The organism is Pseudaquabacterium rugosum (assembly GCF_038066575.1).
Lineage (GTDB): Bacteria > Pseudomonadota > Gammaproteobacteria > Burkholderiales > Burkholderiaceae_C > Pseudaquabacterium > Pseudaquabacterium rugosum.
Window position 1 is genome coordinate 57,672 of record NZ_JBBUTF010000004.1, and the last position, 57,671, is coordinate 115,342.

35 protein-coding genes and 2 pseudogenes (2 of these 37 cut by a window edge) are annotated in these 57,671 nt (G+C 72.2%); 19 read left to right on the forward strand and 18 right to left on the reverse strand.

Annotated features, from left to right (window positions below):
• A protein-coding gene (locus tag AACH11_RS04650; RefSeq protein ID WP_341373039.1) for a beta strand repeat-containing protein crosses the window boundary here: on the reverse strand, positions 1-8,318 show its 5' portion. It extends 4,423 nt beyond the left edge of the window; 8,318 of the gene's 12,741 nt are visible here — the first part of the coding sequence; it begins with the start codon at positions 8,316-8,318; its stop codon lies beyond the left edge, outside the window.
• Between the two features lie 423 nt (positions 8,319-8,741).
• Between AACH11_RS04650 and flhB the strand changes: the two genes are divergently transcribed.
• The 5 genes from flhB (at position 8,742) to AACH11_RS04675 (ending at position 16,195) form a co-directional block, all read left to right on the forward strand.
• On the forward strand, positions 8,742-9,977 hold the full coding sequence (gene flhB / locus AACH11_RS04655) for a flagellar biosynthesis protein FlhB (RefSeq protein ID WP_341373040.1): 1,236 nt from the start codon (positions 8,742-8,744) through the stop codon (positions 9,975-9,977).
• 147 nt (positions 9,978-10,124) lie between these two features.
• Entirely contained in the window at positions 10,125-12,251 is a 2,127-nt protein-coding gene (gene flhA, locus AACH11_RS04660) for a flagellar biosynthesis protein FlhA (protein WP_341373041.1), read from the forward strand.
• A gap of 106 nt (positions 12,252-12,357) precedes the next feature.
• On the forward strand, positions 12,358-14,334 hold the full coding sequence (flhF, locus tag AACH11_RS04665) for a flagellar biosynthesis GTPase FlhF (protein ID WP_341373042.1): 1,977 nt from the start codon (positions 12,358-12,360) through the stop codon (positions 14,332-14,334).
• Positions 14,335-14,510: 176 nt separating this feature from the next.
• The gene (locus tag AACH11_RS04670) at positions 14,511-15,449 is read left to right on the forward strand and encodes a P-loop NTPase family protein (RefSeq protein ID WP_341373043.1); all 939 of its coding nucleotides are present in this window, start codon (positions 14,511-14,513) and stop codon (positions 15,447-15,449) included.
• Between the two features lie 32 nt (positions 15,450-15,481).
• Positions 15,482-16,195: an RNA polymerase sigma factor FliA gene (locus tag AACH11_RS04675; protein ID WP_341373044.1), complete on the forward strand. Its 714-nt coding sequence runs from the start codon at positions 15,482-15,484 to the stop codon at positions 16,193-16,195.
• Between the two features lie 43 nt (positions 16,196-16,238).
• Here AACH11_RS04675 and AACH11_RS04680 read toward each other — a convergent pair whose 3' ends face one another.
• From AACH11_RS04680 to AACH11_RS04710, 7 genes are all read right to left on the reverse strand, one after another.
• Positions 16,239-16,967 carry an AAA family ATPase gene (locus AACH11_RS04680; protein ID WP_341373045.1) on the reverse strand — a complete coding sequence of 243 codons (729 nt, stop codon included), beginning with the start codon at positions 16,965-16,967 and terminating at the stop codon, positions 16,239-16,241.
• An 86-nt stretch (positions 16,968-17,053) separates the two neighbouring features.
• Positions 17,054-17,353, reverse strand: a complete 300-nt coding sequence (gene ftsB, locus AACH11_RS04685; RefSeq protein ID WP_341373046.1) for a cell division protein FtsB — start codon at positions 17,351-17,353, stop codon at positions 17,054-17,056.
• Between the two features lie 197 nt (positions 17,354-17,550).
• The gene (eno, locus tag AACH11_RS04690) at positions 17,551-18,837 is read right to left on the reverse strand and encodes a phosphopyruvate hydratase (protein WP_341373047.1); all 1,287 of its coding nucleotides are present in this window, start codon (positions 18,835-18,837) and stop codon (positions 17,551-17,553) included.
• 134 nt (positions 18,838-18,971) lie between these two features.
• Positions 18,972-19,829 (reverse strand): 3-deoxy-8-phosphooctulonate synthase, encoded by an 858-nt coding sequence (kdsA, locus tag AACH11_RS04695; RefSeq protein WP_341373048.1) that lies wholly within the window; start codon positions 19,827-19,829, stop codon positions 18,972-18,974.
• A gap of 72 nt (positions 19,830-19,901) precedes the next feature.
• Positions 19,902-21,554: a CTP synthase gene (locus AACH11_RS04700; RefSeq protein ID WP_341373049.1), complete on the reverse strand. Its 1,653-nt coding sequence runs from the start codon at positions 21,552-21,554 to the stop codon at positions 19,902-19,904.
• A gap of 189 nt (positions 21,555-21,743) precedes the next feature.
• Positions 21,744-23,099 carry a dicarboxylate/amino acid:cation symporter gene (locus AACH11_RS04705; RefSeq protein ID WP_341373050.1) on the reverse strand — a complete coding sequence of 452 codons (1,356 nt, stop codon included), beginning with the start codon at positions 23,097-23,099 and terminating at the stop codon, positions 21,744-21,746.
• Positions 23,100-23,202: 103 nt separating this feature from the next.
• The gene (locus tag AACH11_RS04710) at positions 23,203-24,093 is read right to left on the reverse strand and encodes an alpha/beta fold hydrolase (RefSeq protein WP_341373051.1); all 891 of its coding nucleotides are present in this window, start codon (positions 24,091-24,093) and stop codon (positions 23,203-23,205) included.
• A gap of 259 nt (positions 24,094-24,352) precedes the next feature.
• Between AACH11_RS04710 and AACH11_RS04715 the strand changes: the two genes are divergently transcribed.
• The 3 genes from AACH11_RS04715 (at position 24,353) to AACH11_RS04725 (ending at position 30,163) form a co-directional block, all read left to right on the forward strand.
• The gene (locus AACH11_RS04715) at positions 24,353-25,858 is read left to right on the forward strand and encodes a hypothetical protein (protein ID WP_341373052.1); all 1,506 of its coding nucleotides are present in this window, start codon (positions 24,353-24,355) and stop codon (positions 25,856-25,858) included.
• Positions 25,859-26,454: 596 nt separating this feature from the next.
• Positions 26,455-28,758 (forward strand): MORN repeat-containing protein, encoded by a 2,304-nt coding sequence (locus AACH11_RS04720; RefSeq protein ID WP_341373053.1) that lies wholly within the window; start codon positions 26,455-26,457, stop codon positions 28,756-28,758.
• 205 nt (positions 28,759-28,963) lie between these two features.
• Positions 28,964-30,163, forward strand: a complete 1,200-nt coding sequence (locus AACH11_RS04725) for a DUF1513 domain-containing protein (RefSeq protein WP_341373054.1) — start codon at positions 28,964-28,966, stop codon at positions 30,161-30,163.
• Between the two features lie 29 nt (positions 30,164-30,192).
• Here the strand turns inward: AACH11_RS04725 and AACH11_RS04730 are convergent, their stop codons facing one another.
• From AACH11_RS04730 to AACH11_RS04740, 3 genes are all read right to left on the reverse strand, one after another.
• On the reverse strand, positions 30,193-31,020 hold the full coding sequence (locus AACH11_RS04730; RefSeq protein WP_341373055.1) for a proteasome-type protease: 828 nt from the start codon (positions 31,018-31,020) through the stop codon (positions 30,193-30,195).
• Between the two features lie 95 nt (positions 31,021-31,115).
• Entirely contained in the window at positions 31,116-33,677 is a 2,562-nt protein-coding gene (gene mutS, locus AACH11_RS04735) for a DNA mismatch repair protein MutS (RefSeq protein WP_341373287.1), read from the reverse strand.
• A 300-nt stretch (positions 33,678-33,977) separates the two neighbouring features.
• Complete coding sequence (locus AACH11_RS04740; protein ID WP_341373056.1) at positions 33,978-34,838, reverse strand: PEP-CTERM sorting domain-containing protein; 861 nt, start codon at positions 34,836-34,838, stop codon at positions 33,978-33,980.
• 317 nt (positions 34,839-35,155) lie between these two features.
• Here AACH11_RS04740 and ddpX point away from each other — a divergent pair, with 317 nt between their 5' ends.
• Positions 35,156-35,731, forward strand: a complete 576-nt coding sequence (ddpX, locus tag AACH11_RS04745; RefSeq protein ID WP_341373288.1) for a D-alanyl-D-alanine dipeptidase — start codon at positions 35,156-35,158, stop codon at positions 35,729-35,731.
• A 21-nt stretch (positions 35,732-35,752) separates the two neighbouring features.
• On the opposite strand, the gene AACH11_RS04750 is transcribed toward ddpX, so the two are convergent.
• Positions 35,753-36,166 carry an ArsR/SmtB family transcription factor gene (locus AACH11_RS04750; RefSeq protein ID WP_341373057.1) on the reverse strand — a complete coding sequence of 138 codons (414 nt, stop codon included), beginning with the start codon at positions 36,164-36,166 and terminating at the stop codon, positions 35,753-35,755.
• A 522-nt stretch (positions 36,167-36,688) separates the two neighbouring features.
• Here AACH11_RS04750 and AACH11_RS04755 point away from each other — a divergent pair.
• Genes AACH11_RS04755 through AACH11_RS04770 form a run of 4 tightly spaced genes read left to right on the forward strand, consistent with a single transcriptional unit; the run spans position 36,689 to position 41,850 of the window.
• On the forward strand, positions 36,689-37,807 hold the full coding sequence (locus AACH11_RS04755; protein WP_341373058.1) for an efflux RND transporter periplasmic adaptor subunit: 1,119 nt from the start codon (positions 36,689-36,691) through the stop codon (positions 37,805-37,807).
• Positions 37,804-41,202 (forward strand): efflux RND transporter permease subunit, encoded by a 3,399-nt coding sequence (locus AACH11_RS04760; RefSeq protein WP_341373059.1) that lies wholly within the window; start codon positions 37,804-37,806, stop codon positions 41,200-41,202. The genes AACH11_RS04755 and AACH11_RS04760 overlap by 4 nt, the downstream gene beginning before the upstream one ends.
• 18 nt (positions 41,203-41,220) lie before the next feature.
• The gene (locus tag AACH11_RS04765) at positions 41,221-41,430 is read left to right on the forward strand and encodes a YgaP family membrane protein (RefSeq protein ID WP_341373060.1); all 210 of its coding nucleotides are present in this window, start codon (positions 41,221-41,223) and stop codon (positions 41,428-41,430) included.
• A 24-nt stretch (positions 41,431-41,454) separates the two neighbouring features.
• Complete coding sequence (locus AACH11_RS04770; RefSeq protein ID WP_341373061.1) at positions 41,455-41,850, forward strand: carboxymuconolactone decarboxylase family protein; 396 nt, start codon at positions 41,455-41,457, stop codon at positions 41,848-41,850.
• 759 nt (positions 41,851-42,609) lie between these two features.
• Here the strand turns inward: AACH11_RS04770 and AACH11_RS04775 are convergent.
• Positions 42,610-43,626, reverse strand: a pseudogene (locus AACH11_RS04775) (inositol monophosphatase family protein); the annotation flags it as partial.
• A 311-nt stretch (positions 43,627-43,937) separates the two neighbouring features.
• On the opposite strand from AACH11_RS04775, the gene AACH11_RS04780 reads away from it, so the two are divergent.
• Together AACH11_RS04780 and cysE are read left to right on the forward strand one after the other, a co-directional pair.
• Positions 43,938-44,759, forward strand: coding sequence for an RNA methyltransferase (locus AACH11_RS04780; protein WP_341373062.1), 822 nt, complete (start codon positions 43,938-43,940; stop codon positions 44,757-44,759).
• Positions 44,760-44,842: 83 nt separating this feature from the next.
• Positions 44,843-45,622 (forward strand): serine O-acetyltransferase, encoded by a 780-nt coding sequence (gene cysE / locus AACH11_RS04785; RefSeq protein WP_341373063.1) that lies wholly within the window; start codon positions 44,843-44,845, stop codon positions 45,620-45,622.
• 165 nt (positions 45,623-45,787) lie between these two features.
• On the opposite strand, the gene mog is transcribed toward cysE, so the two are convergent.
• Positions 45,788-46,390 carry a molybdopterin adenylyltransferase gene (gene mog / locus AACH11_RS04790; protein WP_341373289.1) on the reverse strand — a complete coding sequence of 201 codons (603 nt, stop codon included), beginning with the start codon at positions 46,388-46,390 and terminating at the stop codon, positions 45,788-45,790.
• 387 nt (positions 46,391-46,777) lie between these two features.
• A pseudogene (gene yjgA / locus AACH11_RS04795) lies at positions 46,778-47,443 on the reverse strand (ribosome biogenesis factor YjgA); the annotation flags it as partial.
• Between the two features lie 186 nt (positions 47,444-47,629).
• On the opposite strand from yjgA, the gene pmbA reads away from it, so the two are divergent.
• From pmbA to AACH11_RS04810, 3 genes are all read left to right on the forward strand, one after another.
• Positions 47,630-49,003: a metalloprotease PmbA gene (gene pmbA, locus AACH11_RS04800; RefSeq protein WP_341373064.1), complete on the forward strand. Its 1,374-nt coding sequence runs from the start codon at positions 47,630-47,632 to the stop codon at positions 49,001-49,003.
• 203 nt (positions 49,004-49,206) lie between these two features.
• Positions 49,207-50,289, forward strand: coding sequence for a TRAP transporter substrate-binding protein (locus AACH11_RS04805; protein WP_341373065.1), 1,083 nt, complete (start codon positions 49,207-49,209; stop codon positions 50,287-50,289).
• A 241-nt stretch (positions 50,290-50,530) separates the two neighbouring features.
• A complete protein-coding gene (locus tag AACH11_RS04810; RefSeq protein ID WP_341373066.1) occupies positions 50,531-51,613 on the forward strand; it encodes a TRAP transporter substrate-binding protein in 1,083 nt (360 codons plus the stop codon).
• 128 nt (positions 51,614-51,741) lie between these two features.
• On the opposite strand, the gene AACH11_RS04815 is transcribed toward AACH11_RS04810, so the two are convergent.
• From AACH11_RS04815 to AACH11_RS04825, 3 genes are read right to left on the reverse strand one after another with little or no spacing between them, the layout of a single operon-like run.
• A complete protein-coding gene (locus tag AACH11_RS04815) occupies positions 51,742-53,508 on the reverse strand; it encodes a TRAP transporter large permease (protein WP_341373067.1) in 1,767 nt (588 codons plus the stop codon).
• Positions 53,505-54,113, reverse strand: a complete 609-nt coding sequence (locus AACH11_RS04820; RefSeq protein WP_341373068.1) for a TRAP transporter small permease subunit — start codon at positions 54,111-54,113, stop codon at positions 53,505-53,507. Before AACH11_RS04820 ends, AACH11_RS04815 begins: the two co-directional genes overlap by 4 nt.
• Before the next feature lie 34 nt (positions 54,114-54,147).
• Positions 54,148-55,125: a GMP reductase gene (locus tag AACH11_RS04825; RefSeq protein ID WP_341373069.1), complete on the reverse strand. Its 978-nt coding sequence runs from the start codon at positions 55,123-55,125 to the stop codon at positions 54,148-54,150.
• Positions 55,126-55,452: 327 nt separating this feature from the next.
• Between AACH11_RS04825 and AACH11_RS04830 the strand changes: the two genes are divergently transcribed.
• Positions 55,453-57,671, forward strand: partial view of a UvrD-helicase domain-containing protein gene (locus AACH11_RS04830; protein WP_341373070.1) — the 5' portion only. The gene runs 430 nt beyond the window's last position; the window shows 2,219 of its 2,649 coding nt (coding positions 1-2,219); the start codon lies at positions 55,453-55,455; its stop codon lies beyond the right edge, outside the window.

Genomic DNA, 57,671 nt, shown 5'->3' on the forward strand with positions numbered 1-57,671 from the left:
ACGAACTGTTCCGAGGTCAGCGAGGCCAGCACCGCGGTGCTCAGGCCGGCCATGTCGGCCGAGTCGAAGGCCCGCAGCTGCTCGCTCGACAGGTCGCCGAGCTGGGTCGAGCTGAGCGCGGCCAGATCGGCCGAGTCCATGGCCGCGATCACGGTCGTGCTCAGGGCCCGCACCTGGGCGCTGTCGAGCGCGGCGATGTCCTCGGTCTGCAGGTTGCTGACCTGGGTGCTGGTCAGCGCCCGCACCTGGTCGGTCGACAGGCTGGCGAACTGGTCGCTGGTGAAGGCGTTGAGGTCCTCGGTGCCCAGCTTGCTGATCTGCAGCGTGCTCAGGCCGCGCAGCTGGGCCGTGCTCAGGCTGGCCAGCTGGTCGCTGCCCAGCGCGTTGAGCTGCGGCGTGGCCAGCGCGGCGATCTGCGCGCTGCCCAGGCCGGCCAGGGCGGCGGTGCTCAGGCCCACCAGATCCTGGGTCTCGATGGCGCGCAGCTGGTCGGTGCTGAAGCCCACCATCTGCGCCGAGCTCAGCGCGCGCAGGTCGGCCGAGTCCATGGCGGCGATGCCGCCGGTGCTCAGCACACGGATCTGGGCCGAGGTCAGCGCGGCCAGGTCCTGGCTTTCCAGCGCGCCGATCTGGCGCGTGGTCATGGCCGCGATCTGGGTCGTCGACAGGTCGGCGAACTGGTCGCTGGTCAGCACGTTGAGATCGGCCGTGTCCAGCGAGGCGATCTGCTGCGTGGTCAGGCCCTTGAGCTGGGCCGAGCTGAAGGCGGCCATCTGGTCGGTGCCGAAGGCGCCGAGCTGGGCCGTGCTGAGGGCCGACAGCTGGGTGCTGGTCATGCCCTCGATGGCCACCGTCGTCAGGCCGACGATGTCATTGCTCTCGATGGCCCGCACCTGGTCGGTGCTCAGGCCGCGCAGCTGGTCGCTGGTCAGGGCCCGGATGTCGCCGCTGTCGAAGGCGGCGATGCCGCGGGTGGTGATCGCCCGCAGCTGGGCGGTCGACAGCGCGGCCAGGTCATCGGACTCCAGCGCGCCGAGCTGCTGCGTCGTCAGACCGCCGATCTGCGCGGTCGTGAACGAGGCGAACTGGGTGGTGCTGAAGGCGTTGACGTCGGCCGTGTCCATGGCCGCGATCTGCTCGCTGCTCAGGCCACGCAGCTGCTGCGTGGTCAGCGAGGCGATCTGGTCGGAGCCCATGGCGCCGATCTGGCGCGAGCTCAGCGCGCCGATCTGCACGCTCGACAGACCCGTCAGCGTGGCCGTGGCCAGGCCGGCGACGTCGGCGGTGCCGAAGGCGCGCAGCTGCTCGGTCGACAGCGAGGTCAGCTGGGCCGAGCTGAGGGCGGCCAGATCGGCCGAGTCGAGGGCCAGCAGGCCGCTGGTGGTGATGGCGCGGATCTGCGCCGTGGTCAGCGCGGCCAGATCCTCGGTCTGCAGGTTGGCGATCTGCTTGGTGGTCAGGGCCGCGATCTGCTCGGTGGCCAGACGCACGAACTGGTCGGACGTCAGCGCGTTCAGGTCGGCCGTGTCCAGCGTCGACAGCTGGCGCGTGTCGAGGCCGCGCAGCTGGGTGCTGGTCAGTGCCTGCAGCTGGTCGGTGTTCAGGCTGGCGAGCTGAGGCGTGCTCAGGGCGGCGACCTGGGCGCTGCTCAGGCCGGCCATGGCGTCGGTGGTCAGGCCGACCACGTCGGCGCTGTCGATGGCGCGCAGCTGGTCGGTCGTCAGTGCGGCCAGCTGGGCCGAGCCCAGCACGCGCAGGTCGGCCGAGTCCATCGCGGTCAGGCCGGCGGTGGCCAGGGCGCGCATCTGGGCGGTGTTGAAGACGGCCAGATCCTGCGTTTCCAGCGCACCGATCTGCTTGCTGGTCAGGGCCCCGATCTGGGACGTCTGCAGCGCCATGAACTGGTCCGACGTCAGGGTGTTCAGGTCGGCGGTGTCGAGTGCGGCGATCTGCGCGCTGGTCAGGCCGCGCAGCTGCACGGTGCTCAGCGACTGCAGCTGGTCACTCGTGAGCTGGCCCAGCTGGGCCGAGGTCAGGGCGCCGATCTGGGCCGTGTTCAGGCCGTGCAGGGTGTCGGTGGTCAGGCCGCCGAGGTCCTGGGTCTCGATGGCGCGCAACTGGTCGTTGGAGAAGGCGCCGAGCTGGGTCGAGCTCAGCACCGCCAGATCGGCCGAGTCCATCGCGGCCAGGCCGTTGGTGGCCAGGGCGCGGACCTGCGCGGTGTTCAGCGCGGCCAGGTCCTGGGATTCCAGACGGCCGATCTGATGGCTGTTGAGCGCGGCCACCTGGGTGGTGGCCAGGCTGGCGAACTGGTCGGAGGTCAGCGCGTTCAGGTCGGCCGTGTCCAGCGCGGCGAGCTGCTGGCTGCTGAGGCCACGCAGCGCGCTGGTGTCCAGGGCCTGCCACTGTTCGCTGCCCAGGGCGGCCAGCTGCACGGTCGACAGCGCGGCCAGCTGCAGGCTGCCCAGGCCGGGCAGGGCGTCGGTCGACAGCCCGACGATGTCGGCGCTCTCGATCGCCCGCATCTGGGCGGTGGTCAGCGCGTTGAGCTGGCTGGAGCTCAGCACGCGCAGGTCGGCGGAATCCATCGCGGCGATGCCGGCGGTGGTGATCGCGCGCAGCGGGTTGGCCGCCAGCACGGACAGATCCTCGGATTGCAGGTTGGCGATCTGGCGCGTGGTCAGCTGCCCGATCTGGCTGGAGGCCAGCTGGCCGAACTGTTCGGTGGTCAGCGCGTTGAGGTCCGCGGTGTCGAGCGAGGCCAGCTGGGCGCTGCCCAGTCCGGCCAGCTGGATCGAGTTCAGCGCCTGGATCTGGTCCGACGACAGGCCGGCGAGCTGGGCGGTGCCGAGCGCGGCGATCTGCAGCGATCCCAGGCCCTGCAGCGCGGCCGTGGTCAGGCCGACCATGTCGGCGGTGTCGAGGGCCCGCACCTGGGCCGTGCTGAGTGCGGCGACCTGCACCGAATCCAGCCGCGACAGGTCGGCCGAGTCGAAGGCGCCCAGGTCCCGCGTCTCGATGGCGCGGATCTGCGCGGTCGTCAGCGCCATCAGGTCGGCGCTTTCCATCGCGCCGATCTGGGTGCTGGTCATGGCGGCGATCTGCGCCGGGCTCAGGCTGGCGAACTGGTCGGAGGTCAGCGCGTTGAGATCGGCGGTGTCGAGGGCGGCGATCTGGGCCGAGCTCAGGCCCTGCAGCTGGGTGCTGGTCAGCACCTGCAGCTGGCTGGATTCGAGGGCGCTGAACTGGCCGGTGGTCAGGCCGGCGATGGCTTCGGCGTCGAGGCCGGCGAGCGCATCGGTGGACAGGCCCTTGATGTCGGCGCTGTCGAGGGCGCGCACCTGCTCGCTGCTGAAGACGGCCAGTTGGGTCGAGCTCAGGGCGGCCAGATCGGCCGAGTCCAGGGCCGCCACGGCGGTGGTGCTCAGCGCGCGGATCTGCGCGGTGGTCAGCGCGGCCAGGGCCGAGGTCTCCAGCTGCGAGAGCTGGCCGCTGACGATGGCGGCGATCTGCGCGCTGCCGAGCGCGGCCAGCTGGGCCGTGGTCAGCAGGTTCAGGTCGGAGGAGTCCAGGCCGCGGATCTGCGCGCTGTTCAGGCCCAGCAGCTGGGCGGTGGACAGCGACTGCAGCTGGTCGGAGCTCAGGGCCCGCAGCTGGGCCGAGGTCAGGGCGCCCATCTGCACGCTGCCCAGGCCGTCGAGGGCGTCGATGTGCAGGCCGACGATGTCGGCGGTCTCGATGGCCGCCAGCTGGGCCGAGCTCATGCCGGCCAGCTGGTTCGAGTTCAGCACGGCCAGGTCGGACGAATCCAGGGCCGCGATGGCGCCGGTACCCAGCGCACGGATCTGCAGCGTCTGCAGCGCGGCCAGGTCCTCGGTCTGCATCGCGCCGATCTGCGCGCTGGTCAGCGCGTTGATCTGCAGCGAGGTCAGCGTGCGGAACTGGTCACTGGTCAGCTGGTTGAGGTCGGCGCTGTCCAGTCCGGCCAGGGCCGCCGTCGACAGCCGGATCAGCTGGGTGCTGCCGAGGGCCTGCAACTGCTGGCTCTCCAGCGCGCCGAGCTGCACCGAGTTCAGCACCGACAGCTGGACGGAGGTCAGGCCGGCCATCGCTTCGGTGGACAGGCCCTTGATGTCGGCGGTCTCGATGGCCGCCGCCTGGGCGCTGGTCAGGCCGCCGAGCTGCACCGAGCCGAGCGCGGCCAGATCGGCCGAGTCGAGCGCGGCGATGCCGGCCGTGGTGATCGCGCGCAGCGCGACCGAGCCGAGGGCGGCCAGATCCGCGGTTTCCAGGTTGGCGATCTGGCGCGTGGTCAGCGCGGCGATCTGCACGCTGGTCAGCGCGTCGAACTGGGCGGTGGTCAGCAGGTTCAGGTCCGCCGTGTCCAGGCTGGCCAGCTGGGCCGTGCTCAGGCCGCGCAGCTGGGTGCTGCTCAGCGCCTGCAGCTGATCGGAGGCCAGTGCGCCGAGCTGCACCGAGGTCAGGGCCGCCAGCTGCGCCGGGCTCAGGCCGGCCAGCGCGTCGGTGGTCAGGCCGACGATGTCGGCGGTCTCGATCGCCCGCAGCTGCATGCTGCTGAGTGCGGCGACCTGGTGGCTGCCCAGCAGCGCCAGGTCACTCGATTCCAGGCCGGCGATGGCGCGCGAGCTCAGCACCGCGATCTGGCCCGAGTGCAGGGCCTGGAAGTCCTGTGATTCGAGCGCGGCCAGCTGCACGCTGGACAGGGCGGCGATCTGCTGCGTGCCGAGCGCCGCGAACTGCGCGCTCGACAGCTGGTTGAGGTCCGCGCTGCCGAGGGCGGCGATCTGGGCCGTGCTCAGGCCGCGCAGGGCGGCGCTGCCGAGGGCCTGCATCTGGTCGCTGCCGAGGGCGGCGATCTGCGCCGTGCTCAGCACCGCGATCTGGGCCGAGCTCAGGCTGGCCACGACATCGGTGCCCAGGCTGCCGATGTCCGCCGATTCGATCGCGCGCAGCTGGGTGGAGCTCATGCCGGCGAGCTGGGCGCTGCCGAGTGCGGCGACATCGGCCGTGTCCAGGGCGGCGATGGCGGCCGTGCTCAGGCCGCGGATCTGGCCGGTGCTCAGGGCCCGCAGGTCCTCGCTCTCGAGCGCGGCGACCTGGTTGGCCGTCAGGCCGGCGAGCTGGGTGGTGGTGAGGGCGGCGAACTGGTCGCTGGTCAGCAGGTTGAGGTCGGCCGAGTCCAGGCGGGCCAGCTGCTGGGTGGTCAGGGCCCGCACCTGGGCGCTGGTGAAGGCCTGCATCTGCTCGCTGGTCAAGCCGGCGAGCTGGCTGCTGGTCAGCGTCTCGATGCGCGAGGTGCTCAGGGCCTGGACCTGGGCCGTGGTCAGCAGCGCGAGGTCGGAGGTCTCCAGCTGGGCCACCTGCTGGGTGGCCAGGCCGGCGATCTGCGCCGTCGTCAGCGCACGCAGCTGCTCACTGCTGAAGGCCGCGAGCTGGGCGCTGCTGAAGGCGGCCATCTGGGCCGAGCCGAGCTGGCCCAGCGTGTCGGTCGACAGGGCGCGCACGTCCTCGGTGTCGATCGCGCGCAGCTGGCCCGAGGTCAATGCCGCGGCCTGGGTGCTGCTGAGCGCGGCCAGATCGGCCGAGTCCATGGCCTTGATGCCGGCGGTCGACAGGGCCCGCACCTGCAGCGTGTCGAGCGCGGCCAGATCCTCGCTTTGCAGGTTGGCGATCTGGCGGCTGGTCAGCAGGGCGATCTGGGCCGAGCTCAGGGCCGCCATCTGCGCCGAGGTCAGGGCGTTCAGGTCGGCGGTGTCCAGCGTGGTCAGCTGCAGGCTGGTCAGCCCGCGCAGCTGGCCGCTGGTCAGCGCCTGCAGCTGCTCGCTCGACAGGGCGCCGAGCTGGGCGGTGCTCAGCTGGGCCACCTGGCTGCTGACCAGGCCGGCCACGGTGTCGGTCGACAGGCCGGCGAGGTCGGCGTTCTCGATCGCGCGCAGCTGGGCCGAGCTCAGGCCGGCGATCTGCACCGAGTTCAGCACCGCGATGTCGGACGAGTCCAGCACCGCGATGGCCTGGGTGCCGAGGGCGCGGATCTGCAGGCTGTCGAGCGCGGCCAGATCCGCGCTTTCCAGGTTGGCGATCTGGCGCGTGGTCAGGGCCGCGATCTGGTGCGTGCCGAGGGCGGCGAACTGCGCGGTGGTCAGCGCGTTCAGGTCCTCGGTGCCCAGGCTGGCCAGTTGCGTCGAGCTCAGGCCTCGCAGCTGGGCGCTGTTGAGCGCCTGCAGCTGGCTGCTGTCGAAGGCGCCCAGCTGCACGCTGGTGAGCTGCGACAGCTGGGCCGAGCTCAGGCCGGCCAGGGTGTCGGTGGCCAGGGCGCGGACGTCAGCGGTGTCCAGACCGCGCAGCTGCGACGAGCTGAGCGCCGCCAGCTGGGCCGAGCTGAAGCCGGCGAAGTCGGCGCTGTCCAGCGCGGCCAGGCCGGCGCTGCCGAGGCCGGTGAGCTGGGCGGCGGTCAGCGTGCCCAGATCCGCACTTTCCAGGTTGGCGATCTGGCGGCTGGTCAGCGCGGCCAGCTGGCCCGAGCCGAGGGCGGCGAACTGCGCGGTGGTCAGCGCGTTGAGGTCATCGGTGGCCAGGCTGGCGAGCTGCAGGCTGGTCAGCGCCCGCACCTGGGTCGTGCTCAGTGCCTGCAGTTGCTCGGAGGACAGGGCCGCCAGCTGGGCGGTCGACAAGGTGGCGATCTGCTGCGAGCCCAGCGCCTGCAGGGCGGCCGTCGACAGGCCGCCCAGTTCGGACGTGCGGATGGCCACCAGCTGGGCGGTGGACAGCGCCGACAGCCGGCTGCCGTCGAGCTGGGCGATGTCGGCCGAGTCGAGTGCGGCGATGCCGGCGGTGGTGATCATGCGCAGCTGTGCCGAACCGAGCGCGGCGAAGTCCTCGCTCTCGAGGTTGGCGATCTGGCGCGTGGTCATCTGCGCCAGCTGGCTGCTGGCCAGGCCCGCGAACTGCGCGGTGGTCAGGGCGTTCAGGTCCTCGGTCGACAGCGTGGCCAGCTGGGCGCTGGTCAGGCCCCGCAGCTGCACGCTCGACAGGCTCTGCAGCTGCTCGGTCGACAGGGCGGCCAGCTGGGCCGAGGACAGGCCGGTGATCTGGTTGCTGCTGATGCCGTCGAGCGCCTCCAGGCCCAGCCCGGGCAGGTCGGCCACGTCGAGCGCGCGCAGCTGGGTCGAGCTCATCGCGCCCAGCTGCACCGAGCTCAGCGCGGCCAGATCGGCGCTGTCGAGTGCGGCCAGCTGCTGCGTGCTCAGCGCGCGGATCTGCAGCGTGTTCAGGGCCGCCAGGTCCGCGCTTTCCAGGTTGGCGAACTGGCGCGTGGTCAGCGCGGCGATCTGGGCGCTGGTCAGCACGCGGAACTGGTCCGGGCTCAGCGCGTTCAGATCCTCGGTCGTCATGCTGGCGACCTGGGTGGTGGTCAGGCGCACCAGCTGGGCGGCGCTCATCGACGCCCACTGGTCGGTCGTCAGCGTGCCCAGCTGGGCGGTGGTCAGCGCGGTGATCTGGGCGCTGCTGAGGTTGCCCAGCGTGGTGGTGTCGAGTGCGGCCAGCGTGGCCGACGACAGCGCGCGGACCTGCAGCGAGGACAGCGCCTGCAGCTGCGCCGGCGCGAGGGCGGCCAGATCGGCGGTGTCCAGCACCGACACCGCACGGGTGTTCAGCGCCATGATCTGCAGCGTGCTCAGCCCGGCCAGCGTGGCCGAGTCGATGGCGTTGATGTGCTGGGTGCTGAGCACGCCCAGCTGGGTCGAGCTCATCGAGCCCAGCTGCACGGCCGAGAAGGCGGCCACGTCCTCGGTGGCCAGCGTGGCCACGTTGGCCGTGCCCAGCGCCCGGATCTGCGCGGTGCTCAGCGCGGCCAGCTGCGAGGTCGACAGCGCGATGGTCTGGGCCGCCGTCAGCGCCGCGACCTGCCCGCTGGACAGCGCGCTGATCGAGTCCAGCGACAGATGGGCCAGTTCCGCCGTCGCGATCGCCCGCACCTGGGTCGTGCTCAGCATGCCCAGCTGGTTGACGTCCAAGGCCTCGAACGCCGCACTCGTCATCGCCGCGATGCCGGTCGTCGGCAGCGCCTTGATCTGCGCCGAGTTCATCAGCGCGAAATCGGTGAAGTCGAAGGAGCCGACCTGGCTGCCCGTCAGCGCCGCCAGTCCGGTCGGCTTGATCGACGGGATCTGCGCCGCGGTCAGCGCGGCGATCTGTGCGGTGCTGAAGGCGGCCCAGTCCGTCGGGGTCAGTGCGGCGATCTCGACCTCGGTGAGGGCGGCGATCTCGGCGGTGCTCAGGTTCGGAATGTTGGCCATGGGTCGGGTCTTTCAGCGCAAAGCGGTCTGGCGGCGTGCGGTCGGCAGGGCGCTCCGGTGGTCCGGATGTTTCTGGGGTCCGCTTGTCGGGAGGGCTGGATGGCCAGCCACCTTCGACACGTTCCTCGTCGCCTTATCGGGCGTCCGGCTGCCGGACTTGAGCGCCAATTCGTCCGGCCAGGTGTCACACGGCCGCAGAAGCGGGCGTGCGGCCACCCGATCACGGTAGAAGAACGGCCGCGGGCGCAGCGGTCGGAAGAGTGCGGGCTTGACCGCGCATATCGGCCCGGTGCGCTCCGGCGGCCGCGGCACGATGCCGTCCGAGGCCGATGCCGGGCGGCCGCAGGCCTGTCGCGTGCGGGTCCGGCCGGCCCGCGCACGCGCGGCCCCCCGGCCACCGGTGTGCGCGAGCAGCGAGCCGCCATGGCCGACGACCAGGACCGCAACCTTCCCGCGTCAGAACGCAAGATCCGCAAGGCCCGGGAGGACGGCCAGGTCGCGCGCTCGCGGGACCTGGGTCATCTGGCGGTGGTCGGCGGGGGCGGCGCCGCCCTGGCCCTGTTCGCCCCGCGCCTGACCGACGCGATGACCACGCTGATGGCCGGCGCGCTGCGCTTCGATGCGGCGCTGCTGGCCGAGCCCGACGCGATGCAGGGCCGGCTGCTGGCGGTGACCCTGGTGCTGGTGCCCATCCTGCTGGTGCTGGGGGCGATCGCCACCACGCTGGCCATCGGCGCCAACCTGGCGGCCGGCGGCTGGAACTTCACCTGGAAGCCGTTGATGCCCAACTTCGGCAAGCTCGATCCGATCTCGGGCCTCGGCCGCATGGTCAGTGGCGCGCACCTGGGCGAGCTGATCAAGGCCTGCGTGCTGGCGCTGGTGCTGGCGCTCATCGGCGGCAGCTGGCTGTGGTGGCATCTGGCGCAGTTCCACGATGCGCTGACCATGCCCTTGCCGGTGGCGCTGGCCCACACCGGCCGTGCGCTGCTGCAGGGCCTGGGCCTGCTGGTGTTGGCGCTGGCCGTCTTCGCCGCCATCGATCTGCCGCTGCAGCGCATGAAGCTGATGAAGCAGCTTCGCATGAGCCACCAGGAAGCCAAGCAGGAGCACAAGGAGGCCGAGGGCAATGCCGAGGTCAAGGGCCGCATCAAGGCGCGCATGCGCGAGATGGCCAGGAAGCGCATGCTGGCGGCCGTGCCCAAGGCCGATCTGGTGGTGATGAACCCGACCCACTACGCGGTCGCGCTGAAGTACGACGCCGCCGCGATGGGGGCGCCGCGGGTGGTGGCCAAGGGCGCCGACCTGCTGGCCTTCCGCATCAAGGACATCGCCCAGGAGCACCGCGTGCCGGTGCTGCAGGCGCCGCCGCTGGCCCGGGCGCTGTACGCGCACTGCCAGATCGACCAGGAGATCCCGGCGCGGCTGTTCACGGCCGTGGCCCGCGTGCTGGCCCACGTGATGCAGCTCAAGGCGGCGCTGGCCGGCCACGGCCGCGATCCGGGCGCCTTGCCACCGCTGGAGGTGCCGGCGGACATGGATCCGGCCGATCCGGCCTCCAGCCCCGAGGCCCGTGCCGCCGCGGCGGCCGCGGCCACTGGTGAGGGTGCCGGCGAGGATGGCGGCGCGGCAGGCGAGCCAGGCGGCCCGCGCGCCGGCTGAGCGCCTCGCCCGGGGGGCGGAGCAGGGCGGTCTTCGCCCCGCTTTTCGGACTCAAGTTCCGGCGCCGCGCCGGCACCATGACCGTCAGGCTCCGGATCCTCCCGTCCGTCGCCGACGCCACCGTCCGAACGCACCTCCGCACATCCCATGGCCCTCGGCAAGACGATCGCCCCCGCGCTGGCGCCGCTGCAGCCGGCGCTCGACCGGCTCAACCGCCTGCTCGGACCGCACGCCCACCTGCTGCGGGCCCTCGGCGCACCGATCTTCATCGTCATCGTGCTGTCGATGATGGTGCTGCCGCTGCCGGCCTTCGTGCTGGACCTGTTCTTCACCTTCAACATCGCGATGGCGCTGATGGTGATGCTGGTGGCGGCCAACATGGTGCGGCCGCTGGACTTCGCGGCCTTCCCGACGGTGCTGCTGATCACCACGCTGCTGCGGCTGAGCCTGAACGTGGCCTCGACCCGGGTGGTGCTGCTCAACGGCCACACCGGCACGGCCGCCGCCGGCCACGTCATCGAGAGCTTCGGCAACTTCCTGATCGGCGGCAACTTCGCCGTCGGCCTGATCGTCTTCGCCATCCTGGTGGTCATCAACTTCATCGTGGTGACCAAGGGCGCGGAGCGCATCGCCGAGGTCGGCGCGCGCTTCACCCTCGATGCCATGCCCGGCAAGCAGATGGCCATCGACGCCGACCTGAACGCCGGCCTGATCGACGAGAAGGAGGCCAAGCGCCGCCGTGTCGAGGTGGCCGAGGAGGCCGAGTTCTACGGCTCGATGGACGGTGCGTCGAAGTTCGTGCGCGGTGACGCCATCGCCGGCATGCTGATCCTGGTCATCAACATCGTCGGCGGCCTGATCATCGGCATGGTCAGCCATGGCCTGGGCGCCGGCGAGGCGGCCGACCGCTACATCGTGCTGGCCATCGGCGACGCGCTGGTCGCGCAGATCCCCGGCCTGCTGATCTCGGTGGCCGCGGCGATGGTGGTCTCGCGCGTCGGCAAGGACCAGGACATCGGCAGCCAGATCCGCAAGCAGGTCTTCGGCAGTGCCAAGGCCCTCGGCATCACCGGCGGCATCGTCGGCCTGCTGGGCGTGATCCCGGGCATGCCGCACCTGGTGTTCCTGCTGATCGGCGGCGCGCTCGGTGGCCTGGCCTGGTGGCTGCAGGAGCAGGAGCGGGCCGCCAAGGCCGCCCCGCCGCCGCCGCCGGCCGAGGCCCAGCCGGCCAATGCCGAGGCCAGCTGGGACGACCTGCAGCCGGTCGACACCCTCGGCCTGGAGGTCGGCTACCGCCTGATCACGCTGGTCGACAAGGCCCGCCAGGGCGATCTGCTCAGCCGCATCAAGGGCGTGCGCAAGAAGTTCGCGCAGGACGTCGGCTTCCTGCCTCCGGCCGTGCACATCCGCGACAACCTGGAGCTCAAGCCCAGCGTCTACCGGGTGCTGCTGCGCGGCGCGGTGGTGGGCGAGGGCGAGGCCTTCCCCGGCATGTACATGGCGATCAATCCGGGCGGTGCCACGGCCACGCTGCCGGGCAGCAAGACCACCGATCCGGCCTTCGGCCTGCCGGCCGTCTGGATCGAGGACAAGCACCGCGAGCAGGCGCAGATGAACGGTTATACGGTGGTCGACTGCTCGACCGTGGTCGCCACCCACCTGTCGCACCTGATGCAGGTCAACGCCGCGCGCCTGCTGGGCCGCGTCGAGACCCAGCAGCTGGTCGAGCACGTGACCAAGCAGGCGCCCAAGCTGATCGAGGACGTGATCCCGAAGATGGTCGGCATCCCGGCGCTGCAGAAGGTGCTGCAGCTGCTGCTCGACGAGGGCGTGCACATCCGCGACATGCGCTCGATCATCGAGTGCCTGGCCGAGCACGCGGGCGCCGTCAGCGATCCGGTCGAGCTCTCGCGCCGGCTGCGCGTGCACCTGGCGCCGGCCATCGTGCAGCAGATCTACGGCCCGGCCAAGGAGCTGGAGGTCGTCGCGCTGGAGCCTGATCTCGAACGTCTGGTGACGCAGGCGCTGACCTCGCCGCACGGCGCCGCGCTCGACCCCGGCGTGGCCGACACGCTGACCCGCGAGGCCGCCGACACCATGCGGCGCCAGGAGGACCAGGGCCTGCCGGCCTGCCTGCTGGTGCCCGACGTGATCCGCGTGCCGATGGCCCGTCTGCTCAAGCGCGCGGCGCCGCGGCTGCGCGTGCTCTCGCACAGCGAGATTCCCGACACCCATGCGATCCGCATCGGTTCGATCATCGGAGCGCATGGATGAGACCCTGCCCGCCGTCCCCGACCGATCCGACCGCCGTGATCCGCCCGATCCGTCCTGAAGGCCGCCTGCCGCGGCCGCTGTCCGACACCCGAATCCTGGAGGCCGCATGAGCCAGAGCAACACGGCGATGAATGTGCGCCGCTTCACCGCGAAGACCGCCCGTGAGGCCCTGGCCCAGGTGCGCCAGGCACTCGGCGAGGATGCGGTCGTGCTCTCGACCCGGCCCTGTGACGGTGGCGTCGAGGTGCTGGCCATGGCCCCCGAGGGCCTGCAGCAGGCCGAGGCCGTGGCCGCCCGTGCGCTGCCACCGCCGTCGGCCCCGCCGGCACCGTCTGCCGCAGCGGCCGCACCCGCCGCTCCGGGCGGGGTGCTCGGCCGGGCGATGTCGCTGGCCGAGCGCATCGCCGCGCGCGGTGAGCACCGCCTGGGCCAGGGCCCGGCCGGTGGCGAGCGCCACGAGCCCGGCTTCGGTGCGCAGGAGCCTCCTGTCGCCGGTCAGGCCGCGCTGTCCGCCCGTCCTCCGGCCGGCGGTGACACGGCCATCGACCCGCAGGTCGCGCGCGACATCGAGACCCTGGGCATGAGCACGCTGACCTTCCAGGACTATGTGCGCGAGCGCATGCTGCGCCGCCGCCAGGCCGAGCTGGAGCAGCAGGCGCCGACCCGGCTGCCGCAGGCCATGGGGCTGGAGCCGGCTGCGGCCGTGCCGCCGGGCGCCACCGGCCATGCTGCCCAGGCCGCCCACGCCTCCCAAGCCTCCCCAACCGCCAAGGTGAGCCACCCGGCCCCGCCCATCGCCGCCCACGGCCCCGCGGCCGGCCACCCGGCTGCCGCCGCCCCGACCGGAGCTGCGGCGCCCGCCGGTGGCACGCTGCGCCTGCCCGGCAAGGCGGCGCAGCGGCCGGCGGCAGCCACCGGCACGCCCACGCTGCGCGTGATCGCCAATCCACAGCCGCCGCAGGCCGGCGCCGAGGCCGAGGCGCCGGTGCTGCGCGCCGAGCTCGGCCAGGGCGCGCCGGCCTTCTCCGACGACGACTTCGATGCCACGCCCGCCCCGGGCCGCGGCAGCCGGGTCGAGGACCTGCTCGATCGCCAGGAGGTGATGGGCGAGCTGCGCCAGGTGCGCCATCTGATCGAGGAGCGCTTCGGCATGCTGGCCTACATGGAGCGGCTGCAGCGCGATCCGCGCCAGGTCGCGCTGCTGCAGCGCCTGTTCGACTGCGGCCTGTCGCCCGGACTGGTGCGCAAGCTGGTGCAGGCCCTGCCGGCCGATGTGCCCGACGACCTGGTCTGGGCCGCCGGCGTGCTCGAACGCAACCTGCCCAGCGGCGAACATGAGGCGCCGCTGGAGGACCATGCCGGCGTGCTGGCCTTCGTCGGTCCGACCGGCGTCGGCAAGACCACCGGCACCGCCAAGCTCGCCGCGGCCTTCGCCGCCCGCCATGGCGCGGCCAATCTGGGCCTGATCACGCTCGATGCCTACCGCGTCGGTGCCCACGAGCAGCTGCGCGCCTATGGCCGCATCCTGGGCGTGCCGGTGCACACCGCGCACGACCGCGCCTCGCTGGAGGATCTGCTGGAGCTGCTGGCCACCAAGCGCCTGGTGCTGATCGACACCGCCGGTGTCGCCCAGCGCGACCACCGCGCCCGCGAGACGCTGGAGATGCTGCAGCACCAGGCGATCGAGAAGGTGCTGGTGCTCAACGCCGCGGCCCAGGGCGAGACGCTGGAGGACGTGGTGCTGGCCTACGGCGGCAGCCATGGCCTGGGCGTGGTGCTGTCCAAGCTCGACGAGGTGGTCAAGCTCGGGCCGGCGCTCGACGCGCTGATCCGCCAGCGCTGCAAGGTGCTGGCGGTGGCCAACGGCCAGCGCGTGCCCGAGGACTGGCACCGCCTGTCGGCCGCCGCGCTGGTGCAGCGCGCGCTGCAGGGCGGTGGCAGCGCCAGCTGGCGGCTCGATGCCAACGAGGTCAACCTGATCTTCGCCGCCACCCAGGGCGCCGTCGCACCGGGCTTCGCCGGGCTGCCGCCGGGCCTGGGCGCGGGTGTCGCCGCCGTGGCCGGTCAGGGCCTGCCGGCCTGATTCCGGGTCTGCCCGCCGATCCTCCGAACACCCCCCGCGCCGCCCCGCTGCACCGCCCCTTGACCCGCGAGCCGAGCGTCGACACTGATCTTCAGCCCGACGCTCCGCCCCCGGCGGTCACAGCGTCACCGGTCCCGCCTACCGTCCTGCCCACGCGCGCTCCGCCCCGCCACACGATGTCCACGCCGGTTCGTCCGTATCCGCATCCCCCGGCCCACGTGCCCGCCGATCAGGCCGCCGGTCTGCGCGCGCTGTTCGGCAACGGGCGCACGCGCCACCTGCCGCTGGTGCACAACCCCTTCGTGCCCGCCGGTGGCGTGGTGATGGAGCGGCTGTGTGCCGCACTGTCCGAGCACGGCCTGAACACCCTGGTGGTCGATGCCGCCGAGACCGCCTCCGAGCCACACGAGCTGGCGGCGATCGATCTGGCCGCCTGCGTCGAGCCGCTGTCGCCCCAGGTCAGCTACCTGGCCGCCCGGGGGCTGCCACGGCGCTACCTGGACAACCGCGCGACGATGGTCGGCCTGCTCGATGCCCTGCATCTGGCCGCACCGCAGGCCCAGGTGGTGGTGGTGCATGCCAGTGCCTCGGACCTGCGCCGCATCTTCGCCGGCCGGGCGCCGCGGCCGCTGCTGCTGGCCGGTGACCGCCCCGACAGCCTGACCGATGCCTACGCGTCGATGAAGCTGCTCAGCCAGTGGCTGGGCGCACTGGCCTTCGACCTGGTGATCGCCAGCAGTGCCCGGCCCAAGGGGGCACGGCGCATCGCCGAGCGGCTGGGCGAGTGCGCCGATCTGTTCCTCGGCTCGGCCCTGCACCACTGTGCGGTGGTCGATCCCCTGACCCCGGCGCAGTCCGCGCCGACCGCCGCGCTGCGCCGCATGATCGCCGCGCAACTGGCAGCCGACGACCGGCCCCAGGCCCAGGCCCTGGTGGCCCAGGGCGCGCGGGCGTCGGCGCCCCCCTGGCCGGCCGCACCGCTGGCCGCCGCACCGGCCCCGGGCGCGACCACGCGCGTGGGCGGCCGCCATGAATTCCCCGTTTCGACCGGCGTGTCCGCGCGTCCGGAGTCCGACCGCCCGGCCCCGCGCCGTGCGACCGGACGCACGAACTGACCCGATCGACATCGAAGCCTCGGAGACCCGCCATGTACACCGCCAAGGGCCGCCTGGACGCCAATGCGATGCTCAAGCAGTACAGCCCTCTGGTGCGCCGTCTGGCGCACCAGATGATCGCCAAGCTGCCGGCCAACGTCGAGCTCGATGACCTGATCCAGGTCGGCATGATCGGCCTGAGCGACGCCCTCACCCGTTTCGACCAGACCCACGGCGTGCAGTTCGAGACCTTCGCCACGCAGCGCATCCGCGGGGCCATGCTCGACGAGCTGCGCGGCAACGACTGGATGAGCCGCGGCGACCGTCGACAGCAGCGCAGCATCGAGGCCGCCGTGCACAAGCTGGAGCAGAAGCTCGGCCGCGCACCGAACGAGACCGAGATCGCCGCCGAGATGGGCATGGGCCTGCAGGACTACCAGGAGCTGCTGGGCAAGGTCCGCGGCACCCAGCTGGTCCATCTGGAGGACATGACCGGCGACGAGGGCGACGACGACTACCTCGACCGCCACGTGGCCGACAACGAGGCCAACCCGCTGGCCATGCTGCAGGACATGCGCATGCGCCAGGCGCTGGTCGAGGCCATCAAGAACCTGCCCGAGCGCGAGCAGTACGTGATGAGCATGTACTACGAGCACGACATGAATCTCAAGGAGATCGCGGCCGTGCTCAAGGTCACCGAGAGCCGCGTCTGTCAGCTCCACAGCCAGTCCATCGCCCGCCTGCGCGCCAAGCTGCGCGCCTGGTGAGCCCCGCGCCGACGGGCCCCGCGCAGGGCGTGGGGCGCCGCGTTCAGCCGGCCGGCCGGCGCAGCGCGTGCTCGCACTCCGCCTGGTCGCAGTCGGCGCACCAGGCATCCCAGCGGGCCCGCTGACGGGCCTCGGTCGCATCGCGTGCGTGCAGGCGGCTGAACAGGCCGTCCGCCGCCGCCTCCCGGTGCGCATCGGTCGGTGCCAGGGGCGCGGGGTGTGGCCAGCGCTGGCGCAGCAGCGGGGCGACGGCATCGATCGCCGCCTCGACACGGGCCTCACCCTGGCCGCAGACCAGCGACCAGCGCAGGCCGTGGCCGATCAGCAGGGACCGCAGGTGGCCGTCGACCGCCTGCTGGGCCGCCGGGCCGTCGCGCACGCCGGGATCGGCATGCCAGCCCAGATCGAGCGCGGTCAGCAGCGTCAGCGCGCAGTCACGCTGGGCGCTCAGCGCCGGTACGACCAGCGCCTCGTTTCCGAAGTAATGCAGGCCGTAGACCGCCGTCATCAGCGGCGTGGTGTCGGCCACCACGATGTCGTGGTCGATCGCCGCCTGTGCCATGGCCGCCTGCTGGGCGGCGGCGATCTGCGCCTGTTCGTCGGCCCGTGGCGTGCGGCCCTGGCGTTCGCACCAGCTGCGCAGGGCTTCCGGCACCCAGATCGCGCGCCGGCCACTGAGCGCGGCCAGGCGCGGCGCCAGTGCGCGGGCCAGCGCGGTCTTGCCGGTGCTCTCGGCACCGACGATGGCGATCACCAGGGCGCTCTCGGGCATCGGTGCGTGCGATTCGATGGACGGCCGGCGGCCGGTCGGTCGGGCGGGACGTGCCGGCGGGGCAGGTCCGCCGTCGTGCGGCGGACTCAGGGCGTGGCCGTCGGCCGCGCGGCGTACTGCACGAAGATCTCGTCGGGCCGGATCAGACCGAGCTCGGCGCGGGCACGTTCCTCGACCATCTCCAGGCCGCGCTTCAGGTCGTCGAGTTCGGCCTCGAGGGCGACATTGCCCAGTCGCAGCCCCTCGTTGTCGGCGCGCTGGTGTTCGAGCTGCGCCTGCAGCTTCTGCAGCTGGTGCTTGCCGTTGTCGCCGAACCACAGCTGCCATTGCAGCACGCCCAGCAGCGCCAGCAGGGCCAGGGTCAGCGGACGGAGCAGGGCGGACATGGGGCGCGCAGGGGTCGGACAGGTCGGGCGGCCGCCGTGACGGCGGTGCTCAAGCGCGACCGCCGGCGCGGTCCCGGCACGCAGCCCTGCGGGGCCACGCACCGGCACCGGCCGGCGGTCGCGAGGGGCCCGGTCCGGGCCGCCGGATCAGCCCCGGGGACGGGGCGACACGACGGCCAGGGCCGGGATCGGCGACATCAGCGCAGATTGTAGAAGGCCGAGCGGCCCGGGTAGACGGCGACGTCGCCCAGGTCTTCCTCGATGCGCAGCAGCTGGTTGTACTTGGCCATGCGGTCCGAGCGCGACAGCGAGCCGGTCTTGATCTGGCCGGCGTTCAGGCCCACCGCGATGTCGGCGATGGTGCTGTCCTCGGTCTCGCCCGAGCGGTGCGACACGACGGCGGTGTAGCCGGCGCGCTTGGCCATCTCGATGGCGGCGAAGGTCTCGCTCAGGGTGCCGATCTGGTTGATCTTGATCAGGATCGAGTTGGCGATGCCCTTGTCGATGCCTTCCTTCAGGATCTTGGTGTTGGTGACGAACAGGTCGTCGCCGACCAGCTGCACCTTCTTGCCCAGACGGTCGGTCAGGTGCTTCCAGCCTGCCCAGTCGCCTTCGTGCATGCCGTCCTCGATCGAGATGATCGGGTACTTGTCGACCCAGGTGGCCAGCATGTCGGTCCAGCCCTCGGACGTCAGCTTCAGGCCGCCTTCGCCTTCCAGCACGTAGTGGCCGTCCTTGTAGAACTCGCTGGCCGCGCAGTCCAGCGCCAGGGCGATCTGCGTGCCCGGGGTGTAGCCGGCCTTCTCGATGGCCTCCAGGATCATCTGGATCGCGGCCTCGTGGTTGGCCACGCTGGGGGCGAAGCCGCCCTCGTCACCGACGGCGGTCGAGATGCCCTTGTCGTGCAGGATCTTCTTGAGCGCGTGGAAGGTCTCGGCACCCCAGCGCAGGGCCTCGCGGAACGACGGCGCGCCCACGGGCATGATCATCAGTTCCTGCAGGTCGAGGCTGTTGTTGGCGTGGGCGCCGCCGTTGACCACGTTCATCATCGGCACCGGCATCGTCACGCCGCCCATGCCGCCGAAGTAACGGTACAGGGGCAGGCCCGATTCCTCGGCCGCGGCGCGGGCGACGGCCATCGAGACGGCCAGCATCGCGTTGGCGCCCAGGCGGCTCTTGTTCTCGGTGCCGTCGAGATCGATCAGGGTCTTGTCCAGGAAGGACTGCTCGGCGGCGTCCAGGCCCAGCACGGCCTCGCTGATCTCGGTGTTGATGTGCTCGACGGCCTTGAGCACGCCCTTGCCCAGGTAGCGGCTCTTGTCGCCGTCACGCAGCTCGATGGCCTCGCGGCTGCCGGTGGACGCGCCCGACGGCACGGCCGCACGGCCCATCGTGCCCGATTCCAGCAGGACGTCGCATTCGACGGTGGGATTGCCGCGGCTGTCGAGGATCTCGCGGCCGACGATGTCAACAATGGCGCTCATCTGGGTGTCTCTCCAGGGGGATGTGGAATCGGAATCGGGGAATGCGTCAGTATGCCCGCCCGGGGTTACGGGGCAGGCTCAGCATGCAAGGGATGGCCGGCCCTGCGCTTGAGGGGGCGGGCCGCGCCGCGCGCTCAGGCGTTGAAGTCGTTCTCCAGCAGCGGCTGGCGCTTGACGACCTCGTCCAGCGCGCGCAGCTGGGCCAGCAGCGTGGCCATGTGCTTGAGCGGCACCGCATTCGGGCCGTCAGACCAGGCCTTGGCCGGTTCGGGGTGCGTCTCCATGAAGAGGCCGGCGACGCCGGCACCGACGCCGGCCCGGGCCAGCACCGGCACCATCTCGCGCGCACCGCCGCTGGCGCCGCCCAGGCCGCCGGGCTTCTGCACCGAGTGGGTGACGTCGAAGACCACCGGCGCGCCGGACTTGCGCATCTCGGCCAGGCTGCTCATGTCGGCCACCAGGTTGTTGTAGCCGAAGCTCACGCCGCGCTCGCAGGCCAGGAAGCGGTCTTCCGACAGGCCGGCCTCGCGCGCGGCGGCGCGGGCCTTGTCGACCACGTTCTTCATGTCCCACGGTGCCAGGAACTGGCCCTTCTTGATGTTCACCGGCTTGCCCGACTGGGCGACGGCACGGATGAAATCGGTCTGACGGCACAGGAAGGCCGGCGTCTGCAGCACGTCCACGACGCTGGCGACCTCGGCCACCTGGGCCTCGTCATGCACGTCGGTGAGCACCGGCAGGCCGGTCTGGCGGCGCACCTCGTCGAGGATCTTCAGGCCGGCATCGATGCCCAGACCGCGCTGGGTGGTGCCCGACGAGCGGTTGGCCTTGTCGAACGAGCCCTTGTAGATCAGCGGAATGCCGAGGGCCGTGCAGGCCTCCTTCAGCGTGCCGGCGACGTCGAGCGACAGCTGCAGGCTCTCGATCGAGCAGGTGCCGGCGATGAGGAAGAAGGGTCGGTCGAGTGCGACCTCGAATCCACAGAGTTGCATGGCGGATGCGCGCGGGGAAATACAGGGTTCAGACGTGAACAGGGGCCCGCGAGGGGCCCCTGAGGACGGACGTCAGGCCGCAGCCGTGTCGCCGCGGTGCGCGCGGGCCTGGGCCAGCGCGGCGGCGATGTAGCTGATGAACAGCGGATGGCCGTCCCACGGCGTGCTCTTGAATTCCGGGTGGAACTGCACGCCGACGTACCAGGGGTGCTGGTGGGTCGGCAGCTCGACCATCTCGGTGAGCTTCTCGCGCTGGGTGATGGCCGAGATCACCAGACCGGCCGCCTGCAGCTGGTCCAGGTACTGCTCGTTGGCCTCGTAGCGGTGGCGGTGGCGCTCGGTGACGACGTCACCGTAGATCGCGTGGGCCAGCGTGCCGGGCTTGACGTCGGAGCTCTGCGCGCCCAGACGCATCGTGCCGCCCAGATCGGACTTCTCGCTGCGCTTCTGGATCGTGCCGTCGCGGTCCTGCCACTCGTCGATCAGCGCGATCACCGGGTGCGGCGAATCGGGCTCGAACTCGGTCGAGTTGGCGTCCGTCAGGCCGGCCACGTGGCGCGCGAACTCGATGGTCGCGACCTGCATGCCCAGGCAGATGCCGAGGTAGGGCATCCGGTGCTCACGGGCGTAGCGCGCGGCGACGATCTTGCCCTCGATGCCGCGCTTGCCGAAGCCGCCCGGCACCAGGATGGCGTCGTACTGCTGCAGGCTGTCGGCGGTCTCGGCGGTCAGCGTCTCGCTGTCCACGTACTCGATGCGCACGCGGGTGTGCTGCTGGATGCCGGCGTGGCGCAGCGCCTCGTTGAGCGACTTGTACGAGTCCGACAGATCGGTGTACTTGCCGCACATGGCGATGGTCACCTCGTGCTGCGGGTGCAGCACCTCGTGCACCAGGTGGTCCCAGCGCTGCAGGTTGGCCGGCCGGGTCAGCAGCTGCAGCTTCATGCAGATCTGCTCGTCCAGGCCCTGCTCGTGCAGCAGGCGGGGCACCTTGTAGATGGTGTCCACGTCCCACATGCTGATCACGCCGTGGGCCGCCACGTTGGTGAACAGGCTGATCTTCTCGCGCTCGTCGGCCGGCACCTCGCGGTCGGCGCGGCACAGCAGCACGTCGGGCTGGATGCCGATCTCGCGCAGCTTCTGCACCGTGTGCTGGGTCGGCTTGGTCTTGAGCTCGCCGGCCGTGCTGATGAACGGCAGGTAGGTCAGGTGCACGAAGGCGGTGGCGTTCGGCCCGGCCTTCAGGCTGAGCTGGCGCACCGCCTCCAGGAAGGGCAGGGACTCGATGTCGCCGACCGTGCCGCCGATCTCCACGATCGCCACGTCGACGCCTTCGGCGCCGCGCTTGACGAAGTCCTGGATCTCGTTGGTGACGTGCGGGATCACCTGCACCGTCTTGCCGAGGTAGTCGCCGCGGCGCTCCTTCTCGAGCACCGACTTGTAGACCTGGCCCGCGGTGAAGTTGTTGCTGCGCTTCATCCGGGTCGTGATGAAGCGCTCGTAGTGGCCGAGGTCGAGGTCGGTCTCGGCCCCGTCATCGGTGACGAAGACCTCACCGTGCTGCATCGGGCTCATGGTGCCCGGGTCCACGTTGAGGTAGGGGTCCAGCTTGATGAGGGTGACCTTCAGGCCACGCGACTCAAGAATGGCCGCGAGCGAGGCCGACGCGATGCCCTTGCCGAGGGAGGACACCACACCGCCGGTGACGAAGACGTACTTGGTCATGTCGTGCAGCACCCGCGGGGCCGGGGTTCCCGGCAGGCCGCACGAATGCTCTGGTGGTAAAGCGCGATTCTATACGGGGCGCCGCGGACGCCCCGCCGCAGCCCATGCGGGCAGGGGCCGCGGGCCCCGTGACGGTGTCCGCGGCCGGGGGGGCTGAGGACGGTCCGTGGGCCGTCCGTGCACCGGTTCTCAGGCGGCCATGCGGTTGTTCTTGGCGTCGAGCACGGCCTCGGGCTCCTGCGCCTCGGCCAGGGTCTCGCCGTCGAGATGGGCCTTCATGCGCTGGGTGTCGAGCTCGCCGCACCACTTGGAGACCACCAGCGTGGCCACGCCGTTGCCCACCAGATTGGTCAGCGCGCGGGCCTCGCTCATGAAGCGGTCGATGCCCAGGATCAGCGCCAGACCGGCCACCGGCACATGGCCGACCGCACTCAGCGTGGCCGCCAGCACGATGAAGCCCGAGCCGGTGACGCCGGCCGCGCCCTTGCTGGTCAGCAGCAGCACCATCAGCAGCGTGATCTGCTGGGTCAGCGTCATCGGCGTGTCGGTGGCCTGGGCGATGAAGACCGCGGCCATCGTCAGGTAGATGCTGGTGCCGTCGAGGTTGAAGCTGTAGCCGGTGGGCACGACCAGGCCGACCGTCGACTTCGACGCGCCCAGGTTCTCCAGCTTGGCCATGATGCGCGGCAGGACGCTCTCGCTGGAGCTGGTGCCCAGCACGATCAGCAGCTCTTCCTTGATGTACTTGATGAACTTCCAGACCGAGAAGCCGTGCGCCTTGGCGATCGCGCCCAGCACGCCGAAGACGAAGACCAGGCAGGTGACGTAGAAGGTGGCCATCAGCTGGCCCAGGCTCAGCAGCGTGCCCACGCCGTACTTGCCGATGGTGAAGGCCATCGCGCCGAAGGCACCGATCGGGGCCACCTTCATGATGTAGCCGACGATCACGAACAGCACGTGGCTGGTCTTCTCGATGAAGTCGAACACCAGGGTGCCGCGGCCGCCGAAGCGGTGCAGCGCGAAGCCGAACAGCACCGAGAACAGCAGCACCTGCAGGATGTCGCCCTTGGCGAAGGCATCGACCACGCTGCTCGGGATCACGTTGAGCAGGAACTCGGTGGTGGTGGCCATCTTGCCCGGCGCCGTGTAGGCCGAGATCGCCTTGGTGTCGAGCGTGCTGGCGTCCACGTGCATGCCGGCGCCCGGCTGCACCAGGTTGACGATCAGCAGGCCGATGATCAGCGCCAGCGTGCTGACGACCTCGAAGTACAGCAGGGCCAGACCGCCGGTCTTGCCCACCTTCTTCATGTCCTCCATGCCGGCGATGCCGACCACCACGGTGCAGAAGATGATCGGCGCGATGATCATCTTGATCAGCTTGATGAAGCCGTCGCCCAGCGGTTTCATGGCGGCGCCGGTCTCGGGCGCGAAGTGGCCGAGTGCCACGCCGATCAGGATCGCGGCGATGACCTGGGCGTAGAGCGAGCGGTACCAGGGCGTGCGGGCCGCCGGTGCGGAAGACGATGAAGAGCTAGGGTTTGCCATGACAGGGTTTCCACGGAGGGCGCGATGATGCGCAGTCCTGCTTCCCCTGTCGTGCGTAGTTCCCACACGACGCGGCCACCGGGGCAGCCGGCCTTGCGCCGCCTCAAGCTCCGGGGGCGGCGTGGCCGGCGTGGCCGGCGTGGCCGGCGTGGCCGGCGCGCCGGTCGTGGGCCGTGCCGGCGAGCGCCGCGATCAGCGCCAGCACCTCGGCGGCCGTCGCGTCGGGCCGCTCCATCGGGAACAGGTGGCTGCCCTCGATCTCGCGGTAATGCGGCCCCGCCAGCTGGCGCGACGCCGCGGTGCCGGCCTGGCGCATCTCCTGCGAGGCGGTGCCGGCGATGAAGCCGAAGGGCACGCGCAGCGGGTGCCGCCGCAACAGGGCGCCGATGTGGTGGGGCAGGGTGTCGTAGATGCGCGTCTCGACCGTGCGCTCGAAGGCCAGGCGCACGCCGCCGTCGGGGGCCGGCTGCAGGCCGCAGTCCAGGTAGTCCTCCAGCAGGCCCGGCGCCCAGGCGGCGAACACCGGCTTGGCCGCGTAGTGGGCCAGCACGGCCGCGCGGTCGGGCCAGTGCTGGCGCCGCCGCTGCGCGATACGGCCCGGCGAGACGCGCGAGATCAGCCGCGTCAGCTTGGCCAGGCGCACCGTCTGGGCCCGCCAGCCGGTGATCAGCGGTGAGTCCAGCAGCACCAGGCCGCGCGCCAGATCGGGCCGGCGGGCCGCGGCCAGCAGGCTCAGCAGCCCGCCCAGCGAGTGGCCGACCAGCCAGGCGCCCTGCGGGGCGACCTGCTCCAGGTGGTCGATCAGCTGGTCGCGCAGGCCCGGCCAGTTGCTGCTGACCGGCCAGCGCGGATCGTGGCCGTACTGCGCGACGGCGTGCACCGTCCAGCCCGCCGTCTGCCAGGTCTCGAACAGTCGCCGGTAGGTGCCGGCCGGGAAGCCGTTGGCATGCGAGAACACCAGGGTGCGGTCCGCAGCGGGTTCAGGGTGGAACATCGGGCGATCGAGGCAGGACGGATGGGCGGATGATGCCGGCCGCACCCCTCTCACGGGTGGGGGCGTCCGTATACTTCTTTCACATTGTCCCGGCAGCCGGAGGGCGTGCAGCCGCACGGGGGGCGTGCCGCGGGCAGGATGGGTCCGAGCCATGAACGCAAGGGGAGGCGGCGGCCGCACGGCCGTCGTGGCGCAGCACGGGAATCGGCCGACGCGGATCGGCCGCGGGCCGGGCCGTCGCCGGCCGCGGGCCACCGCCGTGGCGCTGACGTTGACCGCGCTGGCCGAGCTGCTGGCCGGCTGCGCCGGGCCGCGTTACACCGTCGACGACGGCCGCAAGGTCGACGAGGTCCTGCTGGGCCAGATCCGCGACTACGGCACCGGCGAGCGCGCACTGCGCCCGGCGATCGCCCGCAGCGCCGCGCTGCAGGATCCGGACTGCGACAAGCAGTGGGAGCTGCCCTTCTCGGTGGCCACCAGCGCCGACTGGAGCGAGGACGAGCGCGTGGCCTGGGTGCGCGGCCTCGGCGTCGACGAGCGGCTGACGGTGGTGGCCGCCGCGCGCGACGCGCCGCTGCAGCCGGGTGAGCGCCTGGTGGCCATCGGCAAGGTGGCCAAGGAGCGCGACAGCACGCTGATGCTGGAGACGCTGGCCGAGCGGCGCGATGCCGGCGAGCCCTTCAGCGTGCGCACCGCCTCGGGCCGCACGGTGCAGGTGCGGCCGTTCGAGGTCTGCCGCGGCTACACGCGGCTGGCGCCGCCGAACACGCCCAAGGCCCAGGACTACCACTGGCTGCTGTCGGTGCACCCGCTGCAGCTGCCGCGCGCCGCATTGACCGATGACGAGGCGCTGTGGGTCGTGCTCTGGACCCAGGGCTTGTCCGAGGAGGGCGGGCTGCGCATGAAGACCTGGCACTACGGCACCAAGATCGCCGGCACGCTCTACAACCTGGTCACGCTGGCCAGCGGCATCAAGGGTGCCGCGCTGGCCGCCGACGCCGCGCTCAAGGCCGCGCAGAGCGCCGCCGCCCAGGTCGCCAGCGAGGTGCTCAAGCAGCAGCTGATCGACCAGGCCAAGGCGCTGGCCGTCGACCGCCTGCGCGCGGTGGCCACCGGCACGCTGGACAAGTTCGCGCGGGCCACCGTCGTCAACTCGATCCAGCAGGCGGCGGTCAACCGCGGGGCGCTCAGCGGTGTCGCGCGCATCGGCGCCACGGCCTTCGACGAGGCCGACGGCTGGGCCTTCAAGCGCCTGGGCGAGCTGGATGCCGATCCGCTGGCCCCGTTCACGCTGCACCAGAAACTGGCCGAGGCCGGCCTGGCCGACAACGCCTTCGTCTTCGACGGCGAGCGGCTGGGCGCGATCAGCACGCTGGCGCGCCAGGGGGGCCTGGAGGCGCGGGTGACGCAGTCCCTCAAGGGGCTGCGCGTGGAGGAGCTGCAGGCCGAGATCGGCGCGATGCCGCTGGCCTCGGCCCCCGCGCCGTTCAGCTACGAGGAGCCGCTGGACGATGCGGCCAACCCGTATGCGCGCGGGCTGGTCGATGCGCTGCTGGAGATGCCGGGGGCGCCGGCTGCGGCGCCGGCGACTGCTCCGGCGGTGGCTCCGGCGGCCACGCCACCGGCCACCCCGCGGCCGGCGCCCGCGGTCCCGAAGCCGTCCGCGGCAGCCCCTGGCGCGCCGTCCGCCGCCGGTTCCGCCGGCCCTGCCGGTCCGGTGGTGTCCGGTCCGTCGTCCGATGTCCGCCCTGAAGGTCGTTCCTGATGTCTGCCCGAATCCGTGCCTTGCCTGAGGGTCGTCCGCAGCTGCCTGCACCGCGAGGCCGGGGGCTGTCGCTGCAGGGCGCCTGGCTGGCGCTGTGCTTCGGTGGCGCGGCCGTCCAGGCCCAGCCGCGCTTGCCACCGCCCGAGCCCGTCCAGGCGCCTGCAGCGGCGCCATCGCCCCGTCCCGCACGGACCGCCGTGACCTTGCCGGCACCTGCACCTGCACCTGCACCTGCACCTGCACCTGCGCCGGTTTCCGCTCCGGTCTCCGCGCCGGCACCCGTTCCGGCCTCCGCGGCACCTGCGGTGTCTGCGCCGATGTCCCCGGCGCCTGCTGTTGCGCCTGCCGCCGCGCCGGAGAGCCCTGCCGCACCCGCAAGGCCCGCAGTCTCCGGCGCCACGGCCACCGGGGTCGGCGCAGCGCCCTCGGCCGGTGCGGCCACCGCGCCGACCGCGCTTCCGTCGGCCACGTCACCTGCGGCGCCGCCGGTGCCCGAGGCCACGGCCGTCCCCGGTGCCCAGGCCCCCACCGCCGCCACGGCCCCCACGGCAGCCTCCGCCGGATCTGCCGCACCCACCGGCGCGCCGGCTGCCACCGTGCCACCCGCCGCCGTCCCACCGGCTTCCGCCGCCGCGCCGTCGCCTGCCGCGTCGGCCGAGCCGGCCCAGGCCGCCGCACCGGCCGCCGCTCCGTCGCCGGGGCTGCCGTCGGCCCCTCCCGCTCCGCCGGCCCCGCCGCCGACCTGCGCCGGCATCAGTGGTCGCGCGGCCGCGGTCGATCTGCAGGCCAGCTCGGCCCAGGCGCGCAAGGCGCCGGAAAGCGAGCAGGCGGTCCTGTTCGACCAGGCCATCGCGCTGTGGCAGCAGGCCGTCGAGCTGTGCGAGGGCAAGCCCCGCGAGCGGGCGGCGCGCAACCTGGCCGACAGCCAGGGCGTGCGCGCGGCACTCGGCGAGTTGCTGGATGCCGGCGAGGCCTGCCTGGGCGGTCAGCGCGATGCCGGTGCGCTGCAGGAACTGGCCCGCCAGGCCACCGCCGATCGCCGCTGGTCCGATGCGGCGATGCTGTTCCGCAAGACCGAGAGCCTGTGGGAGCTGGCGGCCGAGCATTGCCGTGGTGCGCAACAGCAGCTGGCGCTGCAGCGGCGCGATCAGGTGGCGGTCGACGGCCACAACGTCGAGCATTGCGCCCCGCGCTTCGACCGCGCCCGCACCTGGACGCAGAAGCTGCGCAACGCCGCCGCCGCGCTGCCGCCGGCCGAGCGCCAGGAGCAGCAGCAGATCGCCGAGACGCTGTGGCGTGACACGGCCAGCCACTGCAAGGGTCAGCCGCAGGATCTGGCGACGAGCCAGGCGCAGTCCCAGGCGCGCGAGCGCGGCACGCCCTGGGCCGCCTCCTGGCCGCTGGACCTGCCGCCGCTGCCGGTGGTGCGGGCGCCCGTGGCCGCACCCCGGACGGCGGCGGGGGCGGCGGGGGCGCCGGCGGCCACGGCCTCCGGCCCGGCGGCGGGCCGCACGCCGGGGTCGGCCCGTCCGGCCGGGGTGGCTGGTGCGGCGGCACCGGTGTCCGGTGTCGCCGTGCCGGGTGCCGCGGCGTCGGGTGCCGCGGTGACGGGCGCTTCGGTGGCTTCGGGCGCACCGGGTGCGGGTGCCGCCACGACCGCATCCGGCATGGCCGCGGTCGCCAGGACGGCCTCCCCGGCCGTGGCGTCCACCGCCACCGGTGCGGCCGTGTCGGCCGCCGATGCCACGGCCGGCCTGCGGCGTGCGGCCGCGGTGACGGTTGAAGGGGTGGCCGAAGGGGCGGCCGCCCCGGCCCAGGCCACGAAGGCCGCCATGGCCGTGGGCGCCGTGGCGCCGGCCGGTGCGGTCGTCGGTGCGGCCACGTCCGCGGTGGCGGCGGGCCAGGCGGTGGCCAGTGGTGCGCTGTCGGCCGGGGCCGGCGCTGGCGCTGGCGCGGCCGCGCTGGCCGTGACCGGCTCGACCCTGGTCGCCGCGGCGGCCATCGCCCCGGCCGGTCCTGCACCGGGCCCGGGCCCGGCCGCCAGCGTGCCGCTGGAGCGCGACCCGGCCCGCATCGCCGCCCAGGTCCCGCAGCCGGTCGATCTGACCCTGGCCGGCGGCACGCGCATGCAGGGGCGCTTCCTGCGCGACCCGGGCGCCTCCACCTACAGCGGCGAAGGTCGCATCCGCTGGCCCAACGGCGACGACTACCAGGGCCAGGTGCTGGAGGGCCGGCGCCACGGCCAGGGCGAGCTGCAGTGGGCCAACGGCCAGCACCATGTCGGTCGTTGGCGGGCCGACCAGCCCGACGGCGAGGGCACGATGCGCTACGTCAACGGCAACCTCTACCGGGGCACCTTCGTCGAGGGCCAGCCCCAGGGCGAGGGCCGCATGGCCTATGCGTCGGGCGATGTCTACAGCGGCCGCTTCGAGCGCGGTCAGCCCCACGGCCAGGGCAGCTACCAGTGGCTGAGCGGCCAGCGCTACGAGGGGCCGTGGGTGCAGGGCCGCGCCGAGGGCCGCGCGCGCATGGTGTTCGCCAACGGCAACGTCTATGTCGGCGAGGTGCGTGCCGGTCTGCCCGAGGGCCAGGGCCGGCTCGAGTACGCCAGCGGCGATGTCTACGAGGGCGCGCTGCACGAGGGCCAGCCCGAGGGGCAGGGCCGCTACACCTGGAGCAGTGGCGATGTCTACGACGGGGCCTGGCAGGCCGGACGCCGCCATGGCCCCGGCCGCTTCGTCTGGCGCAACGGCGACCGCTGGGACGGCCGCTTCCAGGACGACCAGCAGAGCGGAGACGGCGTGCTGACCCGCGCTGGCGGCACGGCGGCCGTCCGCCCGCCGGCACCGGCCGTACCGACTGCACCGACTGCACCCCCCCCTCCCGCCGCCGGATCCTGAGCACGGCCGGATCCGGGGCGCCACCGCCGCCGGGCCGGATCCGCACCCGTCTTGCGCCGGATCAGATCCGCGGCGCGGCCCCGCCCGCGCCGGCCCTCCGCTGTCTATGATTGCGAATCATTCTTGATGACGAGCGAGGCAGGTGATGGTGGAACGGTGGCGGCCGGACGGATCGGGGCGGCGTGCGGCCCTGAAACAGGCCTGGATGGCGGCCTGGGCCGGTGCGGCATGGGCCGGTGCGGCATGGGGCGGCGCGCCCGTGCTGCACGCCGCCACGGTGTCCGGGCCGGCGCGGCCCTGGCGCCTGGCCACCGCCTGGCAGCGGCTGGACGCGGCCGGCCGGCCGGCGGCCTGGCAGGCCGCGGTGCTGGGCCTGGACGAGCAGGCTGACGAGGTCCGGCTGGACCTGCTGCACGCCCACGATCTGCCGGACCGCGCGCACGGTCTGCAGGCCGGTGCCGATGGCAGCGTGCTGGTCGTGGCCAACCGGCCCGGGCGCTGGCTGGCGCGGCTGGACGGGCAGGGCGGTCATCGCCTGCACCGGCTGGAGGCGGCGGGCGAGCGCCGCACGCTCAACGGCCATGTGCTGTCCGCGCCCGATGGCCGGCTGTGGACCAGCGAGACGGACCCGCGTGACGGCCGGGGCTGGATCGGCGTGCGCGACGCGCAGACGCTGGAGCTGCGCGCCTCCTGGCCGCTGGACGATGGCCGTGCCGACGGCCCGGGCATCGATCCGCACCAGATGGTGTGCGATGCGCAAGGCGATCTGCTGGTGGCCGTCGGCGGCATTCCGCGCTGGCCCGACGGCCGCCGGCGCGACGCGGAGCCCTTGAGCCCGGGCCTGTGGCGCCTGGACGGCCGCGACGGCCGGGTGCTCGGGCGGTGGTCGCTGGCCGACCGCTGGCTGAGCCTGCGCCATCTGGCCTGGTCGACGGGCGAGGCGGGCGCGCCGCGCCTGGGCATCGCCCTGCAGGCCGAGCATGCGCGGGCCGAGGACCGTCAGGCCGCGCCGCTGCTCGCCTTGTTCGATGGCGCACAGCTGCGCGCCGTCGACGCCCAGGCGCCGCGCAAGGCGGCCGGCTATGCCGGTGACATCGCGGCCGCGCCCGGCGGCGGCTTCGTGCTCAGCGGGCAGAAGGCGGGCATGGCGCTGTGGTGGGATCCGTCGCGCACGGTCGCCGCTGACGGCGCCACGGCCGCGCCGGCCCTGCGGCCGGTGGCCGAGCTGACCGAGGCCTGCGCGCTGGCGCGGCTGGAGCCGGCGGATGCGACCGTCGGCCCCGGCGTGCTGATCGGGGCGGCGCGCGGGCTGGGTCTGTGGCGGCTGCAGGGGCCGTCCCGGCTGCTGCCCTGGCCGGTGGCGGTGCTGCCGGACAACCACCTGGTGCGGCTGGCCGACACCTGAGTCCGGCCGTCAGGCCACACCCCGCGGCCTCAGACGATGCGGTCCTCCGGGCGCCGGATCTTGCCCAGCGGCGCATGGCGCTCGCTGTGCGTGAGCAGCGGGTGGGCGCTGGCGCTGCCGTCCCACACCGGGTCGGCGATGCCCTCGAACACCTCGCGCAGGCGCTGGCCCCAGGTGCTGTGGATCATCTGGAAGTACGGATTGCCCTCGTCCAGGCAGACGATCTGCTCGGTGCGGAAGCTGTCCTCGCGGTAGACCAGCAGGTCGAGCGGCAGGCCCACCGACAGGTTGGACTTCAGCGTCGAGTCCATGCTGACCAGCGCGCACTTGGCGGCCTCGTCCAGCGGCGTGGCCGGGGTCAGCACACGGTCCAGGATGGGCTTGCCGTACTTGCTCTCGCCGATCTGGAAGAAGCAGGTCTCGCGCGTGGCCTCGATGAAGTTGCCGGCCGAGTAGACGAGGAACATGCGCATCGCCTCGCCCTTGATCTGGCCGCCCAGGATCATCGTGCAGTTGAAGTCCACGCCGGCCGCGCGCAGGGCGGGGCCGTCCTGCTCGTGCACGCGGCGCACGGTGGCGCCCAGCACGCGCGCGGCGTCGAACATGCTCTCGGCATTCCAGATCGTCAGCGGCTCCTGCTGGGGGCCGCGGTCGATCTTCTCCAGTTGCAGCAGCTCGCGCACGCTCTGGCTGATCGACAGGTTGCCGGCCGACAGCAGGCACATGAAGCGCTCGCCCGGTTGTTCATAGACCATCATCTTGCGGAAGGTGCTGATCTGGTCGATGCCGGCGTTGGTGCGGCTGTCGGACAGGAAGACGAGGCCGGCGTTCAGGCGGATGCCGATGCAGTAGGTCATGTGCGGGGGCTGCGCGTAAGGCAGGGGCGGGAAGGCGGGGCGCCGCGGAGCCGGGCGCGAGGGCGGAAGACGTCGTGGATTCTGCCGCGGTGGGTTCAGTGCGGGATCTGCTTGAGCCGGTAGAGCGCGTCCAGCGCCTCGCGCGGGGTCAGCGCGTCGGGATCGACGGCCGCCAGTGCGCGCTCGACCGCGCTCGGCTCGGCCGCGGCCGGGTCTTCGGGCGGCGGGGCGAACAGGTCGACCTGTGGCTGCTCGGCCCGCGACTGGGCCTCCAGCGCACCGAGCGTCGCACGGGCCTGGCGCACCAGGCTGGCCGGCATGCCCGCCAGGCGCGCGACCTGCACGCCGTAGCTGCGGCTGGCCGGCCCGGGCTCGATCGTGTGCAGGAACACGATGTCATGTCCGTTCTCGGCCGCCGAGACGTGCATGTTGACGGCCTGGCCGTGCTGCTGCGGAAACGCCGTGAGTTCGAAGTAATGCGTGGCGAACAGCGTGAAAGCCTTGTTGCGGTCGTGCAGATGGCTGGCGATGGCGCCGGCCAGCGCGAGGCCGTCGTAGGTGCTGGTGCCGCGTCCGATCTCGTCCATCAGCACCAGGCTGTGCGGCGTGGCCGCATGCACGATGGCGGCGGCCTCCGTCATCTCCAGCATGAAGGTGGACTGGGCGTTGGCCAGGTCGTCGGCCGCGCCGATGCGGGTGTGGATGGCGTCGATGGGCCCCAGCCGGCAGGCGCGCGCCGGCACCCAGCTGCCGATCGAGGCCAGCAGCACGATCAGCGCGATCTGGCGCATGTAGGTGCTCTTGCCGCCCATGTTCGGGCCGGTGACGATCATCATCCGCGTGCGGCTGTCGAGCCGGCAGTCGTTGGCGATGAAGGGCGGGCCGTCGGTCTCCTGCAGGCGGGCCTGCACCACCGGATGGCGGCCGGCCTCGATCTCGATGGCCGGCTGCGCGACGAACTGCGGCCGGCACCATTCCAGCGTGTCGGCGCGCTCGGCGAGCGCGGCCAGCACGTCGAGCGTGGCCAGTGCGCGGGCCAGCGCGCCGAGCGGCTGCAGATGGACCTGCAACTGCTCCAGCAGCTGCTCGTAGAGCCACTTCTCGCGAGCGAGCGAGCGCTCCTGCGCCGACAGCGCCTTGTCCTCGAAGGCCTTGAGCTCGGGCGTGATGTAGCGCTCGGCGTTCTTCAGCGTCTGGCGGCGCTGGTAGTCGGCCGGCACCTTGTCGATCTGGCCGGCGGTGACCTCGATGTAGAAGCCGTGCACGCGGTTGAACTGCACGCGCAGGTTGCCGATGCCGGTGCGCGCGCGCTCGCGCGTCTCCAGGTCCAGCAGGAAGGCGTCGCAGTTCTGGCTGATCGCGCGCAGCTCGTCGAGTGCGGCGTCGAAGCCGCTGGCGATCACGCCGCCGTCGCGCACGAGCGCGGCCGGCTCCTCGGCGATGGCCGCGTGCAGCAGGGCGGCGATGGCGTCCGGCGGCTGCAGGCCGTCGTGCAGGCGGTCGAGCAGCGGGGCGCGGCCGTCGGCCGGCGGCAGCGTCTGCCGCAGCGCGGGCAGGTTCAGCAGCGTGGCGCGCAGGCCGGCCAGTTCGCGCGGGCGCACCTGGCGCAGCGCCAGCCGGGCGACGATGCGCTCGACATCGCTGCTGCCGCGCAGCGCCTGGCGGATGCGGGCATGGGCCTGGGCCGCGTCGAGCAGCACGGCGATCGCCTGGTGGCGCGCGCTGGCGGCGTCGCGCGCGCGCTGCGGATGGGTCAGCCAGTGGCGCAGCAGGCGGCTGCCCATGCCGGTGGCGCAGGTGTCGAGCAGGCTCAGCAGCGTGGGCGCGGGCTCGCCCCTCAGGGTCTGCGTCAGCTCCAGATTGCGCAGCGTGGCCGGTGGCAGCGTGATCAGCGCATCGGCGCGCGCGACCTGCAGCGCACCGACGTGGGCCAGGGCCTGGCCCTGGGTGTGCTCGGCGAAGCTCAGCAGGGCGGCGGCGGCGGCCTGGGCCACGCCCAGCGCCTCGGCGCCATAGGCCTGCAGCGAGGCCACCTGCAGCAGCGCGCACAGCTTGCGCAGGCCGAGCGCGGTGTCGAACTGCCAGTCCGGTCGCACGGTGCGCGGTGCGCGCAGCTGCAGCACGGCCGGCGGCAGGGCGGCGGTGGCGTCGGCCTGCGAGATCAGCAGCTCGGCCGGCTCCAGCCGGGCCAGCCAGCCGCCGAGTTCGGCTTCCGTGCATTCGGTGGCGCCCAGCTCGCCGCTGCTCAGGCCCAGCCAGGCCAGGCCCCAGGTCGCGCGGCGGCGGTGCAGGGCCAGCAGCCGGGTGTCGCAGCGCTCGTCGAGCAGCTCGGTGTCGGTGATGGTGCCGGGGGTGACCACGCGCACCACCTTGCGCTCGACCGGCCCCTTGCTGGCGCCGACCTCGCCGACCTGCTCGGCGATGGCCACCGCCTCGCCCAGCTTGATCAGCCGCGCCAGGTAGTTCTCGACCGCGTGCACCGGCACGCCGGCCATCACCACCGGCTCGCCGGCCGACTGGCCGCGGGTGGTGATCGTGATGTCGAGCAGGCGGTTGGCCTTGCGCGCATCGTCGTAGAACAGCTCGTAGAAGTCCCCCATCCGGTAGAACACCAGCGTGTCGGGGTACTCGGCCTTGATCCGGAGATACTGGCCCATAACTGGCGTATGGGCCGCGTAGTCGATGGCCGGGGCGATGACCGGGGCGATGGCGGGCGCGGCGGTGCCGGCGGGCTGCGGATCGGTGACGGAGGGCTCGGCGCTCACGGGGCGGGACGTCAGGTGGACGACGGGTTCGGGGGCGCCGATTGTCGGCCAAGTGTCCGCCGGTGCCGGGCGGGCTCGGCCGGGCCGGGCGAGCCGGACCCGATCCGACCCGGCCCAAGACGCACGGGCCGCGTCTGCGGCCCGTGGGGAGGGCAGGTGCGCCGGGCGCGGCCTGCCGGGATCAGCCGGGTCTCAGCCCTGGCGGCGGCGGCGCAGCGACAGGCCGCCGACCAGCACGCCGGCGCCCATCAGCGCCCACGACGAAGGCTCGGGCACGGCCGAGCTGAAGCTCAGCACGTCGGTGCCGCCGGTGATGATCACCACCGCACCACCGCCCAGGATCTGGTTGCCGGCCGCGGGATGGTCGAAGTAGCCCGACACCAGCGTCGACATCGCGCTGCTGCTCAGCGCGCCGTTGCTCTGGTTGTTCAGCGTGGCCGTCAGCGTCGTCCACAGGTCCATTTCCAGCGGCGACAGCGAGACCACGGTCGCGCCGGCATGCCAGTCCACCAGGTCGACGGTGGCCAGGGTGTAGGTGGCTCCGGTGTTGAGCGCATAGGCGGTGGCGTAGGGCCAGTCGGTCAGCGGCGCCACGTCGAAGCTGGTCACGCCCTCGGCCGCGACCAGCTCGATCAGGCCCGACGCGTTCTGGCCGGCACCGGTGCCGCTGATCGCGAAGTGCACGTACAGCGAGTAGTCCGTGCCCAGGCCGGTGGTGTCGACGGGCACGCCGTTGAGCGTGGCCATGCCGATCGACAGATAGCCTTCCTCGTACCAGACCAGCGAGTTGTCCGGCAGGCGCGCGTTGGACAGCACCGAGGCCTCGCCGCCGTACAGCGCGTCGAAGCTGAAGGTGGTCCCGCTCAGGCCGAGTGCGCTGGGATCGAAGGTCAGCTCGGTCGCGGCGGCCGGCGTGGCCTGCCAGCCGGCGACGGCCAGCGTCAGCGACGCCAGGGCCTGGATCCAGCCCCGCTTCGGGGCCTCGGCCGTGACCGTCGTGGCCGGGCGGGCCGAGTCGGCTGCCAGGCCGCTCTGCATCAGATTCTGGTTCATGTCGACGTCCTCCTGAGGTGTCACTGTCCGCGTTGGAAGCATGCTAACGGCGGGGGTCCTCGGCCGGGTATCCCCTAGCCCCCCCGTATGAAGGTGGTTGACGAGCGCTGGCGCCGACCCGGTGCACCGGTGAATGCCGACGCACCAGGGCGATGCCTGGATGCACGCGTCGTGGGCGTCACCGGCCTCGGTCGACCGGGCCGCTTGTCTCCGCAGATCGCCCGTCACGGACATCACCGCCTGTGACAATGTCGGACACCTTCCCCGTGGCTGTCGCCCTGGTCGCTCGCGACGCGCAGGCCAGCACGGGCCATGCCATCCGGACCTCCGCCATGCCGCTCGTTCCCGTCGTTCATCCGGCCATCGACATCGATCTGCGCTACGCCAGCGCGGACAACATCAGCGGCCGCCCGCTGTACGACCATGGCCAGGCCCTGCTGCACCGTGACGCGATGGCGGCCCTGGTGCGGGCGGCCGATCTGGCCGCCGCCCAGGGCCTGCGGCTGCGCGTCTATGACGCCTGGCGACCGGCCGCCGCGCAGTGGCGGCTGTGGCAGGTGCTGCCGGATCCGGCCTACGTGGCCGATCCGCGCGTGGGCTCGATGCACACCCGCGGCATCGCCGTCGACCTGACCCTGGCGGACGCCGGTGGCCGTCCGCTGGACATGGGCACCGGCTTCGACGAGATGAGTGCCGCCTCGGCCCACGGCTGCACCACGATCACGCCGCAGGCCCAGCGGCATCGGGCCTGGCTGGCGGGGCTGATGGCCCTGAGCGGCTGGGTGCATCTGGGCAGCGAGTGGTGGCACTACAACCTGCCCGATGCGGCGCGCTATCCGCTGATCGACGACGGCAGCCAGGCGCCTCGCTTCGTCGACGCGCCGGCGGCTTGAGCCGGCGGCTGGAGCGTGCGCTTACATCTGGCCTGAGGGGCCTGCGGGCCTGCCGCTGACGGCCGCGTCCGTCGTGTCCGGCTGCTCGGCGGCCGGCTGCCCCGGTGACGCGAAGGCCGCATGACGCCGGGCCTGATGCGCCCATTGGCGGGCGATCTGGCCGCACACCAGATCGCACAGCTGGTAGACCGCCGGATCGGCGATGCGGTAGTAGGCGCTGGTGCCCCGGCTCTCGCGCAGCACCAGGCCCTGCTGGGCCAGATGGCCCAGATGGCGCGAGACATTGGCCAGGCTGCAGCCGCAGTGCCGGGCCAGCTCGCCCACGCTGCGCTCGCCGTCGCGCAGCAGGTTGAGGATGCGCAGCCGGCTCGGTTCGGCCAGCGCCTGGAAGTAGGACGCCAGCTGGATCAGGGCGTCGTCGGGCAGCAGTTCCATCGGGTACATCCGCAGTCGTGGGGCCGGTGTGCAGGCGCCGGGCAGGGGCGGAGGACAGCGGTCGGGGCGCGATCATGCCTGCTGCCGGCCGCTGCGGCGCCTGAGCGCGGGCCGAGGCCGGGTCCAGGATCGGGTTTTGTTCTTTGTTTGACTACTTGCGTGAGTGCGCAAATAATAGAACAAATCCCGCCCCCGGTCATCCCGTGGTGACGGGTGTTCCCCCGGCTCCACGCGGCCCGCAGCCTGCCGCCCACTGACCGCACCATGCCCGCCGCCCGTCCCGCACCGCTCCTGCCGCCGCCCGATCCTCACGGCGGGTCGTCCTGTGGTTCCGCTGCCGTGCTGCCGCTGCCGCCGCGGTCACCGGCCCGGATCGGCCGTCCGGCCGCGTCGTGTGTCCCGCCGTCTGTTCCGCCGTCTGTTCCGCCGTACCTCGCGGTGTGGATCGCGGGGCTCTTCGCGCTGGTGTCGACCCTGCCTTCGCCGGCCGCGGCCCAGGCCGGTGCAGCCGGACCGGCCGCCGTGCCCGCCGTCGCCAGCCGCCACGAGGGCCTGGTCGAGCCGCTGCGCCAGACCACGGTCGCGGCCCAGGTGGCCGGCGCGGTGGTCGAGCTGCGGGTGCAGGCCGGCGACCGGGTGCGTGCCGGCCAGCTGCTGCTGCGGCTGGACGCCCAGGCCGCCCGCCAGGCCGACGCCGCCAGTCTGGCCCAGGTCGAGGCGGCGCGGGCGCAGGCCGATCTCGCGCGGCGCGACCTGCAGCGGCAACAGGCGCTGCAGCAGCGGCAGTTCATCAGCGCCGCCGCGCTCGAGCGGGCACAGGCGGCTGACAGCGCCGCCGAGGCCCAGTTGCAGGCGGTGCAGGCGCAGTCCCGTCTGACGCGCACGCAGTCCGGCTGGACCGAGATCCGCGCGCCGTATGACGCGGTCGTCGCCGCCGTGCCGGTGGCCATCGGCGACATGGCCTTGCCCGGCCGGCCGCTGCTGCAACTGCATGATCCGCGCCGCCTGCGCGTGAGTGCGGCGCTGCCGCTGTCGGTGCTGGCCGGACTGGCCCCCGACGCGGTGCTGGCGGTCGAGGTCGGCGGCCGTCGGCTGCCGGTCAGCCGCTGGCAGCGCCTGCCCCAGGCCGACGGCGCCAGCCTGACGCAGACGCTGCGCGCCGAGCTGCCGCCCGACACCCTGGACCTGGTGCCCGGCATGGTCGCCCGGCTGCTGCTGCCGGCCCCGTCGGTCTTGCTGGCCCCGTCGGCTTCGTCCCTGCCGCGCCCGCCCGCGACCGCGCCCGCCGGCGCGCCGGTCGCCGGTGGCGCCGGGCCCGCCGCGCCCACCCTGTGGCGCATCCCTGCCGATGCCGCCGGCATCCAGCTGCCGCTGGCGGCCATCGTGCGCCGCGGCGAGCTGACCGCGGTCCAGGTGCTCGACGGCGAGGGGCGCCCGCTGCTGCGCCAGGTGCGCCTGGGGCGGGCCGACGGTGAGCGCGTCCTGGTGCTCTCCGGCCTGCGCCCGGGCGAGCAGGTGCGTGTGCCGGCGCCGTTGCCGGCGGTGGCCGCCCCGCCCGCCGGGGTCACCGAGGCCGCCGCCGGTACCGATCCGCGCGACCGGTCCGCCGGTCCCGCCCGAGCCTCCGGAGTCGCCCGGTGAGCCACGCCGATCCCACCGACCGCGCCGACCCCATCGCCACCGGCCCCGCCGGTCGTCTGGCCGCGCACTTCCTGCTCACCCCGCTGACGCCGCTGCTGGCGCTGGTCGCGCTGCTGCTGGGCCTTTTCGCCGTGTGGGTCACGCCGCGCGAGGAGGAGCCGCAGATCGACGTCACCATGGCCCAGGTGATGATCGCCTTCCCCGGCGCGGCCGTGCGCGAGGTCGAGAACCTGGTGGCCACGCCGGCCGAGCAGGTGCTCTCGCGCATGGCCGGCGTCGAGCACGTGATGAGCGTCAGCCGGCCCGGTCTGGCGCTGGTGACGGTGCAGTTCCAGGTCGGCGTGCCGCGCAGCGAGGCCCTGGTGCGCCTGCACGACACCGTCTCCAGCCATGCCGACTGGCTGCCGGCCGGTCTCGGCGTGTCGCCGCCGCTGATCCGCCCCAAGGGCATCGACGACGTGCCGGTGCTGGCCTGGACGCTGCACGCCACGCGCGACGACCAGGATGCGGTCGACCTCGAACGGGTCGCCCGCACGCTGCAGGCCGAGCTCAAGCGGGTGCCGGGCACGCGCGACGTGACGCTGATCGGCGCCCCCGGCCGCGCGCTGGTGGTCGAGCCCGATGCGGCGCGGCTGGCGGCCGCCGGCCTGGGCCTGGCCGATCTGCGGCGGGCGCTGCAGGCCGCCCATGCGGCCGCGCCGGCCGGTGATCTGCTGCGCGACGACCGGCGCATCGCCCTGCAGGCCGGCGGCTTCATCGAGACGCTCGACGATCTGGCCGAGCTGGTGGTCACCGTGCGCGACGGCCGGCCGGTGCTGCTGCGCGAGCTGGCCACGCTGCGCGAGGGCACGCCGCGGCCCGAGCGTCGGGTCTGGCACGGGCTCGGGCCGGCGGCCACAGCGGCCTCGGCATCTGTGGCCCCGGTGGCCGCCGCCGGCGGCGTCGGCGTCGGCGCGGCCTCCGCCGCCGCCACGCCGCGCGAATCGCTGGCGCTGACCCTGGCCATCACCAAGAAGCCCGGCGCCAACGCCATCGACGTGGCCGAGGCGCTGGCCGCCCGCCTGCCGGCCTTGCAGCGCACGCTGATCCCGGCCGACGTGGCGGTGGTCGTCAGCCGCGACTACGGCCGCACCGCCGACGACAAGGCGCGCCAGCTGATCGGCAAGCTGCTGTTCGCCACCGCCACGGTGGTGGCGCTGGTCTGGCTGGCGCTGGGCCGGCGCGAGGCGGCCATCGTCGGCGTGGCCGTCGGCCTGACGCTGACGGTCACGCTGTTCGCCAGCTGGGCCTGGGGCTTCACGCTCAACCGGGTCTCGCTGTTCGCGCTGATCTTCTCGATCGGCATCCTGGTCGACGACGCCATCGTGGTGGTCGAGAACATCCACCGCCATCAGGCCCTGCACCCCGGGCGCAGCCTGGCGCAGCTGATTCCGGCGGCGGTCGACGAGGTCGGCGGGCCGACCATCCTGGCCACGCTGACGGTGATCGCCGCGCTGCTGCCGATGGCCTTCGTCAGCGGGCTGATGGGGCCGTACATGGCGCCCATCCCCATCAACGCCAGCCTGGGCATGGCGCTCAGCCTGCTGATCGCCTTCGTGCTGACGCCCTGGCTGGCGCGGCTGTGGATGAAGCCGCATGCCGCGGACGCTGCCGCCACGGGTGCGGCGGCCCACGGCCCGGCCGCGGCCGCGGCGCCCAGCGGGGCCCTCAGCCGCTGGCTGGCGCCGGCCTTCCGGCGTCTGTACGCGCCGCTGCTGGCGCGCCGACCGGCGGCCCGTCGCGCGCTGGCTGCGGGCGTCGGGCTGGCGCTCGTGGTCTCGATGGCCTTGCCGGCGCTCGGCTGGGTGCAGCTCAAGATGCTGCCCTTCGACAACAAGAGCGAGCTGCAGCTGGTGGTCGATCTGCCGGCCGGCTCGACGCTCGAGCGCACCGCTGCCGTGCTGCAGGAGCTCGCCGCCTGGGTCGCGCAGCAGCCTGAGGTGCGGCATTACCAGGCCTATGCCGGCACCGCCGCGCCCATCACCTTCAACGGCCTGGTGCGCCAGTACGACCTGCGCAGCGATCCCGAGCAGGGCGATCTGCAGATCAACCTGGTCGACAAGGCGCAGCGCGGCCGCCAGAGCCACGCGCTGGCCACCGCCTGGCGCGCGCCGCTGCAGGCGATCGCCGCGCGCCATGGTGCGACGCTCAAGGTGGTCGAGGTGCCGCCGGGCCCGCCGGTGCTCGCGCCCATCGTCGCCGAGATCTACGGCCCCGAGGCCGCCGGCCGTGACCGCCTGGCGGCTGAAGTGAGGGCCATCTTCGCCCGCACCACCGGCATGGTCGATCTCGACGACAGCCGCATCGCCGAGGCGCCACGTCTGCTGCTGCAGGTCGAGCGCGCGCGGGCGGCCCAGGCCGGCGTCGCGGTGGCCGACATCGTGGCCACGCTGCAGGCCGCCCAGGCGGGCGAGGCGGTGGCCTACGCCCATGACGGCAGCCGCCGCGCGACGCCGGTGCTGCTGCAGCTGCCGCCCGCGCAGCAGGGCGAGCTCGATACGCTGCTGCAGCTGGGCGTGCGCGGTGCCGCCGGTGCGCTGGTGCCGCTGCGCGAACTGGTGCGGGTGGTCGACAGCCGGCGCGAGCAGCCGGTCTGGCACAAGGACGGCCTGCCGCTGGCGATGGTGGTGGCCGACATGGCCGGCACCGTCGACAGCCCGCTCTACGGCCTGTTCGCCGCCCGCGGCGAGATCGCCCGCCTGCAGGCGCCCGACGGTGGCGCCGTCGCCGAGCACTTCATCTCGGCGCCGGTCGACGGCCTGTCGGGCTATGCGCTGAAGTGGGACGGCGAGTGGCAGATCACCTACGAGACCTTCCGCGACATGGGCGCGGCCTATGCCGTCGGCCTGGTGCTGATCTACCTGCTGGTGGTGGCGCAGTTCGGCAGTTACGGCGTGCCGCTGATCATCATGGCGCCGATCCCGCTGACGCTCGTCGGCGTGATGCCCGGCCATGCGCTGCTGGGCGCGCAGTTCACCGCCACCAGCATGATCGGCATGATCGCCCTGGCCGGCATCATCGTGCGCAACTCCATCCTGCTGGTCGACTTCATCGGCCTGCAGCGCGCGGCCGGCGTGCCGCTGCGCGAGGCGGTGGTGCAGTCGGCCATCACCCGCGCCCAACCCATCGTGCTGACGGCGCTGGCCGCGATGGGCGGCGCGGTGTTCATCCTCGGCGACCCGATCTTCAACGGCCTGGCGATCTCGCTGATCTTCGGCATCGCCGTCTCGACGGTGCTGACGCTGGTCGTGATCCCGCTGCTGTACTGGCTGGCCATGGGCGGTCCCTCCGCCGATGCGCCCGATGCATCCCATGCGCCCGCACCGGCCGTCCTGGCCGTCACCGACAACCCCTGACCTGAGGAGAAAGCGCCCATGCGTTCCTGGCAGATCGTCCGGCTGGTGGCCGGCAGTTTCATCCTGCTCTCGCTGGCCCTCGGCGTGCCGGGCAGCCCGCTGTTCCTCAGCCCCTGGTGGCTGGCCTTCACCGCCTTCGTCGGCGTCAACCTGCTGCAGAGCGCGCTGACCGGCTGGTGCCTGATGGAGTCGCTGCTGCGCCGCTTCGGCGTGCAGGGCGGCTGTTGACCCCGTTGTCCGAAGGAGTCCCGCATGAGCAAGTCCTATCCCGAGATCACGCGCGAGGTCTCCGGCCTGCTGTCGCAGCTGCGCCGTGACACGCCCGAGCCGCTGCGCGGCTTCTCGGCCCTGGCCGGCGCCGCGATGCAGCCGGGTGCCCTCGATGCCAAGACCAAGGAGCTGATCGCGATGGCGCTGTCGGTGGCCGCCCGTTGCGACCCCTGTCTGGGCTTCCATGCCCAGGCGCTGGTGCGGCTGGGCTGTACCCAGGCCGAGCTGGAGGAGATGCTGGCCGTGTGCGTCTACATGGGCGGCGGGCCGTCGCTGATGTATGCGGCCCACGCGCTGCAGGCCTGGCAGCAGTTCGATGCGGCGGCGGGCGCCGCGGCGGCGCTCAGCCCTTCGGCGGCGGCGCCTGCGCAGGCCTGACGGCCACGCCAGGCCAGGCCTTCTTGCCGGTCCGCTCGCCGGGTCCGGCCGCCGGTGCGCGGCCGACGCCGGTCCGGGCGCTGCCCGTCCGCGGACGGCAGCGCTCGTCGATCAGCCGCGCGGCTTGCCGCGGCCGGTCTTGGCCGCGGGCGCCGGGCCACGACCCGGGCCGCGCGGGCCCTGGCCGCCGCCGGCCGGGCGCGGACCCCGTGCGCCGGGTTGGCCGTCGCGCGGCGGGCCACGGCGGTCATCGTCAGCGCGCGGACCGCGCGGGCCGTCACCCCGCGGGGCACCGCCCCAGGCGTTGTTGCCACGCGGGGCATCACCCCGGGGCGCGCCCCAGGCATTGTCCCCACGCGGGCCCTGACCGCGCGGGCCGTCGCCCCGCGGGGCGCCCCAGGCGTTGTCACCGCGCGGCGCGCCGGTGCGCGGGCCCTGGCCCCGGTCCGCCGGGCCGCGCGGGCCGTTGCGGTTGTCGCGGTCGCCACCCCAGCTGCCGCGGTTGTCGTCACGGCCACGGCCATCGGCCGGCGCACGGTCACGCGGCGCACGGGTCTGTTCACGGGCGGGCGGGCTGTCCGGCGCCGCTTCGCGGGGAATGCGGCGGATCACGCGCGGCGCGGCGGGGCTGTCGGCCGCCGGCGCATCGTCGGTCGGGGTGACGGCCTCGTCGCTGGGGGTGGCGGTGTCGGTGGCCGTGCCGGTGGCGTCATCCGCCTGCGCGGCGTCCACGTCGGCGCGGGCGATGGCCGCGACCTCGGCCGGTGCCTCCTCAGCCGTCTTGCGGATGCGCAGCGGCTTGCGCTTGGCCGGTGCCGGTGCGGCGGCATCGGTCGCCGTCGGGGCGGTCGTGCCCTCGTCCGCGCCCTCGCCACCGATGCCGCGCGCCATGCTGGCCGCCAGGGCTTCGGTCGGCGTCACGCCGGCGCCCGGCGCGCCTGCGGCCGCATCGGAGGCCTCGTCCGCCTTGATCACGCGGCTGAACGGCGTGAGCATCTTGACCATCTGCGCATAGATGCGCGGCGTGCCGCAGACCAGCTCGCGCTGGTTCAGGAAATCGGCCTCGCCGGTGAAGTTGCCGCACAGGCCACCGGCCTCGGTGATGATCAGCGAGCCGGCGGCGACATCCCAGGGGTTCAGGCCGGTCTCGAAGAAGCCGTCGAACCAGCCGGCGGCCACGTAGCACAGGTCGAGCGCGGCCGAGCCGGTGCGGCGCAGGCCGGCCGCGGCCGTCATCACCGTCTCGAACATCCGCAGGTAACGCTGCAGGTTGTCGCCCTTGCGGAAGGGGAAGCCGGTGCCGATCAGGCTGTCGGCCATGCGCACCCGGCGCGAGACGCGGATGCGGCGGTCGTTCAGGTAGGCGCCACGGCCGCGCGAGGCATAGAACAGGTCGTTGCGGGCCGGGTCGTAGACGACGGCCTGCTGGATCTGGCCGCGGTACGACAGCGCGATCGAGACCGCGTAGATCGGCAGGCCGTGCAGGAAGTTGGTGGTGCCGTCCAGCGGATCGATGATCCAGACGTAGTCGCTGTCCCGTGCGCCGTGCTCGCGGCCCGATTCCTCGGCCAGGATGCCGTGGCCGGGATAGGCCTGCAGCAGCGTCTCGATGACCACCTGCTCGGCCATGCGGTCGACTTCGCTGACGAAGTCGTTCGGGCCCTTGCTCTCCACGGTCAGCAGATCCAGATCCATCGAGCCGCGGTTGATGACCGCGCCTGCGGCGCGCGCCGCCTTGATGGCAATGTTGAGCATCGGGTGCAGGGATTGCGACATGGAGCGTCCTGGATGTGCGGCGAAAGGCGGTGGGCCGGGTGGCATGGGCGGCGGTCGGCGGCGTCCGTGCGTCGTGGGCAGGGTTGCGGCGGCGACCGTCGCGGCCGTGGCGGACAGGGCGACGGGCGGGTCGCTTCTGGGCCGGGCGGCGGACAGGGATCTGGCAGGTGGAAAAGAGCGATGGGCGTGCGGCAGGCGTCAGGGCCGGGGGCGCAGCGGGAGCCGTGGACAATGCACCGCTCGCCGTCGCCCCTGCAGGCCTTGCATCCGTTTTGGCTGCCGTGCGCACGCGAACCCTCGAGTCTATCGCAATGATCGAAGAAAAAAACGCCATCCATGCCCCTGGCCATGGGGATGGCACGCGATTCGTGCTGGTCCGCACGAGTCACCGCGGCAACATCGGCGCGGCCGCCCGGGCGATCAAGGTGATGGGTTTCGGCGATCTGGTGCTGGTCGCGCCGCGCCATGGGCCCCAGGTGCTGGCCGATGACGAGACGCTCGCGCTGGCCAGCGGTGCGACCGACGTGCTGGCGTGCGCGCGCTGCGTCGACACGCTGGACGCGGCCCTGGTCGGCATCACCCACGTCTGCGCGACGGCGATGACCCCGCGCGACTTCGGTCCGCCGGTGGCCGCGCCGCGCGATCACCTGCCGGCGCTGGCCGCGTCGGTGATCGCGGGCCGTGAGCGCGTGGCCTTCGTCTTCGGCAACGAACGTCACGGCATGGCCAACACCGATGTCTGGCGCGCCCATGTCTGCCTGAGCATCCCGACGGCGCCCGGCTACGGCTCGCTCAATCTCGCGCAGGCGGTGCAGCTGCTGGCCTATGAATGGCGCCAGCAGCTCGGCGCCGAGCCGGTGGTCGCGCGCACCGCCGAGGCGCCGCTGGCCGCCGCCGACGAGGTCGAGGGCGCGCTGGCCCACTGGCGCGAGGTGCTGGTGGCCGCCGGCTTCCTCGACCCGGCGGTGCCGAAGAAGCTGATGCCGCGCTTGCAGACCCTGCTCAACCGGGCCCGGCTGACGCGGGAGGAACTCCACATCCTGCGCGGCATCGCGCGTGCGGTCGATCCGGCCCGTGTCCTGCACGATCGTGACGACCGGCCTACACTCGTCCGTCCGCAAGACGGGGTGTGAGCAAGGCCGCAGGCCCGGGTGCCGCCCCTGTCCTGATCGTCGTCAACCAGCCCGTCGAGGGCCCCCAACCGGACCGTTTCCCCATGTTCAGCCGCCTGCGTGAAGACATCGCCTGCATCCGCGAGCGTGATCCCGCCGCCCGCTCGACCTGGGAGGTGCTGACCTGTTATCCGGGCCTGCACGCGCTGATCTGGCACCGTCTGGCGCACCGCGCCTGGCGCGGCGGCTTCCGCTGGTCGGGCCGCTTCCTGTCGCATCTGGGCCGCTTCCTGACCGGCATCGAGATCCACCCCGGCGCGACCCTCGGCCGGCGGGTGTTCATCGACCACGGCATGGGCGTGGTGATCGGCGAGACGGCCGAGGTCGGCGACGACTGCACGATCTACCAGGGCGTGACGCTGGGCGGCACCTCGCTGGACAAGGGCGCCAAGCGCCATCCGACGCTGGGCAAGGGCGTCATCGTCTCGGCCGGGGCCAAGGTGCTGGGCAGCTTCACCGTCGGTGACGGTGCGCGCGTGGGCAGCAACGCGGTGCTGCTGCAGCCGGTGCCTGCCGGCGCGACGGCCGTCGGCATCCCGGCGCGCATCCTGCAGAAGTCGGCCGACGGCCAGCGCGAGGACGCCGCCCGCAAGATGGGCTTCTCGGCCTATGGCGTGACCCAGGGCCAGGACCCGGTGGCGCAGGCGATGAAGGGGCTGATCGACAACGCGGCCGGCCACGAGCACCAGATCGCGCTGCTGTGGCAGGCGATCGAGAAGCTGTCGGCCGGCGCCCGCGAGCTGCCGGCCCAGACCTGCGTGCCGCACGACGCCTGCACGACCGAGCAGTTCGACGCCGAGGGGCTGAACCGGCTGGTGAAGTAGGCCCACCCCCGAAGCGGGCCAGCCCGCTCCCCCTCAAGGGGGCGCCGCTGGCGGACCGGCGGAGCCGGATCCGCGGCGGCTGCTGGGTGGTATTGCGCGGTGCGGTGGCCGGTGCGTCCTGGCACCGCCGCGGGGCGGCCGCCAGGACGCTGCCGGGGCATCCGCTCAGGCCGTACGGGGCTTGCGCACGGCGGTCTTCGGGCGGAAGGCCTGGCACAGCGCCGGATCGGTCTCGATCCAGGGGCCGCCGATCAGGTCGATGCAGTAGGGCACGGCGGCGAAGATGCCCGGGCAGGGCGGCTGCGCCTCGGGCAGGCCCTGCAGCGTCTCGGCGATGCTCCTGGGCTGGCCCGGCAGGTTGATCACCAGCGCCCGGCCGCGGATCACCGCCACCTGACGGCTCAGGATGGCCGTCGGCACGAAGCGCAGGCTGATCTGGCGCATCTGCTCGCCGAAGCCCGGCATCTCGCGGTCGGCGATGTCCAGCGTGGCCTCGGGCGTGACGTCGCGCAGCGCCGGACCGGTGCCGCCGGTGGTCAGCACCAGATCACAGCCGGCCTCGTCGACCAGCTCGCGCAGCGCGGCGGCGATGCCCTCGCGCTCGTCGGGGATCAGGCGCGTGGTCCAGTCGATCGGGTTGCGCAGCGTCCGGCCCAGCCAGTCCTGCAGCGCGGGGATGCCCTGGTCCTGGTAGACGCCGGCGCTGGCCCGGTCGCTGATCGAGACCACGCCGATGCGCACCGTCTCCAGCGGGGCGTCGGCGGCCACCGCGGCGGTTTCGGCGGCGGTTTCGACGGTGTCAGCGGCCTTTGTTGCCCCCTTGGCGGCGCGTGCGCCCCGCTTGGCACGGGCCGGCGGTGCGGGGGCGGGTTCCGGCTCCGCTTGCGCAGCGGGAGCCAGGGGCGGCGCGGCCTGCGTCACCGGCTCGGCGGCGGCCTTGCGGCGTCCCTTGGCCTTGCGTGCGGGCTCGGGCGGCGGCAGCAGTTCACCGGCGTCCACCCAGCCGTCGGCATCGGGCTCGGCCTCGGCCTGGAAACGGTCCGCCTCGACGTCCGGCGCATCCTGCGTGTCGTCGTCATCGTCGTCGCCCGCCAGCGCGGCCGCGGCCGCGAATTCGGTGTCCACGGCCTGGGTCAGCCAGGGCTTGACGAACTGGAACAGCTCGCGCCAACCGCGGCCGTTGCGCTGCTCGGGTGCCAGTGCGGCGTCCTTGCGGGCGTTGCGGATCAGCGTGCGCAGCTGCTGCAGGTCACTGGACGGGAACTGGCGCGCCCAGCGGGTCAGCGCATCGGCGTCGGCCACCAGCTCGGCCCGCCAGCGCTCGGCCTCGTGCAGCTTGAGCTGGTCGGTGGCGTGGCCGAGCTTGAAGGCGGCCACCGCCTCCTGCAGCGGTGCCGGATCGACGTCGCGCATGCGCTTGCCGATGTACTGCAGCTGCCGGCGCTTGCCTTCGTGGCTCCTGGTGCGGCGGTACTCGGCGATCGCGTCGCGCAGCCCGTCGGGTAGATCGAGCTTCTTGAGCCGGCTGTCGGGCAGGGCGGCCACATCGGCGCCCAGCTGCTGCAGCTCCTGGGCCTGCTGCTTCAGCCGCGTCTTGCTCGGGCGCAGCTCGTCGAAGCCGTCATCGGCGCGTGGTGGTGGCTTGCGCGTCCAGCGTCGCGGCAGCGCCGGGCCGGCCGGCGGTTCCTCGGCCGGCATGGCGAAGCGCAGCTTGTCCATCCAGTTCGCGCCGTGGGCATCGTCCAGCGAGGGGTCGTCGTCCTCGGGCAGCGCCGCGTCGTCGGGCAGGTCGTCGTCGTTCAGGGGCGGGCGTGGCCGCATCGTGCAATCTCGGCAAGGGGGCGCGGGGCGCCGGGGCGGACAGTGCCGGGCGCCGCCGGCAGCGGGGCCCGGGGCGCCGGCAGCAGGTCATGCCACAGCATCAAGCTGGGCCCGGCGGCGGCGCGCGGCGGCGCAGGTGCGCCGCTGGCTATGATTGTCGCCCAAGCTCCCAACAACAGGCACTGCATGTCCGGCTCCACCACGTCCCAGGGTTTCGCCTTCCAGCGGGAACAGTTCCAGCAGATCATCGAGGACACGCTGGCGATCGCGCGCGATCTGGGGGCCAGCGATGCCGGGGCCGAGGTCAGCGAGGGCGCGGGTCTGTCGGTGTCCGTGCGCAAGGGCGAGCTCGAGAACGTCGAGCGCAACCGCGACAAGTCGCTCGGCGTGACGGTCTATCTCGGCCAGCAGCGCGGCAATGCCAGCACCAGCGATTTCTCGCGCCAGGCCCTGGAGCAGACGGTGCGCGCGGCCTACGACATCGCCCGCTACACCGCGGCCGATCCGGCCGCCGGCCTGCCCGACGAGGCCGATCTGGTCACCCCCGAGGAAGCCGCACGCGACCTCGACCTGTTCCACCCCTGGGCGCTGGACGCCGACACGGCGCTGGCACTGGCCCGCCGCTGCGAGGACGCGGCCTTCGCCACCCACAAGTGGATCACCAACAGCGAGGGCGCCGGCGTCTCGGCCCAGCAGTCGCACTTCTGGGCCGGCAACTCGCGCGGTTTCCGTGGCGGCTATGCCAGCTCGCGTCACTCGTACTCGGTCGCGCCGATCGCCTCCAAGGGCCGCCAGATGGAGCGCGACGCCTGGTACAGCACCCAGCGGGACGCGATGGACCTGGCCGCGCCGGAGGCCGTCGGCCGCTACGCCGCCGAGCGCGCGCTGGCGCGCCTGAACGGCCGCCAGGTGCCCACCGGCGAGGTGCCGGTGCTGTTCGAGAACACGCTGGCCTCGGGGCTGATCGGCTCGCTGGTCGGCGCGCTGTCCGGCGGCTCGCTCTACCGCCGCGCGTCCTTCCTGCTCGACAGCATCGGCCAGCCGGTGCTCGCCGGCCACCTCGACATCGATGAGGATCCGTTCATCGTGGGCGGCAAGGCCAGCGCGCCCTTCGACGACGAGGGTGTGCGCGTGCACCGCCGCCGCGTGGTCGATGCGGGCGTGATCCAGGGCTACTACCTGTCGAGCTACTCGGCGCGCAAGCTCGGCCTGCGCACGACCGGTCATGCCGGTGGCGCGCAGAACATGCGCCTGAGCAGCCGTCGCACGCAGCCCGGCGACCACCTCGACGAGATGCTGCGCAAGCTGCACCGCGGCCTGTTCGTCACCGAGCTGATGGGCCAGGGCGTCAACGGCGTGACCGGCGACTACTCGCGCGGCGCGGCCGGCTACTGGGTCGAGAACGGCCGCATCGTGCATCCGGTGCATGAGGTGACGATCGCCGGCAACCTCAAGCAGATGCTGCGCGACATCGTGGCCGTCGGGGCCGACGGCTACACCAGCGGTGCGCGGACCACCGGCTCGGTGCTGATCGAGCGGATGAAGCTGGCCGGGCAGTGAGTCGGGCCGGTCGGCCGCCGATCTGGCGGGCTGGCATGGTGGTCTGACATGGTGCTGACGTGTCGCGGCGGTACAAGCGGCCGGCCGGTTCGTGGTGCAGCGGGACCGTCTTCCGCAGGGCGCCGCTGCGCGCACGCCTTGCGTGCTGGCCGGGCGTGCGCTCCTAGAATCGGCCAACTTCCATCCTGATGAGGAGACTGACCATGGAACGTCGTTCATTCGTGCGCGGTGCCGGCATCGCCGGCGTGCTGGCCGCCGGTACCGCACCGGCCATCGTGCAGGCCCAGGCCCAGGTGCGCTGGCGTCTGGCCTCCAGCTTCCCGAAGTCGCTGGACACCATCTATGGCGGTGCCGACGAGTTCGCCAGGAAGGTCAGCGAGCTGACGGGCGGCAAGTTCCAGATCTCGGTGCATTCGGCCGGTGAGCTGATGCCGGCCTTCGGCGTGGTCGACGGCGTGCAGAACGGCACCGTCGAGGCCTGCCACACGGTGCCCTACTACTTCTTCGGCAAGGACGAGACCTTCGCCCTCGGCGCGGCCATCCCCTTCGGCATGAACAGCCGTCAGATGACCGCGTGGATGATGGAAGGCAACGGCATGAAGCTGATGCGCGAGTTCTACGCGCAGTACAACATCGTCAACTTCATGGGCGGCAACACCGGCGCCCAGATGGCCGGCTGGTACCGCAAGGAAATCAAGAGCGCGGCCGACGTCAAGGGCCTGAAGTTCCGCATCGGCGGCTTCGCCGGCAAGGTGCTCGAGCGCATGGGCGGCGTGCCGCAGAACATCCCGGGCGGCGAGATCTACCAGTCGCTGGAAAAGGGCACGATCGACGCGGCCGAGTGGATCGGCCCGTACGACGACCAGAAGCTGGGCTTCAACAAGGTCGCGCCGTTCTATGCCTACCCGGCCTGGTGGGAGGGCGGTCCGCAGATCGACTTCTTCATCAACACCAAGGCCTACAACGCGCTGTCGGCCGAGTACAAGGCGGTCATCGAGATGGCCTCGACCTACGCCCACGTCGACATGCAGGCCAAGTACGACGGCCGCAATCCGGCCGCGCTCAAGCAGCTGGTGGCCCAGGGCACCAAGCTGTTCCGCTTCCCGAAGGACGCGATGGAGCTGGCCTTCAAGGAATCGATGGCCCTGTACAGCGAACTGAGCGCCAAGAACCCGAACTGGAAGAAGGTCTACGCCGACTTCTCCAAGTTCCGCGCCGACCAGAACCTGTGGTTCCGCTTCGCCGAGGCCGGCTTCGACGACTTCATGCAGCAGCAGAAGCTGTGAGGCCTGCGGGCACCGGCCGCCGCACCTGAACCTGACGGTCAGGTCCGGTACCGCCGGTGCATGGCATGACGGCCCTCCCGAGGGCCCTCGGGGACCCGCCCGCACCTGACCGGTGCCGGCGGGTCTCGTCGTTTCTACGGGCTTTCACCTCGTCGAAGACGTGGGCGCCATTCCTACAATCTCCGTGCAAGCGTGCATTCGCATTCTGCGGATGTCGTCCACACCATCAAGGAGATCAGCCATGGAACGTCGTTCATTCGTGCGGGGAGCCGGCATCGCTGGCGTGCTGGCGGCCGGCACGGCCCCGGCCATCGTGCAGGCCCAGGCGCAGCTGCGGTGGCGCCTGGCCTCCAGCTTTCCGAAGTCGCTGGACACCATCTTCGGCGCCGCCGAGGTGTTCGCCAAGAAGGTCGGTGAGCTGACCGGCGGCAAGTTCCAGATCTCGGTGCACTCGGCTGGCGAGCTGATGCCGGCCTTCGGCATCGTCGATGGTGTGCAGGCCGGCACGGTCGAGGTCGGCCACACCGCGCCGTACTACTTCTTCGGCAAGGACGAGACCTTCGCCCTCGGCTGCGCGATCCCCTTCGGTCTGAACAGCCGCCAGATGACGGCCTGGATGGTCGAGGGCAACGGCATGAAGCTGATGCGCGACTTCTACCGGGGCTACAACATCGTCAACTTCATGGGCGGCAACACCGGCGCCCAGATGGGTGGCTGGTACCGCAAGCCGATCCAGGGCGCGGCCGACTTCAAGGGCCTGAAGTTCCGCGTGGGCGGCTTCGCCGGCAAGGTGGTCGAGCGCATGGGCGGCGTGCCGCAGAACATCCCGGGCGGCGAGATCTACCAGTCGCTGGAAAAGGGCACGATCGACGCGGCCGAGTGGATCGGCCCCTACGACGACCAGAAGCTGGGCTTCCACAAGGTCGCGCCGCACTATGCCTATCCGGGCTGGTGGGAGGGCGGTCCGCAGCTGGACTTCTTCGTCAACAGCAAGGCCTATGACGGCCTGAGCGCCGAGTACAAGGCCGTGCTGGAGGCGGCCTCCAACATCGCCCACACCGAGATGCAGGGCCGCTACGACGCCCGCAATCCGGGCGCGCTCAAGCAGCTGGTGGCCGGCGGCACCAAGCTGTTCCGCTTCCCCAAGGACGTGATGGAACTGGCCTTCAAGGAATCGATGGCGCTCTACAGCGAACTGAGCGCCAAGAACCCGAACTGGAAGAAGGTCTACGACGACTACGCGAAGTTCCGCGCCGATTCCAACCTGTGGTTCCGCTTCGCCGAGGCCGGTTTCGACGACTTCATGCAGTCCCAGAAACTGTGAATCTGAGCGGCTTCGGTCGCCTGGAATGAAACAAGGGCCATGCCGGCGACGGCATGGCCCTTTTGTCTGGCCCTTTTGTCTGGCCCGGCAGACCGCGTGATGCGGCCATGCCGGGCGCGTCGGGTGGCTCAGTTCTTGGCCGGCGCGTCCTGCTGCAGGCTGCGCTTGACGGCCTCCATCGGGTCTTCCTCGGCCGCAGGGGCTGGTGCGGCGCCGCTCTGCGGTGCCGATGCGGCCGGCTCGGTGCCGAACAGCGTGGCCGGATCGACCTCCTTCTGCTCCTCGACCGGCTGCATCTCGATCTGCACCTTGTCCAGGTCGATCTCCTGCTTCTCGCCCAGGCCGCTGGAGACCATGCCCGGGAAGGCGATGACCAGGCCGACCATGATCATCTGGATGATCACGAAGGGCACGGCGCCCCAGTAGATCTGGCCGGTCGTCACCTTGGCGATCGGCTGGCCGGTCACGCGGTCGGTGTAGTCCTTGGTCGGGGCCACGCTGCGCAGGTAGAACAGCGCGAAGCCGAAGGGCGGGTGCATGAAGCTGGTCTGCATGTTGACCGCCAGCAGCACGCCGAACCACACCAGGTCGATGCCCAGCTTCTCGGCCACCGGGCCCAGCAGCGGCACCACGATGAAGGACAGCTCGAAGAAGTCCAGGAAGAAGGCGAGGACGAAGATCAGGATGTTGACGACGATCAGGAAGCCCAGTTGTCCGCCGGGCAGGCTGGTCAGCAGGTGCTCGACCCACTTCGGGCCGTCCACGCCCTGGAAGGCCAGGCTGAACACGGTCGAGCCGATCAGGATGAAGACGACGAAGCAGCTGAGCTTCATCGTCGAGTCCATCGCCTGACGCATCAGTTTCAGGTCCAGGCGGCGGCGGGCCACGGCCATCGCCAGCGCGCCCACGGCACCCATCGCGCCGCCTTCGGTCGGCGTGGCCACACCCAGGAAGATGGTGCCCAGCACGAGGAAGATCAGGCCCAGCGGCGGGATCAGCACGAAGGTCACACGCTCGGCCATCTGCGACAGCAGGCCCAGCTTGAAGGTCTTGTTGATGACCGACAGCACGAAGGCCACGCCCACGCCGACGCACATGCTGACGACGATCAGCTCGTCGGTCGGCGTGCCTTCCGGACGCGACTTGGCGAAGGCCACGGCCAGACCGACCGAGGCGACGAACAGCAGGCCCAGCGAGCGCAGGCCGGAGCTGCCATCAGGCTCGCGGATGGTGCGGGCTTCCGGCGGCAGCGCGGGCACGTAGCTCGGGCGGAACATGGCCACCAGAACGATGTAGCCGATGTACAGGCCCGTCAGCACGAAGCCCGGCACGAAGGCACCCTTGTACAGGTCGCCCACGCTCTTGCCGAGCTGGTCGGCCATGATGATCAGCACCAGCGACGGCGGGATGATCTGCGCCAGCGTGCCCGAGGCGGCGATCACGCCCGAGGCCACGCGGCGGTCATAGCCGTAGCGCAGCATGATCGGCAGCGAGATCAGGCCCATCGAGATGACGGAGGCCGCCACCACGCCGGTGGTGGCCGCCAGCATCGCGCCGACCAGGATCACCGCGAAGGCCAGGCCGCCGCGGATCGGGCCGAACAGCTGGCCGATGGTGTCCAGCAGGTCCTCGGCCATGCCGGATCGCTCCAGGATCAGGCCCATGAAGGTGAAGAACGGGATCGCCAGCAGCGTGTCGTTCTGCATGATGCCGAAGATGCGCAGCGGCAGCGCCTGCATCAGCGACAGCGGCAGCATCCCCAGCTCGATGCCGACGAAGCCGAAGAACAGCCCTGCGGCGGCCAGCGAGAAGGCCACCGAGTAGCCCATCAGCAGGAAGAGGATCAGGCCGCCGAACATCAGCGGCGCCATGTTGGCCTGGACGAACTCGATCATGCCTTGCTCCCTGCGGCGGCTTCAGCCTCGGCGCGGGCGCGGATCACCTCGGCCAGTTCTTCTTCTGCGCTCTTGGCGTCCTGCTTGTCGGCCGGATCCGGGCACAGGCCCTGCAGCCAGCCCAGGCGCTTGATCAGCTCGGACAGGCCCTGAAGTGCCAGCAGCACGAAGCCGGCGGGCACCAGCGCATAGGCCGGCCAGCGGATCAGGCCGCCGGCGTTCGACGACATCTCGCCGGTGCGCCAGGCCTGGACCACCAGCGGCCAGACCAGGTTGATGACTTCCCAGCAGAACGGGAACAGGAAGCAGACGATGCCGAAGATCTCGACCTTGACCTGCGTGCGGCGGCTGAACTTGCCGAGGATCACGTCGATGCGCACATGCTCCTGGCGCAGCATGGTGTAGCCCGCGGCCAGCAGGAAGACGGCCGCGAACAGATACCACTGGATCTCCAGCAGCGCATTCGAGCTGGTGCTGAAGACCTTGCGCACGATGGCGTTGCCGGCGCTGATCAGCACCGCGGCCAGCACCAGCCACTGCACCCAGCGCCCGATCCAGGCGGTGAGCCGGTCGATCAGACCGGACAACTTGAGCAATGAGGACACATCCTTCTCCTGGTTCTTTCTGGAATGGCAGGCGTCACATCAACAGGTGCTCGCCGGCGTTCTCGCCGCCGAGCACCACGTAGTTGACGCGCCTGAGGTCGGCGAGCTGGCGCCCGCCGGCGTAAGAGATCGAGCTCTGCAGGTCCTCGCGCATCTCGCGCAGGGTGTCGGCCAGGTGGCCCTTGACCGGCTCCAGGATGCGCTTGCCCTCGACGTGCTTGTACTCGCCCTTGTTGAAGTCGCTGGCCGAGCCGTAGTACTCCTTGTAGCGCCGGCCGTCGACCTCGACGGTGTGGCCGGGCGACTCCTCGTGGCCGGCGAACAGCGAGCCGATCATCACCATCGAGGCACCGAAGCGCACGCTCTTGGCGATGTCGCCGTGGTGGCGGATGCCACCGTCGGCGATGATGGGTTTCGTCGCGACACGGGCGCACCACTTGAGCGCCGACAGCTGCCAGCCGCCGGTGCCGAAGCCGGTCTTCAGCCGCGTGATGCAGACCTTGCCCGGGCCGATGCCGACCTTGGTCGCGTCGGCGCCCCAGCTCTCGAGATCGATCACGCCCTCGGGCGTGCCCACGTTGCCGGCGATGATGAAGGCCTGCGGCAGGCGCTGGCGGATGTGGCCGATCATCTGCCGCACGCTCTCGGCATGGCCGTGGGCGATGTCGATGGTGATGTAGTCGGCGCCCAGACCCTCGGCGGCCAGGCGGTCGATCACGTCGCGGTCGGCGTCCTTGACGCCCGAGGAGATCGAGACCACCAGGCCGGCGTCGCGCATGCGCCGCGCGAAGGCCGGCGCATCGATCTCGAAGCGGTGCATCACGTAGAAGTGGCCGCTGCGCGCCAGCAGCTCGGCGATCGGCTCGTCGATGACCGTCTTCATGTTGGCCGGCACCACCGGCAGCGCGAAGCGGTGGGGGCCGAGCTGCACCGAGGTGTCGCACTCGCTGCGGCTGCCGACCACGCACTTGCGCGGCAGCAGCAGGATGTTGTCGTAGTCGAAGATGTCCATCTGCTCGGGTCCCCGGTGACGCGCAAGAGCCTGAAGTGGTAGGACCATGCGCCTGATGCTTCCCGCTCGTGGGGGAAGTGGCCGGTGGGCGAGTGTACGCAGGCGGGCCCCCGGTCGGCCAGAGGGGCGACCCGTCTTGTGTGTCGCGGTCCGACATGATGGAGCGCCGGTGCCGGGCCACCCGTGGCGCGGTGCGTCGATCGGTGATCTGGTAGGACCAGTGGTTCGACGAGGGTGGCAGGTGGTCCCGCCGCGTCGACCGGCCGGGGCGGCTGGCTCCGCGGCCCCGCGGTCGCCCTGGTCATCCTTGCGGCGACAATCCGGCCCATGCATGAGGCCCCGCATCCGACGTCCGACCGCTCTTCCGATCCTGCCGTGCCGGGCGCCGGCACGGGCTCGCTGCTCAGGGGGCTGAATCCCGAGCAGCTTGCCGCCGTCACGCTGCCGGCCGAGCCGGCGCTGATCCTGGCCGGTGCCGGTTCGGGCAAGACCCGGGTGCTGACCACGCGCATCGCCTGGCTGCTGGCCACCGGCCAGGTCTCGCCCGGCGGCCTGATGGCCGTGACCTTCACCAACAAGGCGGCCAAGGAGATGCTGACCCGGCTGTCGGCCATGCTGCCGGTGTCGACCCGCGGCATGTGGATCGGCACCTTCCACGGCCTGTGCAACCGCTTCCTGCGCGCGCACTGGAAGCTCGCCGGCCTGCCGCAGGGCTTCCAGATCCTGGACACCGGCGACCAGCTGTCGGCCGTCAAGCGCGTGATCAAGGCGATGAACCTCGATGACCAGCGCTTCGTGCCCAAGCAGGTGTGCTGGTTCATCGCCGCGCGCAAGGACGCCGGCGAGCGGCCCGACGACGTGGCCGCCCACGATCCGACCGCCCGCACCATGGTCGACATCTACCGCGCCTACGAGGCCCAGTGCCTGCGCGAGGGCGTGGTCGACTTCGCCGAGCTGATGCTGCGCACCTACGAGCTGATGCGCGACCACGCGCTGCTGCGCCAGCACTACCAGGCCCGCTTCGCCCATGTGCTGGTCGACGAGTTCCAGGACACCAACCGGCTGCAGTACCTGTGGCTGAAGATGTTCGCGCCGCCGGATGCGGGCCAGAGCGTGTTCGCCGTCGGTGACGACGACCAGAGCATCTACGCTTTCCGCGGCGCCCAGGTCGGCAACATGAGCGACTTCGAGCGCGAGTACCGGGTGCGCCACCTGATCAAGCTCGAACGCAACTACCGCTCCTTCGGCAACATCCTGGATTCGGCCAATGCGCTGATCGCCCACAACACCCACCGCCTGGGCAAGAACCTGAGCACCGAGGCCGGCCCCGGCGAGCCGGTGCGGGTGCAGGAGTCGTCGAGCGACCACGGCGAGGCGCAGTGGCTGCTCGACGAGGCGCAGCAGCTGCACCGCGGCGGCGTGGCGCGGGCCGAGATCGCCATCCTCTACCGCAGCAACGCCCAGAGTCGGGTGCTGGAGTCGGCGCTGTTCAATGCCGGCGTGCCCTACCGCGTCTACGGTGGCCTGCGCTTCTTCGAGCGGGCCGAAATCAAGCATGCGCTGGCCTATCTGCGCCTGGTCGAGAACCCGAACGACGACACCAGCTACCTGCGGGTGGTCAACTTTCCGGCGCGCGGCATCGGTGCGCGCACGCTCGAGCAGCTGCAGGACGCGGCCCGCGCGACCGGCCGCAGCCTGTGGCAGAGCGTGGCCGCGGTGCCGGGCAAGGGCGGCGCCAACCTCACCGCCTTCAATGCGCTGATCGAGCGGCTGCAGACCGACACCCGCGGCCTGACGCTGCGCGAGATCATCGAGCGCATGCTGGCCGCCTCGGGCCTGATCGACTTCTACCGCGCCGACAAGGACGGCGCCGAGCGCATCGAGAACCTGGAGGAACTGGTCAACGCGGCCGAGGCCTTCGTCACCCAGGAGGGCTTCGGCCGGGATGCGGTGGCGCTGCCGGTCGACGAGACGGCGCCCCCGGGCAGTCTGGCCACGGTGCGCGGTGACGCGACGCGATCGCCGGCCGCGCAGCGGCGCGAGGCGCTGGCCCTCGATGAGGTCAACCGGGTGCTGTCGGGCCTGGGGGTGGAGCCGGCGGCCGAATCCGCCCCGTGGGACGACGCCGCGCTGGCCGCGGCCTTCGACGGGGCCGCGCCCGCTGCGGATGGCGCCGCGCTGCCTGCCCGGGTCGATCTGACGCCCGATGCCGAGACTGGCGAGATCGTCAGCCCGCTGGCGGCCTTCCTGACGCATGCCGCGCTGGAGGCCGGTGACAACCAGGCCCAGGCCGGCCAGGACGCGATCCAGCTGATGACGGTGCACGCGGCCAAGGGCCTGGAGTTCGACTGCGTGTTCATCACCGGCCTGGAGGAGGGTCTGTTCCCGCACGAGAACGCCGCCTCCGAGCGGGACGGTCTGGAGGAGGAGCGGCGCCTGATGTACGTGGCCATCACGCGCGCCCGCCAGCGCCTGTACCTGAGCTTCAGCCAGACCCGGCTGCTGCACGGCCAGACCCGCTACAACGTCAAGAGCCGCTTCCTCGA

Bases quoted from the DNA above. Each gene is read 5' to 3' on its own strand.
- flhB (WP_341373040.1), top strand. From the start codon at position 8,742: ATGGCCGACGACCAGGACCGCAACCTTCCCGCGTCAGAACGCAAGATC.
- flhA (WP_341373041.1), top strand. From the start codon at position 10,125: ATGGCCCTCGGCAAGACGATCGCCCCCGCGCTGGCGCCGCTGCAGCCG.
- flhF (WP_341373042.1), top strand. From the start codon at position 12,358: ATGAGCCAGAGCAACACGGCGATGAATGTGCGCCGCTTCACCGCGAAG.
- AACH11_RS04670 (WP_341373043.1), top strand. From the start codon at position 14,511: ATGTCCACGCCGGTTCGTCCGTATCCGCATCCCCCGGCCCACGTGCCC.
- AACH11_RS04675 (WP_341373044.1), top strand. From the start codon at position 15,482: ATGTACACCGCCAAGGGCCGCCTGGACGCCAATGCGATGCTCAAGCAG.
- AACH11_RS04680 (WP_341373045.1), bottom strand. From the start codon at position 16,967: ATGCCCGAGAGCGCCCTGGTGATCGCCATCGTCGGTGCCGAGAGCACC.
- ftsB (WP_341373046.1), bottom strand. From the start codon at position 17,353: ATGTCCGCCCTGCTCCGTCCGCTGACCCTGGCCCTGCTGGCGCTGCTG.
- eno (WP_341373047.1), bottom strand. From the start codon at position 18,837: ATGAGCGCCATTGTTGACATCGTCGGCCGCGAGATCCTCGACAGCCGC.
- kdsA (WP_341373048.1), bottom strand. From the start codon at position 19,829: ATGCAACTCTGTGGATTCGAGGTCGCACTCGACCGACCCTTCTTCCTC.
- AACH11_RS04700 (WP_341373049.1), bottom strand. From the start codon at position 21,554: ATGACCAAGTACGTCTTCGTCACCGGCGGTGTGGTGTCCTCCCTCGGC.
- AACH11_RS04705 (WP_341373050.1), bottom strand. From the start codon at position 23,099: ATGGCAAACCCTAGCTCTTCATCGTCTTCCGCACCGGCGGCCCGCACG.
- AACH11_RS04710 (WP_341373051.1), bottom strand. From the start codon at position 24,093: ATGTTCCACCCTGAACCCGCTGCGGACCGCACCCTGGTGTTCTCGCAT.
- AACH11_RS04725 (WP_341373054.1), top strand. From the start codon at position 28,964: ATGGCGGCCTGGGCCGGTGCGGCATGGGCCGGTGCGGCATGGGGCGGC.
- AACH11_RS04730 (WP_341373055.1), bottom strand. From the start codon at position 31,020: ATGACCTACTGCATCGGCATCCGCCTGAACGCCGGCCTCGTCTTCCTG.
- mutS (WP_341373287.1), bottom strand. From the start codon at position 33,677: ATGGGCCAGTATCTCCGGATCAAGGCCGAGTACCCCGACACGCTGGTG.
- AACH11_RS04740 (WP_341373056.1), bottom strand. From the start codon at position 34,838: ATGAACCAGAATCTGATGCAGAGCGGCCTGGCAGCCGACTCGGCCCGC.
- AACH11_RS04750 (WP_341373057.1), bottom strand. From the start codon at position 36,166: ATGGAACTGCTGCCCGACGACGCCCTGATCCAGCTGGCGTCCTACTTC.
- AACH11_RS04765 (WP_341373060.1), top strand. From the start codon at position 41,221: ATGCGTTCCTGGCAGATCGTCCGGCTGGTGGCCGGCAGTTTCATCCTG.
- AACH11_RS04770 (WP_341373061.1), top strand. From the start codon at position 41,455: ATGAGCAAGTCCTATCCCGAGATCACGCGCGAGGTCTCCGGCCTGCTG.
- AACH11_RS04780 (WP_341373062.1), top strand. From the start codon at position 43,938: ATGATCGAAGAAAAAAACGCCATCCATGCCCCTGGCCATGGGGATGGC.
- cysE (WP_341373063.1), top strand. From the start codon at position 44,843: ATGTTCAGCCGCCTGCGTGAAGACATCGCCTGCATCCGCGAGCGTGAT.
- pmbA (WP_341373064.1), top strand. From the start codon at position 47,630: ATGTCCGGCTCCACCACGTCCCAGGGTTTCGCCTTCCAGCGGGAACAG.
- AACH11_RS04805 (WP_341373065.1), top strand. From the start codon at position 49,207: ATGGAACGTCGTTCATTCGTGCGCGGTGCCGGCATCGCCGGCGTGCTG.
- AACH11_RS04810 (WP_341373066.1), top strand. From the start codon at position 50,531: ATGGAACGTCGTTCATTCGTGCGGGGAGCCGGCATCGCTGGCGTGCTG.
- AACH11_RS04815 (WP_341373067.1), bottom strand. From the start codon at position 53,508: ATGATCGAGTTCGTCCAGGCCAACATGGCGCCGCTGATGTTCGGCGGC.
- AACH11_RS04825 (WP_341373069.1), bottom strand. From the start codon at position 55,125: ATGGACATCTTCGACTACGACAACATCCTGCTGCTGCCGCGCAAGTGC.